The organism is Serratia sp. SCBI, from assembly GCF_000747565.1.
Taxonomy (GTDB): domain Bacteria; phylum Pseudomonadota; class Gammaproteobacteria; order Enterobacterales; family Enterobacteriaceae; genus Serratia; species Serratia ureilytica.
Genome location: NZ_CP003424.1, coordinates 1,867,878 through 1,923,249 on the forward strand (window position 1 = coordinate 1,867,878; position 55,372 = coordinate 1,923,249).

The window sequence follows — 55,372 nt, forward strand, 5'->3', positions numbered from 1 at the left end:
TTTATCCAACAGGCCCAGCTGTTCGGCATAGCCCAGCCCCCGTTCGCCATACACGCCGGCCGAATGAATTTCGTCGAGATAGGTCAGCGCCTGATACTGTTCCGCCAGCGCCACAATCTGCGCCAGGGGAGCAAAGTCACCGTCCATGGAATACAGCGACTCAAAGGCGATCAGCTTTGGCCGCGCCGGATCGGCGGCCTGCAGCAGCTCGGCGAGGTGCGCCACGTCGTTATGGCGGAAGATTTTTTTCTCCGCCTTGCTGTAGCGAATCCCGTAAATCATCGAGGCGTGATTCAGTTCGTCAGAGAACACGATCAGATCGGGAATGGCGTCGCACAGGGTGGACAAGGTGGCGTCGTTGGCGCCGAAGCCGGTGGTGAACAGCAGCGCCGACTCTTTGCCGTAGGCGCTGGCCAGCAGCGTTTCCAGTTCAGTGTGATAGACCGAGGTGCCGGAAATGCTGCGGGCGCCGCAGGTACCTAACCCGACTCGGTTAACCGCGTCGGTGGTGGCCAGCAGCACTTTGGGGTGGTGGCTCATGGCCAGATAGTCGTTTGAGCACCAGACGTTGAGACGGCGCTCGCCTTGCTGCCCGTGGCTGGTGGCCCAGGGTTTGTCCTGCACGCCGCGTTCAAGGTTGAGGAACTCGCGAAAACGCCCCTGTTTTTTGGTTTCCGCCAACTTTTCTTCAAGAATGTTCAGTACGCTCATAGCATGTTCCTTGTGTTAAACGGCTTTAAGGTTTAATGACAGGCCCTGACCGACGCCGACGCACATTGTGACCAATGCGTTGCCGGCCTGCCGATCGCGTAATTCCAGCGCCGCCGACAGCACCAGGCGCGCGCCGGACATTCCCAGCGGATGGCCGAGCGCGATGGCGCCGCCGTTTGGGTTGACGCGCGCGTCGCCGGCGTCGATGCGCCAGTGTTTCAGCGCCGCCAGAACCTGCGCGGCGAAGGCTTCGTTAATCTCGATGATGTCAAAATCATTCAGCGTGAAACCGCCGCGCTGCAGTAAGCGCTCGGTGGAGGCGATTGGCCCCAGCCCCATCAGCGCCGGCGCGACGCCGGCGGCCGCGCTGTCGCCGATCTCCGCCAGCGGTTGCCAGCCCTGGCGTTTCACGTAGCGCCCGGAGGCCAGCAGCAGCGCGGCGGCGCCGTCATTGATGCCGGAAGCATTGCCGGCGGTGACCGAACCACCGGCGGCGAAGGCCGGTTTCAGCGCCTGCAACTGCTGCAGCGTGCTGAGCCGGGGGAATTCGTCCTGTGCGAATATACGGGTGGTTTTACGATCCGCCGGCACATCCACGGGCGTGATTTCCCGCGCCAATCGACCACTGTCGATCGCCCGGCGGGCTTTTTGCTGCGAGCCCAACGCGAACAGATCCTGTTCCTCGCGTGAGATACCCTGCTGTTGGGCCATGTTTTCCGCCGTGATGCCCAGCGGATCGCTGCCGTAGCGTTCCGCCAGGCGCGGGTTGACAAAGCGCCATCCCAGCGTGGTGTCGTACAGCTTTACCCCCTTGTCGAACGGCGTTTCGCCCTTGCTCAGCACATAGGGCGCGCGGCTCATGCTTTCCACGCCGCCGGCCAGAATCAGTTCGCTGAGGCCGCTGCGGATTTTCGCCGCGGCGTAGATCACCGCATCCAACCCGGAGGCGCAAAGGCGGTTGAGGGTGATGGCCGGCACCGACTGATCCAATCCGGAAAGCAGCGTCGCCATGCGGGCGACGTTGCGGTTGTCTTCGCCGGACTGGTTGGCGCAGCCCAGCACTACTTCATCCAGATCCTGCTGCACCACCGGATGGCGCTGAAACAGGCTGCGAATAATCGTCGCCGCCATATCATCGGGGCGGGTATGCGCCAGGCTGCCGCCATAGGCGCCGATCGCCGTGCGCGTGCCGTCGATCAGATAAACACCGTCATCTTTAATGCTCATCATGGATCCTTAAGGCGTGGTGGTCAGCGCCGGTTGGGCGGCGTGCAGAAGGGTGTAATGCGGCGCATAGCGCGCCGCGTGCAGCAATTGCGCCAGGTTGCTCAGCGTCGTCCTGACATTTTCCTCCCCGAGGCGAGTGAGCCAGCCGAAAATGCCGTCGGCGTAGTTCACGCCGGCGACGGCGGCGACATCAATGTCTTCCCGGCTGCAGACGCCGCTTTCCACCATGATCACCGACTCGTTGATCAGGCTGCTGAGCACGCGGGCGACGATCAAGGCCGGGGAATCCTTGATAAATTCCACCTGCGGGATCGCGGTGTGCAGCAGGCGTAAAAACAGCGCCTTATTGGCCGCAGAGGCGTGGCGGCTATGCGCCGCCACCAGGTACGCCGTATCGCCGTAGTTCAGGGCGACATCGACGACAAAGGCGTCCGCCGCGGTCTGTTCGGCAAGCTGGTTTGCCGTGCGGCCATCGGTAACGCTGACGGTGAAAGCGTCATTGACCTGAATGGCGGCGCCCAGGCCCGGTAATGTCGGCCGTTGTTCCACGCGCAGCCGCGGCCATTGCAGGGCGGCCCGCTGCTGTAGCAGGGTAAAGAGAGGATGTTCACCGTAAATGCGTAGCGTCTCGACCTCCGCATCGACGGCGGCCGCAAGCGGCGGGGGAGATTCTTCGGTGGAAAAATAGGAGCGGCCGTTCTTTTTGCCCAACAGACCGGCATCGACCAGCGAGCGCTGCAGATGGCCCGGGGTATAGCGCGGATCGTACTGCATGTCCTGCCAAATTTGCCGGCTGACCTGATAGTTGATGTCCTGACCGATAAAATCGGTCAGCTCGAGCGGCCCCATGCGAAAGTGTCCGCCGGCTTTGAGGGCGCGGTCGATCTGCGGCGCACGCGCCACGTGTTCTTCCAACAGGCGGAACCCTTCCAGATAGTAGGGGCGGGCCATACGGTTGACGATAAATCCCGGCGTGGCCTGACAGACGACATCGCGTTTCCCCAACGCCGCCACCAGTTGACGGCAACGTTCGGTGGTAACCTGTGCGGTAAAATAGGCCGGAATGATTTCAATCAGCTTCATCAGCGGCGCGGGGTTGAAAAAGTGCAAACCGATAAAGCGTTCGCTGTGCGTCACCGCCGTCGCCAGCTTATTAAGCGACAGTGAGGAGGTATTGGTGGCGATCAGCGTGTCGGGCTTGACCGTCGCGGCGATGGCCGCCAGCACCTCGAGTTTGGCTTGCTCATGCTCTGCGATGGTTTCGATCACCAGATCGCTGTCGGCGATGGCCCCAAATTCCGCGGAGAACGTCAGATTAGCCAGCACCGCGTCTTTGTCCTGCAGCGCGAGCTTGCCCTGTTCCACCTTTTTGTTCAGGTCTTGCACGATAGCGTCGCGAGCTTGATTGAGGGTATTGCCGTTGCGATTATAAAGCACCGTACGAATGCTTTTTTGCGCCAAAAGATAAGCGATGCCTCTGCCCATCGTTCCCGCGCCGATAATCGCAGCCGATTGAATTGCCGCATTACTTTCTGCCATAGAAAATCCCCGTCACTGTATGCCATGCGAAATTCGCAAATGCTTATTATCTCTTTGGATTTACGGCGGCACCGGGTGCCTGTGAGGAAAGTAATTGGCGGTGTCTTGACTGTCTAACGGTAGAAATGACAGGTTTACCTGCAGACGGGGTTATGCTATTCGCGTAGTTTTGCGGCTCAGCCCAATAAAAAGGCTTATTCTGAGGGAAATAAACCGGGGAATAGCTTTTTTCGTTATAGCGTTCGTATTTTTTATTATATGAAACGGCTATTGGCGCCGGGCGGCGATATCCTATAGTGAGTCTGACCTATCGATAAATCGACATCGCTATTTGGAGAACCTGCGTTATGGATACCCGCACTCAACGGCTCATGGCGGAGGTGATTGGCAGTTTGACCGATCGCGAACGTTTTCTGACCCAACTGGGGCGCTGCGCCGAGGCGCTGGGTTTTGATTATTTCTCCTACATCGTTTTTTCCTGTTATCCGGCGAGCCGGCCAAAAATGCGGGTTGAAGGAACGTTTCCGGCGCGCTATCTCGAGGATTATCGGCGGCAGCGGGCGTATTTGCAGGATCCTGTCATCGAGCGAGCCCACCATTCCACGCTGCAATTCCAGTGGGACGAAAGTTTTTATCACGAGCGGCCGGCGCTTTGGCAGCGCATGTCGCAGTTTGGTCTGCACACCGGGTGGTCGCAATCGGTCAAGGATTGCTATGGCCGCCTGGGGATCCTGACTTTTGCCGGCAAGACGCTGCCGCAGCAAACGCCGCAGGCCGGCGCGGTGAATGAACTCTTTTTCCTTTGGCTGGCGCAAACCGCCCACAAAACGCTGCGTGAAGCGTTGATATCGGTGAACGACGAAGCGATAAAAGATGTGCTGACGCTGCGCGAGAAAGATATCTTGCGCTGGTGCAGCGAAGGCAAAACGGCGGAAGAGATCGCGCTGCTGATGGGGGTGAGTGAACGTACGATCAATTTCCATATCGGTAACTCGATTAAAAAACTTTCGGTCGCCAATAAGACCGCAGCCACCGCCAAAGCCGTTTATTTACAGCTGATTTAATTGCGAGAAATAAATAATTAATCGCCTATCAGTTAGCGGCGCGATGTTTATGTTTTGTTAAATTAAGCATTGTCCTTATCAGTATTTACCTCCGATCACAAAAGCGTGATAAAGCGGTTCACCGCGCCCGTGCGCGGCAGTACTCTGTAGGCACCCGGTTTACATAGAAAGGATGTGATATGTACAAGACTATTTTAGTGCCGATAGATATTGAAGAGGATCTGTTGACCGAGCATGCGCTGAAGCATGTGGAATATTTGGCGAAGATGTCCGGCGCTAAAGTGCATTTTTTCCATGCGCTGCCGGATGCCTCGGCTTTTGTTACTGCCTATTCGTTCGGTCTCAAGGAGTTTGAGAATCAGGCGGAAGTGAAGGCGGTGGAGAAGCTGAAGAAAATCATGTCGGAAATCGATCTGCCGTTAGATCGCCTCAATTACACCGTCAGCTTTGGCTCTGCGCGCGATCAGGCGCTGGAACTGGCGGAAGAGATCGACGCCGATCTGATCATCATCGGTTCGCGTCGCCCGAGCGTGAAAACTTATCTGTTGGGCTCCAACGCCGCCGCCATCGTTCGCCATGCCAATATATCGGTGATGGTGGTTCGATAATCCTCCTTTAAGCCCGCCGTTTTCATGCGCGTTCTGCGGTCGCCGGTCGGCCGCAGAACGCAGGCTGCTTTATTGCCATCTCAGCCTGAGCTGCTACGATTTTAGCTGACGTTTTTTATGCCGACCGGGCCAGCGGCCTTGCGCATATTCTTTATTTCAGCCAGAAGAGGGGCAGCCATGCCATTAGAAGTCGATGGGATCATCAGAGGCGATCGAGGCAGTGAACCGAGCCATTGGCAACATACGCCAACCAAACCGCTTATCACGCTGACCTGGCATCACACCATCCCCTGGAACTGTTTACGCAATGTCTGGAATGGTCTGGTGGCTGGCGAGCACTGGAACGCGCTCGACGAGTTTATGAATCTGATCGGTGTGCCTAACCGCGCCGAGGTGCTCAAACAGATCAAGAATGAAAATCTGCAGGATCGCGATGGGTTACATACCCTGGTGACCTGGCAAGGCTGGAATATCGTCGAGGGTCCGGGTAACGAATATCGCGCGCAGGGTGACGATCCCGGTGAAAATTTCGACGACTGGTCCGGCAAAGGCATGAGCACGAATCAGCAAGCGACGCTACAGCAGGTCAAAGTGTTGTATCAGGTGATGGCACCGCTGGGAAGCCGCGCGCTGGACGCCGCCAGACAGGCGCCGAACATTACTGCGGAAGAAGCGAGCGTCTTGCAACGAACGATTAAACAGACCCGCCCAACGTTGCGCGGAAAGGAACCGATCCGGTGGCAAGAGGGCATGTGGCACAAAGTGCAACCTGGTAAAGAGGCGAAACATTTCGCCCAATGGGACAGCAAACCCGTGTGGCGCAAGCGCCTGCACAGCGACTTGGCTCAGGCAGGCTAAACTTCGCCCCGCGCCGGATTGGCGGCGCGGGGGCATCAATTCGGCGCTAATCGCACAGCGCCGCTATCTCGTCGTACAGCGTCCTGGGGATTTCAACGCCGTATTGTTCGCTGTGGCGTCGTTGCCGATAGCGCCGCTCGCCGGGAATGCGTGCGCCTTGCGCTTGCATGTCGGCAAACATCGCCTCCGCGCTGGCGAAATACCGCTCCTTATCCGCGCCGAGAAAACGCTCGGGATCCAACGCGATGATCAGTTCACCGCCGTAGGGCGATGAACCCGTGCCGTCGTCATAGGCCAGCGATTCTTTGCTGGTCATGTCGCCGATCAGCGGCCCAGCCAACAATTCAACCATGGCCGCCAGCGCCGAGCCTTTATGGCCGCCGAAAGTCAGCATCGCGCCCTCCAACACGCTGGCGGCGTCGGTGGAGGGGTTGCCTGCCTTATCAATGCCCCAGCCTTCCGGCAGCGGGGTGCCGGCGCGGCGATGCAATTCGATTTCGCCGCGCGCCGCCGCGCTGGTGGCCATATCGAACAAAAACGGCGGCCGAGCCGGGCGCGGCCAGCCGAAGGCGATGGGGTTGGTGCCGAATAGCGGGCGTGAACCGCCGGCCGGCGTCACCCAGGCGTGGCTGGGCGTGCAGGCTAAGGCCACTAAACCCTGTTCGGTCAGCGGTTCGATGTCGGCCCACAGCGCGGAGAAATGCACGCAGCGGTTGATCGCCAGGGCGGCGATGCCGTTGGCGCGCACCTTATCGATAAAGGCCGGCAGAGCGGTGCGGTAGGCGAGCAGGGAAAAGGCGCCGCCGGCATCGGCGCGCAAGATGGCCGGCGCCTGGTCGAAGAGCCTGGGTTTCGCATCGGCAGAGACTTTGCCCGCCCGTAATGAGCGGACGCAGCCCAACAGCCGGTACAACCCGTGCGAAGCACAGCCGTCGCGCTCGCCCTGAATGACATTTTGCGCCACTGTCTCGGCATGCGCCTGATTGAAGCCGTTGCAGCGCAGTGCGCGTAGCGCCAGTTGATAAGCGTGTTCCAGCGACAAAACGTGCATGGTTGTCATTTCGATGTCCTCCCTGGGTCATTCTTCTTCATCGCCGATAAAATTGGCCTGGGGTAAACAGGTATAGGCGCCCCAGTAGTAAATCGCCAGCGCAATCACCGCCATGGTGAGGGTGTCCCACGGATGAGCAATAGCGCCGATGCCGCCGAAACTGCTGAGGTAGGAAAGCGCGATCGTCAGCGCATAGAAGACGATTAGCCACAGCGAGGACCAAATTTGCTGCCTGAGGCTAACGGCGTGGGTCGGCACCTGATTCTTGAACAGGATGTAGATGAAGAACATCAGTATCTGCAAGCCGAGCAGCCAGGAGACGGTGTCCCAGCCGGACCAGAAGACGATCAGCGCCGAAATGATAAATGACAGCGGGCCGAGCACGCAGAAACCGCGCACCCGGAACGGACGCGGCATATCGGGCGCATTGCGCCGCAGCCCGGCGGCGGTGACCGGGGCGATGGCGTAACTCAGCACCAGCGCGGCGGACACCACGCCGATCAGCTTTTCCCACGATGGGAACGGCAGCGTCCAGAAGACCGAGAGGGCGAAGGTGAGCCACAACGCCGGGCGCGGGATACCGGATTCACCATCCACCCGGGTGAACAGTTTGAAGAAGGTGCCGGCGCGCGCCCACCCGTAGATCACGCGAGGCGTAGCGTTCATGTAGATGTTGCCGGTGCCGCTGGGCGAAACGATCGCGTCGCTGACCACCAGAAACGCCAGCCATCCCATGCCGAGCGTGATGGCGATATCGCGGAACGGCAGGGAAAACTGTTGGCTGATGCCGGCCCAGCCGCCGCTCAGCATCTCGCTGGGGATACTGCCGAGAAACGCTATCTGCAGCAGCACATAGATGATGGTGGACAGCACTACCGACAGGATCAGCGCGATGGGAATGGTGCGCTGCGGTTTTTGCACCTCGCTGGCGACCGAAATGATCGGCGTCAGGCCGAGGTAGGCGAAGATGATGCCGCCGGCGGAAATGGCGGCTTCAACCCCGGCGGAACCGAAGGGGGCAAAGCCCTGGCTGTGCAGGTTTTCCGGTTTGAAAAAGCTGAACAGCACCACGATCACCAACAGCGGCACCAGAAACTTCAGCACGCTGATGAGATTATTGGATTTGGCGAAGGTTTTGACGCTGTAGTAGTTGAGCGCGAAGAAAAAGCACAGCAGCGCCAACTGCACCAGCCAGCCGAGCGCTGTCGGATCGCCGGAACCCGGCTGGCTGAGGAGCGGGAACCAGGCGGCGGCGTACTGACGGGCGGCGACGACCTCGATAGCGATCAGGCTGGAGAAGGCGATCAGCGTGATAAACCCCAGCAGATAGCCCATCAATTCGCCGTGCGAGAACACCGGATAGCGAATGATGCCGCCGGCGCGCGGCAGGGCGGCGCCCAGCTCGCAGTAGACGATGCCCAGCAGCAGCACCGCCAGGCCGCCGATCAGCCAGGAATAGATGCCGGCGGGGCCGGCGATGGAGGAGACATGGCTGGCGGCGAACAGCCAGCCTGAGCCGAATATGGCGCCCAGACCGATGAACGTCAGATCGGTGAGCGTAAGCTGCTTCTTGAATTTGCCTTGGGTTGTCATGGTATTACCCTTTTGTTATTGAGTGGCAGGCAGATGCGGCCGGGCTAATGTTGGGCAGGTGAAACTATGGGATCTCGGGTGTAAACGCCGTTCACCAGCCGCAGCAGGTTGAGCGGGTTGGCGTCCTGCAGCGGCGGCGGCAGCAGCGCCGCCGGGGTGTTTTGCAGGCAGACCGGCCGCAGGAAACGCTCGATGGCCAGCGTGCCTACCGAGGTGCCGCGTGCGTCGCTGGTCGCCGGATAAGGGCCCCCGTGCACCATGGCGTCGCACACCTCTACCCCGGTTGGATACCCGTTGAACAGCACCCGGCCGGCTTTGCGCGTCAGCAATGCCGTCAGCCCGGCGGCCATATCGAGATCGCCGTCTTCCGCCAGCAGCGTGACGGTCAGCTGGCCTTGCAACGCCGCCAGCGCCGCATGCAGCTGCGCTTCGTTATCTACCGCCACCAGCACGCTGGCCGGGCCGAAGACCTCTGTTTGCAGCAGCGGATCGGCCTGCAGCAGCAATGTTTCCTCCGCCTGATAAAGCTGCGCCGCTGCCCGGTGGGGCAGAATCTCGCGCCCCCCCGCCAGATGCCGTATGTGCGGATGGGCATCGAGCGCGGCCAGCCCGCGCCGGTAGTGCTCCAGCGTGCCGGCATTCAGCATCGGCTGTGGGGGGGCGGCGTCGACCAATGCGCTCATCTTCGCGGCCAACCGTTCGAAGGCGACGCCGCGCAGCGCGACGATCACGCCGGGCTTGGTGCAAAACTGGCCACAGCCGAGTGTGAAGGAGGAGACCAGTTCCTGCGCGATGTGCTGCCCGCGCCGAGCCAACGCCTGCGGCAGGATCACGACCGGGTTAATGCTCGACATCTCGGCGAAGACCGGGATCGGCTGGGGACGCTGCGCGGCCAGATCGAACAGTGCCCGGCCGCCTTGCAGTGAGCCGGTAAACCCCACGGCCTGAATCGCCGGGTGCTGCACCAGCTCGGCTCCCACACGGTTGCCGAAGATCATGTTGAAGACGCCGGCGGGCATGCCCATACGTTCCCTTGCGCGCTCGATCGCCTGAGCGGTCAGCTCGGCGGTGATCATATGGCCGCTGTGTGCCTTGAACACGACCGGGCAGCCGGCGGCGAGCGCGGCGGCGGTATCACCGCCCGCGGTGGAAAACGCCAGCGGAAAGTTGCTGGCGCCGAACACCGCCACCGGACCGAGCGCCGTGCGATATTGACGCAGATCGGGACGCGGCAGAGGAGAACGCAGCGGCAACGCGCAGTCGATGCGCACGCCCTCGACGTCGCCGCGTCGCAGCAGCGTGGCGAACAGCCGCATCTGGCCGCTGGTTCTGGCGCGTTCGCCGCTTAACCGCGCCGGCGGCAGGGCGGTTTCCTGCATGGCGAAGGCGAAGAAGGTCTCATCCAACGCGTCCAGCTCCTCGGCGATGGCGTCGAGAAAACTCGCGCGTTGTTCGGCGCTGCATTGCGAATAGGGATCAAAGGCCGCCGCGGCGGCTTCTGCCGCCGTAGCCTGGTGGAAGCGGTAGCCGGTCGGCTGACCGTCGTCGGCGCGCAGGCTGAGCAGCGCCGCTTCTCCCGTAGCACGGCGCTGGCCGCCGATAAATTGTTGGCCGCTGATGGCGGCATCGCGAGCGTTGGGCATGGGTCCCCCGGTACGAGAAAGTGCGACGCCCGGCGTGGCCGGGCGGTGAAGGCGTTACAGGCCGACGTTCGGCAGCGTGGGACGAGTGGCCAGCGCTTTATCGATCACGGCGTTGATTTCGGAGAGCGTTTCACCCTGCAGCGCCAGACGCGGCGGGCGAGTGATGGCGCTGCCGCGGCCGACCCGCTGTTCGCACAGCTTGATGCATTGCACCAGATCGGGGCGGGCATCGAGATGCAGCAGCGGCATGAACCAGCTGTACAGCGCCAGCGCTTCCTCATAGCGTTTTTCCTTCGCCAGACGGAACAGGGTTTCCCCTTCGCGCGGGAAAGCGTTGGACATGCCAGAGATCCAGCCTTGCGCGCCGACGGCGATGCTCTCCAGCACCACATCATCCAATCCGGCGAACAGTACGAAGCGATCGCCGACTTCGTTGCGCAGATCGATAAAGCGGCGGGTGTCGCCCGACGAGTCTTTGAAACACACGATGTTCTCGCAGTCGACCAGTGAGGTCAGGATGTCGGGCGTGACGTCATTTTTGTAAATGGGAGGGTTGTTGTAGACCATGATCGGCAGATCGGTAGCGCCGGCGACGCTGCGAAAGTGCGCGGCGGTTTCGTGCGGCTTGGCGGAGTAGACCAGCGCCGGCATCACCATAATGCCGTCGACGCCTGCCTTTTGCGCTTCACGCGCCATGTTTTGCGCGAAGGCGGTGGTGAATTCGGCGATGCCGGCGATCACCGGCACTTGGCCGTCGGCGGCGTCCTTTGCCACTTCGATCACCGCCAGCTTTTCCTGTACCGTCATCGAGGTGTTTTCACCGACGGTGCCGCAGACGACCAGGCCGGAGACGCCGTCGCGCACCAGGTTTTTGATCACCGTATGCGTGGCGTCGAGGTCCAGAGAAAAATCGTTGCGGAACTGGGTCGTCACCGCCGGGAATACGCCGCTCCAGCTTAGGGTTTTATGGCTCATCGTGTTTGTCCTGTCATTCGAAAGTGTTAATAAAAAGTGAATCTTTGGTGAGGCTCACCGACAGATTGACCGGTATTGCACAGGCAGGCTTGACGCTTTTCGCCGATTGCTGCGACGAAATTGGCACAATGGCGCCGGAAAGCGGGCATGCAGAAATCGGGCGCCGGTGCGCCATAAAGAATGATTTTAATTAGGTAAATCAGCGTATTAAGCGGAAAGTGTCAGGCGGAAATCGCGCGGCGTGGAACCGGTCATCGCTTTGAACTGACGGCTGAAGGCGCTGTGATCGGTATAGCCGCACTGCAGCGCGATGTCGGTGATCGGCAGCTCGCCCGCCAGCAGTTCCGTGGCCTTTTCCAGCCGCACTTTGTGGATCATCTGGCGCGGAGTGAGGTGGAAGATACGTTTGCAGTAGCGTTCTATCTGCGCCACCGATAACCCGGTCAACGCCGTCAGCTCCTCGAGCGCGATCGGCCGGGCGTAGTGGCGGCGGATGTATACGTCGATCGCGGCCAGCCGTTGGTAAGCCGGATGATTGGCTTTGGCCTCTTGCAGATCGTGTGAAATGCCCGCCATTCCGATGATTTTTCCCTGCGCGTCGTACAGCGCCAGCTTTTGCGTCAGGCACCAGCCGGTTTCACGGCCGTTGTACAGGTGCATTTCCAGCTGATCCTGGATCAGCACGCCGTGGCGCAATACCCGCAGATCTTGCTCGGTGTAGCCTGATCCGAGCTGCGCGGGGAAAACGTCGGCGGACGTCTTGCCCAGCAGCGGCGCGACGGTCTTGAAGCCGCAGCGCCTGGCCAGCGTCAGGTTGGCCAACAGGTAGCGCGCCTGGGCGTCTTTGATAAAGAACACCACATTGGGAATCGCGTTCAGCAACGGCGCGATCAGCGCCAGCGTATTGAGCAGATCGCGCAGGTTGTTCGGACGCTGCTGCGCCAGCCCGTCGCACAGGCGCGACAAATGTTCGACGGCGAAAACGTCCTCCTGATCCGGCAGCTCCACCAGGGCAGGCGGTGAGGGAGAAATCTGATGTTGATGGTCTGAAATGGATCGCATAGCAGTCCCTTTTCGGTCGTTAGCCGGAAAAACAGGCGGCCAGGTTGGCGCTTTCGCATCAATATTAACTTTTTTGTAACGAATCAAGCGCTATTTCCGGCTGGCTACCAAATATGCGGATCGCCGCATACTTTTGCCGGACGGCGCGCGCCGGTTGCTTGAAAACTGCGGTATTTCTCGCTACGCGGTGGTCTAGCATGAAAGTAACGTCATGATAAATAAGTTATTGTTATGGTTGCGTTAAACGTATGCCCGTGATGGGCCAGGCTAGCCTGGCCTCATTGTGCTGATTTCTTCATTCGCCACGCCGAAACGCATCAAGCCGTCATGCGCGCATTCGTTCAGGCTAACGCCATTGGTAACATCTCATTAACCCTGGAGACGCCGATGGCACTTTCTGCGCATATCACCGCTTTGCGGGCGATCGATTCTCATACCGGCGGGGAGCCGACCCGGCTGATCGTCGAAGGCTTCCCCGACCTTGGCGAAGGCAGCATGGCGGAACGGCGGGCGCATTTCGCGCAACATTATGACGATTGGCGCTGCGCGGTGATGCTCGAACCCCGCGGCAATGACGTGTTGGTGGGGGCGTTGCTGTGTCGGCCTTGTTCGCCGCAGGCTACCGCCGGGGTGATCTTTTTCAACAACACCGGCTATCTGGGCATGTGCGGCCACGGCACTATCGGGCTGATTGCTTCGTTGGCGCATCTCGGGCGCATCCGCGCCGGGCGTCATCTGATCGAGACCCCGGTCGGCCCGGTGAACGCCACGCTGCATGATGACGGCAGCGTTACCGTAGAGAACGTGGCGGCTTATCGTTATCGCCACCAGGTGCGAGTTGAGGTGGCCGGTTACGGCCCGGTGACGGGGGACATTGCCTGGGGCGGAAACTGGTTTTTTCTCATCGGCGAGTCGCCGTTGACCATCGATAAACACAATCTGGAGGCGCTGACCGCGTTCACCTGGGCGGTCCGGCAGGCGCTTGAACAGGCGGGCATTCGTGGCGAAGACGGCGGGGCGATCGACCATATCGAGCTGTTCGGTGACGATCCGCAGGCCGACAGCCGCAGCTTCGTGCTGTGCCCCGGCAAAGCCTACGATCGATCGCCGTGCGGCACCGGCACCAGCGCCAAGCTGGCGTGTCTGGCGGCGGACGGCAAACTGGCGCCCGATATGCACTGGCGCCAGGCCAGCGTCATCGGCAGCGAATTCCAGGCTTATTACCGCTGGAACGGCGAGCGCATCACCCCCTTTATTCGTGGGCAGGCTTATGTATGCGCCGATAGCCAACTGTTGCTCGACGAACGCGATCCTTTTGTCTGGGGCATACGCTGATGGGCGGCGGACGGGGAGTTGATGCCATCGTGGTGGGTGCCGGCATCATCGGCGCCGCCTGCGCCTGGCGGTTGGCGAGGGAGGGGTACCGCGTCTCGGTGGTGGACGACTGTCGCGCTGGCGCCACCGCCGCCGGCATGGGGCACCTGGTATGCATGGACGACAACCCGGCCGAGCTGGCGTTGAGCGCTTATTCGCTGCGGTTATGGCGTGAAGTGACGGGCCGGATGCCGCAAGCCTGCGCCTGGCGCGGCTGCGGAACGCTGTGGTTGGCGGAGCAAGCGAATGAAATGGCCATCGCCGAACAAAAGCGGGCGCGGCTGGCGGAGCAGGGCGTGGCGGCGGAACTGCTGACGGCGGAGCAGGTTGCCGCCATGGAGCCGATGCTGCGGCAGGGGCTTGCCGGTGGGCTGCGGGTGCCGGGCGACGGCATTTTGTATGCGCCGCACGCGGCGCGTTGGCTGTTGGCCGACGCTGGCGCGGCGATCGATGTGGTGCAGGGTGAAGCGATCGCGCTGGACGAGGCAGCGGTGCGGTTGGCGGACGGCAGAGAGCTGGCGGCGCCGGTGGTCGTTTTGGCCTGCGGCCTGTGGGCCAATGATTTGTTGTCGCAGCCGTTGCTGCGTGCCAAGAAGGGCCACCTGGCGATCACCGATCGTTATCCGCCGCGGGTGCGGCATCAGTTGGTGGAGCTGGGGTATGGCGCCAGCGCGCATGCCAGCGACGGCGCCTCCGTGGCGTTCAATGTGCAGGCGCGGCCCACCGGGCAATGGCTGATCGGTTCTTCCCGCCAGTTCGATTCCGTCGATTCGTCATTGGATATGCCGCTGCTGGCGGCGATGCTCATGCGCGCGCAGCATTTCTTGCCCGCACTGGCGCAGCTGAACATCATTCGCTGTTGGACCGGGCTGCGCGCCGCCTCTGCCGATGGATTGCCGCTGTTGGGCGCGCATCCGCAGCATACCTGGTTGTGGTTGGCGTTGGGGCACGAGGGGCTGGGCGTCACGACCGCCCTCGGCAGCGCCGCGCTGCTTGCTGCGCAGATCGGCCGGCAGGCGCCGGAGATTGATGATTCCCCGTATTTGGCGGCGCGGGCGTTTGCCGCCGAGGAGCTGCCCGTATGAAAGAGAGGCAAAACACGCTCGCGTTGAGCATCGACGGCAAACCCTACCGGGTGCCGGTTGGCATCAGCGTTGCCGCGGCGCTCAGTTTGTGCGGCGGGGATCATTGCCGGTTGTCGATTTTACGCCAGCCGCGCGCACCATTTTGCGGCATGGGCGTTTGTCAGGAATGCCGGGTAACCATTAACGGTCTGCGCCGCCTGGCGTGCCAGACGTTGTGCCAATCCGGCATGCGGATTGAGAGGAGCGATGATGAGTGACTTCGATTGCGAGGTGCTGATCGTCGGCGCCGGGCCGGCCGGCATGGCGGCAGCGCTGGCGGCGGCGGAAAACGGGGGGCAGATACGGGTGATCGATGATAATCCGCACCCCGGTGGGCAAATCTGGCGTGATGGGCCGCAGGTGGCTTTGCCTGAAGCGGCGAGACGATATCGGCAGGCGATGGCGGCGCGGGAAAATATTGTGCTGCACTCCGGCTGCAAGCTGGTGGCGCAGTGTGGCGCTAACCGATTGGCGTATGAAGACGCTGAAGGCTGCGGCGTGATTCGCTATCAAAAGCTGATTCTATGCAATGGCGCCCGTGAACTGCTGCTGCCGTTTCCTGGCTGGACGTTGCCGGGAGTGAGCGGCGCCGGTGGTCTACAGGCGCAAATCAAGCAGGGGCTGGCGATCCGCGGCGAGCGGGTGGTGATAGCCGGCAGCGGTCCGTTGCTGTTGGCGGTGGCGAAAAGTGTGAAACAGGCCGGTGGCGAGGTCGTGCTGGTCGCGGAACAGGCGGCGCTGCGGCGATTGGCGGCGTTCGCCGGCGGCCTGTGGCGTTGGCCGTCCAAGCTGCGTCAGTCGTTTTCTCTGATTCAGCCTCATTACCGTGCCGATAGCCGAGTATTGGCGGCATTGGGGCAAGAGCGTTTGACGTCAGTGCGCGTCGGCAACGGCGGGCGGGAAAGTACGGTGGCCTGTGACAGGCTGGCCTGCGGCTTCGGTTTGGTGGCGAATATTGAACTGGCGATGCTGCTGGGATGCCGGATCGCACACGACGCCGTCGCGGTGGATTATTGGCAGCAAACCAGCCAGGCGCAAATTTATGCCGCCGGGGAGTGTACCGGTATCGGCGGCAGTGAACTGGCGCTCACCACCGGCGCCATCGCCGGTTATGCCGCCACCGGGCAAAAGGCAAAAGCCGAATCCCTGACGGCGCAGCGGCGGCGATGGCGGCGTTTCGCCACGTCGACAGCGGCCGCTTTTGCGCTTGATGAACGCATGAGTTATCTGGCCAAACCGCAGACGCTGCTGTGCCGCTGCGAAGACGTCACGCTGGAACAGGTATGCCATCAACCTGACTGGAACACGGCCAAGCTGAGCAGCCGCTGTGGTATGGGAGCCTGTCAGGGCAAGGTTTGCGCGACGGCGGCGCGGCACCTGTTGGGGTGGCCTTTGCCGCCGCCACGCGCCCCTTTAACGCCGGTGCGGACGGAAACGCTGGTTGCTCTGGGAAGGCATTGCAGCGACGACGATAATTGATGGGGCATCGCGGCAGTGGCGTTTCAGTCCAAATCGATTTCGCTGCATCACCACTGCGGCCAATAGTAGGTTTTCTCTCGCCAGCCCTTGCCGTACATACAAGCCTCGATGGTGGCGTTTCGGGCTGACTGATTGCGATCGGTCTGTACCGTTTTGATCGACGGCTCTTTGTCATAGCGATATCCCGATGGACAATCTTTCTTATTCTTCTCGCAAGGGATGTATTTGTTTTCGTAGCTGAACTCTACGTCCCGCACGACGTCTGGCGGGAAGCGATCGTAGCCCCGACTGCGGCATTCGGCATATTCGGCATTTCGGGTGCTCTCAACTGCGCCGGGTCTTTCCCATTGGGTACAGGCAGTCATCATCAATAACGGCAAAACAATCAAACAACGGTAATTCTTCATGGTGTCCCTAACTCTTCCTCTATCCTGGTGATCACTGACTAGGAATCTTCCCAACCAGCGATGCGAAAAAGTGTAATCAACTGACGACACAATTGGAAATGATAATGGTTATTGTTTAGGTGTGATTGAGGCAACGGCACCCTGAAATGCGCCGTCGGCGATAGGGGAGAGGCTTACAAGGGGCAGATCTGACGATGAGAGTGTGTGGGCAGAGCGATTTTATATCTTTTCTCTTTTTGCTGCATGGCTTGGTCATTATCTCAGCGTTATGAGAGGGAAGAACAGTATGCAAGCTAAGTATTTTCTTATCCTGTTTAAATGGAATTTTGAATTAAGATATTTACCCATGGCCAAGTTTTAATGCACGGTATTAATGCTCTATTTTTTTATTTCTGTTTTTTTATTGTGCCTTTATTTTCGGAATTCTTCCATTAAATACTTTTTAGTTACAGGGAATTCATTTGCATTTTAAATTTGGATTTTTTAAATTCAGCTCAGATGAGGGATAACCGTTAGCGACAGGTTCAAAAAAGGAGTTTATTTTGTCTGGGATAAAGAAAACGCCTGAAAGCCATGGCGGTTTGCCTTCACCATCAGGGGATTATGATAATTTTAAGCACCTTTCCGATGTTGGCACCGTGTTGGGATATGGGCGAACTCGCTTTTATCAGTGGTGCCGCGGACGCGGATTTCTAACGCCGATGAATGTTCCTTCGCATGAAATGCTCAGTCTGGGATATATGGTGGCGGTGCTGTCAGAGACCGGTCATACCCGGGTTTACGTCACGCCGGATGGCTTCAGCTACGTCAGTGACGCGTTTGCGGCAGATATCCAACGCGGCATGGTAAAGTTTTAAATTTTTAAAAATCGCCTTTATTTCAAGGTCTTTAATACAGAATCTTCTTATCCGGAAAGACGCGCAGGGCGATGAGTAGGAAGTTATCCGATTTTTTCGTCTTTGCGACATGAAGGCTACTGACAGCAGCTATTCTCTTGTTACGATAAGCATTATTTTTTCAGGAGCCAAGGATGAAGCATTACGCCGCGTTGTTGTTCGCCTCTGCACTGTTGACGGGATGTGCGACCCAAGCCGTACCACCGCAACAGGCTGAATTACCGCCCCCAAGCCGTCTGATGCTTTATCAGAATATCCCGGATACGCCATACGCCACGGTGGTGGTGGTGCGCGACAGTGGAATGCTGGCGGGTAGCTGCCGCACCGGCGTTTATGTGAATGGGGAGTTCGCCGCTTCGCTGGGCGCGAAAGAAAAAGCGGAGTTTCGCGTGCCGCCGGGCAATACTTCGGTGAGCATCGGGCAAGATATGATAGAGAACTCTCTGTGTATTTGGCGTGATACCAGCGGCAGCGTGCCGATGACGCTGCGCGCCGGTGAAAGCCGCTATCTGCGTATCGCCGGCGATCGGCAGCGAGGCTTCGTTTTGCAGGCAGGGCGGCCGTAACCGCCCAGGCAAGGGCGTTAACGCCCTTGCCACCATCCCCACAGTGTAATTAATAGCCACGCCGCCGCAATCCAGCACAGTACCGCCGCACCCAACGCTAACGACAGCCGCAGACTGTTAATCAGGAAATACAGCGAAATCAAATACACCAGATAGGGCAACACCGCCCACATGCCGAAAATCAGCGTCGTTTTCAGCGCCGCTATTGAACGTTCGCTGCCGACAACATAATGCGCAATCAAAGCGAAAGTGGGGAAGAGCGGGACTAAACCGGCGATATAATAGTTGCGCGTTTTGGCCAGCAGGCCGATCAGAACCACGACCAGCGCGCCTATCAGCGCTTTGACAAAGATGCCCATAACGGTCTCGGGTGGCGGGGGAAAGCCAACACACTGCCCGAAAGCCTGAGCAGAATCAATGGCGTATTGCGTAGTGCGGGGAAAAACAGACCCGCATGAATCGCGGGTCTGAGCGGCAACGTTTACTGGCGGTAAGCGTGCTTGATTTGCTGAATGCTGTTCTTGAAGATTTCCGCCTGAGTCGGATCTTCAATCTGGGCGATGAAACGTTCCATGTTGATGATGACTTTCCCGGCATCGGCCTGGCCGATCGACTTCAGGATCAGCGTCAGCGTGGCTTTGAGGCAGGCAACCTCGGTCGCCAAGATCTCCGGGTTTGCAGACGTAGTGAAATCAACGTTGCTCATTTTCTCTCCTGATTTTTGAGGCCGTAGCCTGATACAAGCTGCTTTAGCGCACCGCGCGCGGACTATAGGCAAGTTGCCCACGCACGGCGGCGAATTTAACTGGGCGCGGAGTATAGCATAGCATGCGTCAGCCATCTGCACCGGGCTTGCTCTGGCGGCGCTGGTGGGTGAAGTTTGCTCATTGCACGCCCGGGTCATCCATTGTCGGCCAGTTATTTCGAGGTGGTTAACAAGTATTTGCCCGGCACGTTATTGTTGAACAATCGGGGTTATTATAATTATTGGGGGCGGGTGGCACTGATTTTGCCGGTGTTGGTCGGTAATAATAGTTTTGTACGCTGGCTGTCAGGCTCGCGTTGGCCGCAGCTTTAAATATCAAATGATTACAAACAGCCAACAGCCGTGTTAATATTATTCATGTCGTGATTGCTTACACAGATTTCTCCCTCGCGGCATGATTGTCGCGCTATCCTGTGTCTGACGCAGCGCGACGAAATTATTTTCGTCGCTCGATCTTTTCCGACGTGACGATTTATCGGCGGCATAGACGGCTAAAATTGAAAAATCAGCTATGCTCCGCAAAGTTATTCGGAAGTATGTATTAATCTGTGTTCATTCTTGTCTGAAAAACAAGTAATATCTCTGGCGAAAACAGAGGCTGATTGCGTTACTCCCTTTTTTTGGAGAATTTTCCTTGATTAGCGTTCTTCTTGTTGATGACCACGAACTGGTGCGCGCAGGGATACGACGCATTCTTGAAGATATCAAAGGTATAAAAGTTGTCGGTGAGGCCCAGTGCGGTGAAGACGCCGTAAAATGGTGCCGTGGCAACGCTGTCGATATCGTGCTGATGGACATGAATATGCCGGGCATTGGCGGGCTGGAAGCCACGCGCAAGATTGTGCGTTATGCACCCGACGTCAAAGTCATCATGCTGACTATCCATACCGAAAATCCCTTGCCCGCGAAGGTGATGCAGGCGGGGGCCGCCGGCTACCTGAGCAAGGGCGCCGCGCCGCAGGAAGTGATTAACGCCTTGCGTTCCGTGCATGCGGGGCAGCGATACATCGCGTCTGATATCGCCCAGCAAATGGCTCTGAGCCAGCTGGAGCCGCAGGCCGAAACGCCGTTCAGCTGCCTGTCTGAGCGCGAGCTGCAGATCATGTTGATGATCACCAAAGGCAAAAAAGTGAATGAGATCTCGGAGCAACTGAGTCTCAGCCCGAAAACGGTGAACAGTTACCGTTACCGTATGTTCAGCAAATTGAATATCAGCGGCGACGTCGAACTGACCCACTTGGCCATCCGACATGGATTGTTCAATGCGGAGACGTTGTTAAGCAGTGAATGACCGTTTTGATGCCAAAGCTTTCCTGAGTACCGTCACCAGCCAACCTGGCGTCTATCGTATGTATGACGCCACTGGCACGGTGATCTACGTCGGTAAAGCCAAAGACCTGAAAAAACGTCTCGCCAGCTATTTTCGGCAGCAGGTCAGCAGCCGTAAAACCGAAACGCTGGTTAAAAATATCGCGCAAATAGACGTAACGGTTACCCATACCGAAACAGAAGCGCTGTTGTTGGAACATAACTACATTAAATTGTACCAACCGCGATATAATGTTCTTTTGCGAGACGATAAATCTTATCCGCTGATTTTTCTCAGCGCCGATACCCATCCCCGTCTAGCGGTGCATCGCGGCGCCAAACACGCCAAGGGCGAATATTTCGGTCCTTTTCCCAACTCTTACGCCGTGCGCGAAACGCTGGCGCTGCTGCAGAAGCTGTTCCCGATCCGCCAGTGCGAAAACAGCGTGTACCGCAACCGCTCGCGCCCGTGTCTGCAGTATCAGATCGGCCGCTGCCTGGGCCCTTGCGTCGCCGGCCTGGTGAGTGAAGAAGAGTACCGGCAACAAGTGGACTATGTGCGGCTGTTTCTTTCGGGCAAAGATCAACAGGTGTTGCACCAGCTGATTGCCCGCATGGAAGAAGCCAGCAAGCTGCTCAATTTCGAAGAGGCGGCGCGCATACGCGATCAAATTCAGGCCGTGCGCCGCGTTACCGAGCGGCAGTTCGTGTCGGGCGACAGTGACGATCTGGATGTCATCGGCGTGGCGTTCGACGCCGGTATGGCATGCCTGCACGTGCTGTTCATCCGTCAGGGCAAGGTGTTGGGCAGCCGCAGCTATTTCCCTAAGGTGCCGGGCGGTACGGATATGAGCGAAGTGGTGCAGACTTTCGTCGGCCAGTTTTACCTGCAGGGCAGCCAGGCGCGCACGCTGCCCGGCGAGATCCTGTTGGATTTCAGCTTGCCGGAAAAGGACCTGCTCGCAGAATCGCTCTCCGAGTTGGCGGGGCGCAAGATCCAAATTCAAAGCAAGCCGCGCGGCGACCGCGCCCGTTATCTGAAGCTGGCCCGCACCAACGCGGCAACGGCGTTGACCACCAAGCTTTCGCAACAGTCGACGATCCATCAGCGGCTGGCGGAATTGGCCAAGGTGCTGAATCTGGCGGAAATCAACCGTATGGAATGCTTCGACATCAGCCATACCATGGGCGAACAGACCGTGGCTTCGTGCGTGGTGTTCGACGGAAACGGCCCGGTGCGTTCGGAGTATCGGCGCTACAATATTAGCGGTATCACCCCCGGCGATGACTACGCGGCGATGACGCAGGTGCTGAAACGCCGTTACGGCAAAGCGCTGGAAGAGAAAAAAATCCCGGATGTCATTTTCATCGACGGCGGCAAAGGGCAGCTCGGCATGGCGATCGACGTGTTCAACTCGCTGAACGTCACCTGGGACAAGAATAAACCGTTGTTGATCGGCATTGCCAAAGGCGCCGATCGCAAGGCCGGGTTAGAAACGTTGTTCTTCGTGCCGGAAGGCGAAGGGATTTCGTTGCCGCCGGATTCGCCGGCGCTGCATGTGATCCAACACATCCGCGATGATTCACATAATCATGCGATTACCGGTCACCGGCAGAGAAGGGCGAAAGTCAGAAATACCAGCGCACTGGAACTGATTGAGGGCGTAGGGCCGAAACGGCGCCAGATGCTGTTGAAGTATATGGGCGGACTGCAACCTTTGTTGAACGCCAGCGTGGAGGAAATTGCAAAAGTGCCGGGTATTTCACAAGCATTGGCAGAAAAGATCTACAATGCATTGAAACACTGAGGGCAATGTAGCAACATACTCTTAATTTCCACTTTAGCCAGATAGTTACCGTAGCATTATGCAATTGAATATACCGACTTGGCTTACCCTGTTTCGCGTAGTTCTGATCCCATTCTTTGTGCTGGCGTTTTACCTGCCGTTCAGCTGGGCTCCGATGGTTTGCGCCGTTATCTTTGTGTTTGCCGCTGTCACCGACTGGTTTGACGGTTTCCTGGCGCGCCGCTGGAAACAAACGACGCGCTTCGGGGCGTTCTTGGATCCGGTCGCGGACAAAGTGATGGTGGCGGTAGCGCTGGTGCTGGTGGCGGAGCACTACCACAGCTGGTGGATCACGCTGCCGGCGGCCACCATGATCGCCCGCGAAATCATCATTTCGTCGCTGCGCGAGTGGATGGCGGAAATTGGCAAACGCAGCAGCGTGGCGGTGTCCTGGATCGGCAAAGTGAAGACCATGGCGCAGATGATGTCGCTGGTGGGCTTGCTGTGGCGCCCGGATCGCTCTGTGGAATATGTGGCAATCGGCTTGCTGTATATTGCGGCGGTGCTGACTTTCTGGTCGATGTTCCAATATTTGAACGCGGCGCGTAACGATTTGCTGGAACCGTGATCGATACGCTGCAAAAAGCGGCAAACGATCGTGGTGGGCCAACAATTTTATTGACTCATCACGTCAGGTAAGTAGAATGCATCGCATCAGACGACAACGATGAATTGCCGAAAGATAGCAAAGAAATCAGTCGGTTCTGGTAATGCGGGAATAGCTCAGTTGGTAGAGCGCAACCTTGCCAAGGTTGAGGTCGCGAGTTCGAGCCTCGTTTCCCGCTCCAAATATTAGCCTGTTGAATCCCCCGTGATTCGGCAGGTAAGGAAAAGGGGCTTCGGCCCCTTTTTCGTTTTCTGCTTCTGCGCCATTCGGCGACACCTTTCTTCATCTTCCCATATCGATTATTGACCCTTCTCACGTATCTTTCCTGTCGTTGTCATACTGTTGGATGCAGCCGTTAAACGGTGAAACAATAATTTGATACGTCCGGCGGTTCGCCACGCAAGAAGAAAATAATGCGGCGTATGACGCCATCCGAGCACTCAGGCACAGCCATGCTGCGCTGTCGCCTCGTCAAATCGCTGGGTTATCGGCAAAGTGAAGCGGTAGGTCGGTCTTTTGAAACCGGGCATAGGAGGATGTATGGAATCTGGTGCTTTAAAGCATCTGATAAGAACGACGGCGGGATGTGCGCTGTTCTTCGGCCTGGTCGCCCCGCCGTTGGGGGGCGTGCTCATGTTTCTGCTGATGGCGTTCGGCAGCGGTGAGTGGGTGGGAATAAGTCTTCTCGATGCCGGCGACTTGCTGGGCATGGCGGGGTTTATCGGCATTTTTTCTTATGCGCTCGGTTTTTTGCCGGCATGTTTGGCGGGGGCTATTGCCGGTATCGCCCATTCAGGCATTCGCCAATTGCGGTGGTTTCTGCTGTTGTGTGCGGTGGTGTCCGCCATTGCCCCCGGTTTGCTGAATGCCGATCAGCGTATTTTTGGCGCGATCGCGGTTTTACCGGGAATGTTCGCCGGGTTTTTATGGTGGCGTCGAAGATTGCGTGATGCCCCGACTGATGAGGTTTTGCACGATAGCCCTTCGCCATAAGCAAGCGAAAAGCCGGGGTGGGCCATTCCTGTCGAGAAAAAGAACCGTTTTGCCCATGAATTTCTGAGCCGATGCATATAATATCAACATTGCGCTTGCCTTTTCGTTGGCATTGTGAACAGTGCGCCCACAAAATAAGCAGTTGAAAGCGTTAGAGAACTTTTTGCTATTTCGGGGGGTTGCCAAGGTGGGGGTTTAGTCCATAATGCAGTCCATCGATTCGGCAGTAACGAAATAAATTACTTAAGAATCAGATGATTAGGATAAGCGATTTTATCATCGCAATCCCGAAGAACAAAACGAAGTGGGTGATTCACCGGCTTTGGCCTGAAAAGGCAAAACAGAATAAAGGCGCGTTAACAAAGCGGTTATGTAGCGGATTGCAAATCCGTCCAGTCCGGTTCGACTCCGGAACGCGCCTCCAACTTTCCCGAGCCCGGGTGGTGAAATCGGTAGACACAAGGGATTTAAAATCCCTCGGCTTATGGCTGTGCGGGTTCAAGTCCCGCCCCGGGTACCAGGGAACGAAAATACCGAATAATCAAAGCAATAAGTAGTAATGTCGTAGACCGCCGAGAGGCGGTTTTTTTGTGCCTGAAATTCGCATTACGCCTGCATTTTTTTCCTTTCTTGTCATGCCGCCACCCTGCCTGCAGGGAGCCCCGCAGGGCTCCACAGTACAGATCATAAGAAACCGAACGCCGCGGCGAGGATCCAGCCGAAGACGCAGGAGACGCTGACGCCGATCAGGCCCGGTAGAATGAAGCTGTGATTGATCACGAAGCGGCCGATGCGGGTGGTGCCGGAGCGGTCGAACTGAATTGCCGCCAAATCGCTGGGGTAGGTCGGTAAAATATAATAACCGTAGCAGGCCGGCGCCGAAGCGACGATATAGGCCGGGTTGACGCCGATCGCCAGCGCCACCGGCACCAGCGCCGCCAGCGCAGCGGCCTGCGAATTGACGAATTTCGACACCAGCAGCAGGATCAGCGCATAGGCCCAGGGGTACTCTTTCACCAGCACGCCCAGCGTGGCTTCTATCTGCGTCAGGTGCGCGCCGAACATGGTTTCCGCCATCCAGGCGACGCCATACACCGCCACGATGGCAATCATGCCGGAACGGAACACCTCGTTTTTAGAGATAGACGCCGGGTTGGTGCGGGTAATGATGACGATCAGCGCCCCGGCCATCAGCATGCACATCTGGATCACCAGGACCATGGAAAGTGGCTTGCCACCGAAGCTGGGCCGCAGGTCGGAAAAGGCCCCCAGCACCGCCACCAGGGCGATAGTGGCGAGGAAAATCCACATGGCGATCCAGTTGCTGCGCGGCAATACCCGGTCCAGCAGGGTGGCGGCGTCGCCATAGACGTAGCGATGGTTCTCCGGCACCGAGATGAATTTCTGGAACTCGGGATCTTTGTCCAGGTCTTTGCCGCGGAACCAGCTGAAGATACCGATCGCCAGAATGCCGCACAGGGTGGAAGGAATGGTGATCGACAGCAGATCGAGGAATTCCAGATGGCGGCCATTGAAGGTGTAGCTGCTGAGCATCGCCACCAGTGAAACGACCGCCACCGAGACCGGGCTGGCGATAATGCCCATCTGCGCGCCGATCGAGCTGGCTGCCATTGGCCGTTCCGGGCGGATGTTATTTTTGATCGCCACGTCATAGATGATCGGCAAGATGGTGTACACCACATGGCCGGTGCCGCACAAGATAGTGAGAATGCAGGTGACGAACGGCGCGATGATTGAGACATATCGCGGGTTGCGCCGCAGCATCCGCTCGGCGATCTGGAGCATGACGTCCAACCCGCCTGAGGCCTGCAGAGTGGCGGAGGCCGCCACCACCGCGATGATCACCAGCATCACGTCTACCGGCGGTTTGCCGGGCTGCAGGTGAAAGCCGAACACCAGAATCATCAAACCGATACCGCCCAGCAACCCCAGCGCAATGCCGCCTTTACGCGCCCCATACAGCAGGCATGCCAATATAACCGCTAATTGCAGAAAGAAATCCATGATAGATACGCCTTAATAATGTTGAACTTAACTGCGTTCAGTTTCCGGCGGCGTTTACAGCAGAAAGTTGTTTTAAATCTAAAGGCATTAATAAATTGTGGTTATTAACCTTAAAGAGTGATGTCGGTCACATTCAAAGAACATAGAGAGCGGGCGGAAAGCGGCATCAGCACGAAAAAGCAAGCCAAGAGGTCAGACCTCTCCTATATGACGGATTTACCACCAGAGGAGAGAGTTATGGATCCGACAAAAATGACGGGGCTGGCGTTATTACAGGCAGCGATGGCCGGCAAAATTCCACCGGCTTCGATCGCTGAAACGGTGCCCATGAAACCGGCCGCGGTTGCAGAGGGATATATCCGCATCGTGGCGCGGGCCGACGAACGCCACCTTAACCCGCTGGGCGGCGTTCATGGCGGCTTCGCCGCCACGGTTTTGGACTCGGTGACCGGTTGCGCGGTGCACAGTACGCTGGGCGCAGGGACGGGTTATGGCACCGTCGATCTGCAGGTGAAAATGTTGCGCCCGGTGCCGAAGGCGATTGATCTGATCGCCGAGGGGCGTCTGGTCTATGCGTCGAAAAACGTCGCTTTCGCGGAAGGCACGCTCAAAACGGCGGAAGGGAAACTGCTGGCTTCGGCAACCGCCACTTGCTTCATCATTCGCCCTACCGAACAGCCGCCGCAATAACCTGCCATTTATCAGGCCCCGGTTCTTCCATCCGGGGCCTGATGCATTTCTCTGTCGGCTGCACCGATCGCAGCGATACGGCCGCAGGCGCGATGCGTCATTGTGGTCTAGTATTCTTGGGTAAAAATTTATCGGGGTGAGTATGCAGCCGTATAAAGAGGTTGAGTTTGATCATGAGCTTTGTCTGGCGATCGGCAGAGCCGTATTGGACGTGGTAGCGCAAGGGGAAGAAACCAGCGCGACGTCGGTGATGAGCGCCATTGAGCGGGCGGTGGAACAGGGGCTGAACGACGACGACACCGCCGTTGCCGACGACGCGCTGGATTTGATGGCTCGTCTTATTCACGGCTGCGGATTTATTAATCTATCGGGTGAAGAGGAGACTTCCCATGCATTGGTTGAATTTCAAGCGCTACAAGAGTGACGTCGCCAAACAGGCCGTGCCGCCGCATCTGAATGCCGCTGAATTTGCGCGGCATTATGCCGATAAGCCGCAGGAGAATACGGAAGAGTATCTTTCGCTCAGCGGGGAGATGTGTTGGGATGCGGTGGTGCTGTGCGCCCACCGTTCCGGCGCGCTCAGTAAGGCGAAATACAAGCAGCTGTGGCTGACGGTGTTCGATAAGCAGTACAAACATTTCGTCAGCCCCGACGATACCGAGATCCGCACCATGGCGGATATGCTGCGCGCCCCGCAGGGATGTTTTATCGGGATATTCTCCATGCGCGACGCGGCCTCGCCCCGATTGCTGCATGCCATGATCGGCACCGGCGCGGGATTTGCCGCAGGCAATAAAAAATCTTTGCATCGGCGTGGGAGGCGCGGTCGGCTGGGAAAATCTCAATCTGGCGCGCGATCTGCGCTGGCAGCCGGAAGGCGGTTTTCTACGCCAGGGCGACAGTGAAGTGCTGCGTATTTTTTATCGGCCTTTCCCCGCCTGAAAAGGTCCGGACGCTTTTTAGGGTAAAAAAAACCGCCGTTGGGCGGTTTTTTGCGTCTTATTTGAACCCGCCGCTGCGGATGAAGTCGAGACCGGCGGCGGTGATCCGTGTTTGGTGCGGATCGATATCATAGTTGTTCTCGTCGATGTCGCTCATCACGTAGGCCTGTATCAGCCCCTTGGTTTTGAGATAGGCGAAGGGATCCGCAAAGGCGTGCGGGCTGGTGGCGTCCTGCTTCCACAGTTCGTAAGTTTTCTCATCCAGCGTGCCGGGATGATTGGCGGCCAGTCGGGTCAGGATCTGATTGTAGAACACATAGTCGGTCATGATGCGGTCCTCTTTATCGCGAGCGACAGTCTCGGAAAATGACGTAACATCTATCAATCATAGCCGATGTTTGCTCGCCGCCTGCGTTATCGCGAATCCAGGTTATCCACGCTGGCTTTCGAACCAGTGAAACAGACGCGAAATGGTGAGGCTGAGATCGCCGATGTTGAAGAGCGCGCCGAGCCACAGGGTTAGCATAACCAGGATGCCGATGATGACGGGAAGATCCATTTTGCCCATGAGAATGTTTTGCAGAGGTGACGGTGCCACAAGGGTAACACCGTTTTCCGGCAGGATAAAATGTGCCGCCGTTATTTCGATTGTGCCGCTGCGGAATGGCGAAGGCCGGCCATCAGGATGACCGGCCGGGTTTCAACAGCCTATCTTGCCGCCAAACGGTCAGGCATAGTGGCGGGCGATATGCTCGGCGGTGGCGATCGTCGTCACATTAGTGGCGACGGAGGGCACGTCGGGGAAAATGGATGCGTCGACAACCCGAAGCCCGTGCACGCCGTGCACGCGGCCCTGAAGGTCAACGACCGCCTTCGGGTCGCCGGCATTCCCCATTGGCGCGGAGGAGGTCGGGTGATGATAGGTATCCAACGTCGCCGCCATCGAGGCCAGAATGGCCTCGTCGCTGTCTGCGGCGGGCGCAAGCTCGCTGTGGATAAGCGTAGACAGCGGAGCGGTTTGCCCTATTTTTCGCGCCAGTTTAACCCCCTCCAGCAAGCGAACACGGTCACTCTCTTGCGCCAGGAAGTTAAGGTCAATGTGAGGGGCTGCCATCGGATCGCGGCTTTCCAGCCAGATGCGTCCGGTGGATTGCGGCCGAGTCAGCGCCACCGCCAGGACAAAACCGACGCCGGTGGGGCTTTGGTCATGTGGGAACAGATGCGTCGCGGTAATGTGCAGATCGAGCTCCTCCGGTTCCGCCCGGCTGCTGCGGGTCCACAGCTTGGCGCCGATAACCGGCGATTGGCTGCCGATGACCTCGGGGCGGGCTGTGTAGGCATTGTAATAAAAGGGGTGATCGACCAGGTTTTCACCGACGGGCAAATCGGCGACGACGGGGATCCCCAGACGCTTCGACTGTTGTGCAGGCGCAATGCCGGATCGCATCAAAACGGCGGCGCTGCCGTAGGTTCCCGCGCTCAGGATCACTTCAGCGGCTTGGATTTCTTCGCCACTGGCCAGGCGAACGCCGATCGCGCGCTGCCCGTCAAATATCACGCGGTCGACCAGCGTATCGGCACGCAGGGTGAGATTGTCTCTGGCGCGCGTTTTCTCATCCAGATAGGCCATGCCGGTGTTAACGCGCACACCGTTGACGATATTCATCGGGTAGGGGCCGACGCCATTCGCTGAAGGGCCGTCAAAATCGTCGATGGCGTCATAGCCGTTGGCGCGCGTGGCGGCGACGAAAGCGCGTTGCATTGGCGTGATGTCATCCAATGTGAGTTGCACGACGGGGAAAGGACCGCTATCGCCATGGATTGCGCGGTCGTGCAGGCCATGACGAGTCTCCAGTTTTTTGAAGGAGGGCAGCAGATCCTGATAGCGCCATCCCGGCAGATCCCAGCGTTTGAAATCTTCCGGGCGGGCGCGGATCGCCACGGCGCCGTTGACGCCAGAACTGCCGCCCAGGACTTTACCGCGGATGGCGCCGATCGCGTGGCTGACATAGCCGGGTTCTGTCCGGTATCCCCATTCGAATTCCGGGTCGCCATTGGCGCCGAGCACGTCGCTGTTCGCGATGAGGCGCGGATAATCGTAGGGCGCGTAACTGTGTCCGGCCTCTATCAGCAGGACCCGGCGCGCCGGGTTTTCGCTGAGGCGAGCCGCCATCACCGCGCCGGCGGAACCGCCGCCGACGATGATCACGTCGAAGGTGGATGGCTCGCTGGCGCGTTGGGCCGGTTGTGTTTGCGCCGCCGACGCGGAACTCGATGCGCAAGCGCTGAGCGTGGCGGCGGCTGAAACGGCCAGCGTTTGGGATATCAGCTGACGGCGTGACAGGTCTTTCATGGCGTAGTCTCCAGAGCGGTCGGAAGGTGTGTTCTGCAGACTAAAACCCGGAGATAAAAGCGACAAGCGGGCGAAATTCGAACCTGCTGTTCGCGTTCTGCGAACCTTTCAGGTTGACGTCAGGAAAGGGGACAGCGCGGTTTCCCAACTGGGCGTATGGCCAATGTGCTCACTCAGAAAGTCCACCAGCGCCTTGATCTTGGGGGATGCGCGTTTTGAACGGCGATAGACGGCGGAAATGTCGCCGCCGTCGGGTGAATAGGCGGCCAGCACAATGCGCAGTTCCCCTGCGCGTATCGCATCGGCGGCGATAAATGCGGGCAGGATGGCGAGGCCCAAACCGGCTTTCGCCGCCGCCAGCAGGTGAAAAGCATTATCGGTGCGCAGGCGTTTGCCGATACGAAACGATCGGATCTCGCCTTCGATGGGGAGTTGCAGCATGCCGGTCGGCTCGCGGTGAATATACAGCAACCCCTGATGCTGTTGCAGGTGTTGCGGGTGCGTCGGCGTGCCTTGACGCGCAAGATAGGCTGGGCTGGCGCAAATCAAGTGACGGTTGACGCAGATGCGCTGCGCGATCAGGTCGGAATCCGCCAAGGCGCCGATACGGATGGCGACGTCGAAATTTTCCTGATTCAGATTGGCCAGGCGATCGCTGTACTCCACGTCCAGATTGAGGTTCGGGTATTGTTCCATAAAGGCGGATAACAGCGGCGCCAGATAGCGGATGCTGAACGCCATCGGCGCGGTTAACCGCAATGGGCCCTGCAGTTGGCCGTGCAGTGTTCGCACCGACTCTTCGGCATCGCTCACTTCGCTTAATATGAGAACGGCGCGCTGATAGAACAGATGGCCGGCGTCGGTCAACCCAAGCGTTTTCCCGCGTTCGAACAGCACAGTCCCAAGGCGCGTCTCCAACTGCTGGATGCGTTTGCTGACCACCGACTTGGTGGTGCCCAAGCGGCGGGCGGCGGCGCTGATGTTGGCGGCCTCGACCACGGCGATATAGGTCGCCATCTCCTGAAACTGATTCATTCATCTCTCCTTCGGTATCCGCCGGGTCAAGTTACCACTCTGTGCACGCCAGGCAAAAAAAACCACCCGGGCGGGTGGTTTTTGCTTGTCAGTGCGAATCAGTCCAGTTTGGGGTGCTGGTCGATCAGGATCTGTTTTTTCTTTTCCAGTTCGGCGATCTGCGCGTTGATGTCCTCGACTTTCTGTTCGATGTTGTCGTAGGTTTCCTGCAGCAGCTCTTTTGCCTCGGAGCGGTCAGAGGCGGCCGGCGTCGCGCCGCGTAGCGGCTTGTTGGCGGTTTCTTTCATGTACAGACCGGTGATAAGACCGATCACCGCAACAACCATCAGGTAGTAGGCCGGCATGTACAGGTTGCCGGTCGCTTCCACCAGCCAGGCGGCAACGGTCGGCGTCGCACCGGCGATCAGTACCGAAATGTTGAACGAAATCGCCAGCGCGCTGTAGCGGATGTGCGTCGGGAACATCGCCGGCAGGATGGAGGCCATCACCCCGGTGAAGGAGTTGAGCAGCACCGCCAGCACCAGCAGGCCGACGAAAATCAGGCCGATGACGTTGCTGTTGATCAGAATGAAGCACGGGATCGCCAACGCCAACAGGCCGATGCTGCCGCCGATGATAAACGGCTTACGGCCGATGCGGTCACTGGTCAGGCCGATCACCGGCTGCACGAACAGCATGCCGATCATGATGGCGATGATGATCAGAACGCCGTGATCTTCCGAGTAGTGCAGGTTATGCGACAGGTAGCTCGGCATGTAAGTCAGCAGCATGTAATAGGTCACGTTGGTGGAAATCACGATACCGACGCACACCAGCAAACTTTTCCAGTGTTTGGCCGCGATCTCTTTGAACGAGGTCTTTGGCGGATTCTCGATGGCGTTGCGATCCTCTTTCTCCATCTTGTCCACGTGCTGCTGGAACGCCGGGGTTTCTTCCAGCGCATGGCGCAGGTAGAGACCGATCAGGCCCAGCGGCGCAGCGATGAAGAACGGGATACGCCAGCCCCAGTCGAGGAAGTTGGCTTCGCCGACGATACTGGAGATCAGCACCACTACGCCTGCGCCCATCACAAAGCCGGCGATGGAGCCGAAGTCCAGCCAGCTGCCCATAAAGCCGCGTTTGCGGTCCGGTGAGTATTCGGCGACGAAGATCGCCGCACCGGAATATTCACCGCCGACGGAGAAGCCTTGCGCCAGTTTGGCCAGCAGCAGCAGGATCGGCGCCCAGATGCCGATCGACGCATAGGACGGGATCAGGCCGATACAGAAGGTGCTGACCGCCATGATGATAATGGTGACCGAGAGCACTTTTTGACGGCCGAACTTGTCGCCCATGGCGCCGAAGAACAGACCGCCGAGCGGACGCACCAGGAAGGGGACTGAGAAGGTCGCCAGCGCGGCGATCATTTGTACGCCGGGAGAGGCGCCGGGGAAGAAGACCTGGCCAAGCGCATAGGCGACAAAGCCGTATACGCCGAAGTCGAACCACTCCATTGCGTTGCCGAGGGCCGCGGCGGTAATGGCCTTCTTGAGTTTGCTGTCATCGATGATGGTGATGTCGTTAATGTGCATCGGTTTATGTCGTTTTTTTCTTAACTTCATATAATCATCCCTTAATGAATTATTCGTTGTTCGTGAAAGCGTAATCTCCGTTCACTGTTGTTTTCGAGTTATCAAATCGGCTAATCGAATCGCGGTTCAAGACGATTCATTATCCACATTTAAGTTGAGGTGTGGATCACAAAATAGCGTCGCTCATGCCGATGTTATGTCATTTAGGTGACTAATTATTTTGCATCTATAGCTTAACGTTATATCTTGCGGCGATCAAATCCAGCAGTTTAACTTAAGTGTTTGCACCGATTTGGTGCGAGAATGGTCTGATAATTGTGCGATCTGGCGATTTTTCGGCTGATTGATGGTGTTTCCAGTATAGAGAATACGGGAGATAACACAGGAAAAATTGATGTGTTCGCCGCTAAAAAACGCCTGGCCGGGTGGCCAGGCCGCTGAGATTACGGCGCCGATGAACCGCCGAATTCGAGATAGATTTTCGCCAGATTCTGGTACTGCGCGAAGCGGTTCTCATCCACCGCCAGTTCCGCCTGACGGCGTTGTTCCTGAGCGTTCAGCCAGTCGGTAATGGTGACGGCGCCCTGTCGGTAACGCACCTCGTTCAACCGCTCCGATTTACGCGCCAACGCCAGTGAGGCGCGCAACTGCGTCTCCTGCGCCAGCAGCTGCGTGCGCAGTGACAGCGCGTTGTTCACATCGCCCATCGCTTTGTACAGCGCCTGCTTGAAGGCCAGAACTTGCTGTTCATAGTCGTTGCGGGCGATCTTGATCTCCACGCCCATTTGCCGCCACTGCAGGAACGGCAGCGTCAGGCCGGCGCTGAGGCTGCCCGTCGGGTTGCGCAGGAATTCCAGCAGCGCGCTGCTGCTGGTGCCCAGTGAACCGGTCAGGCTGAACGCGGGATAGTATTGCAGACGTTTTTCATCGACGTTGGCCAGGGCGGCGCGCAACCGCAGCTCTTGAGCGCTGAGATCCGGGCGACGACTCAGGACGCTGGCGGGAATGCCGGTGTTGATCTGCGGCATCGCCGTCGTCGGCAGGCGCGCGGGCGCGATGGTGGCCTGGCCTGATGGCGCGCCCAGCAGCACCGCCTGTTCGTTCAGCGCCTGTTGACGATCGTGTTGTAACGCCACCAGGCTGCGTTCCTGCGTCAGCAAGTTTTGTTCCGCATTCACTACGTCCAGCGCCGAGATGCTGCCGGCCTGATAACGGGCGTTGGCCAGCCGCAGCGTCGTTTTGGCATAGGCGATGCTCGCCTGGCTGACGCTGATTTGTTGATTGAGAAAACCGATGCGCCAGTAGTTGGTGGCGGCGTCGGCCAACAGCTTCAGGCGCGCCGCCTGCAGATCCTGCACGGAAGCCTGGCTGCTCCACTCGGCCGCGTCGCGTTGGCGCGCCAGCTTGCCCCACAGATCGACCTCATAGCTGGTGGTGAGCGACGCGTTGCTGGTTTTATTCCACGCGGAGGACTCGGACAGCGGGCGATTAATGCTGCTGCCTAATGAGGCGCTGACGCCGGGCGCGGTGCTGATGCCGACGCGTTCCGCCTCGAGCCGTGCGCGGTAAACGCGCAGCACGGCGGCGGCCAGATCGTTATTGCTCGCCATCACCTGTTGCAGCCAACGGTCGAGCTCGGGATCGTGGAAATCGCGCCAGTCGAACGGCGTCGGCGCGGCGTTGTCGGCAGCGTATTGCCACCCCGCAGGATAGTTGACCTGCGGCGCCCGGTAGTCGCTTTTCAGGGCATTGCCGCAGCCGGCGGTGAGCAGGGCGGCGAGGCTTAACGCCAGGGGAGATAAAATTTTCATGGGTTACTCGCTGGCCAATGAAACGACCGGATCCATCCTTGCCGCTTTGCGGGCGGGGAGATAACCGAAGATCATGCCGATTAAGGTTGAACAGAAAAATGCCGTGGCGGCGGCTTGCCAGGAATAGATGGCGGTGAACATGCCGCCCGCCAGCGAGGTGAACAGCGACCCGGCGGCGAACGACAGCGCGATGCCCAAAGCGCCGCCGATCAGACAGACCAGCACCGCCTCTATCATGAACTGTTGCATGATGTCGCTGCGCCGCGCGCCGACCGCCATGCGCACGCCGATTTCGTGGGTGCGTTCGGTCACCGAGACCAGCATGATGTTCATCACGCCCAGGCTGCCGATCACCAGCGCGATGGACGCCACCATCAGGATCAGCAGGCTGAAAGTCATTGACGTGCGTTCGATGGACTTTCGGATTTTATCGAAGTTGTACAAACGGAAATCTTTTACGCCATGGCGTTGGGTCAACAGCTGTGTGATAGCGGTGACCGCCGATTCGCTGGCGACATTGTCCTTTAGCCGAACGGTGATGCCGCTGAGCGTCGGTTTGCCTACCATGCGATACATCACCGTGCTGTAGGGCATCCAAACAGTAATGCGATTGGGCGCGTAGTTGCGATTGCTTTTCGCCACACCGATCACTCGGGCCGGCACCGAGCCGAGAAACACGATCTGGCCGAGCGGCTCGACGCCGAAATCGCCGAACAGCGCCTGGCGCGCATTGTCGTCGATGATCACTTCCTGCAGCGCATTACGATCGTCGCGGAAAGTCACGCCTTGTAACAGCTCGACGCCGTTAACGCGGAAATAGTCGCGCCCGACGCCGGTGATCGAGGCGGTGGCGGATTTGCTGCGAAAACGGATGCTGTCGGAAGCGTCTACTTCCGGGCTGACGCTGTCGACGAAGCTTTGCTGCGCCAGCGCGTCGGCATCGGCCGGCACCAGGGTGCGGATGCTGTCGATGGCGTCGTCGAAGAAATCGCGGCCCGGATAGATGCTTACCACGTTAGTGCCGAGATCTTTGAGGTTTTCCAGCGTGCGCTGTTTGGCGCCTTCGCCCAGCGCCACTACCGTGACCACGGCGGCGATGCCGAAGATGATGCCGGTCATGGTCAGCGCGGTGCGCAGACGATGAGCGTTCATCGCTTTCAGCGCCATGTGCAGCGATTCGCGGGTGCGGTCAATCAGGCGTTGCCAGCCGCTTTGCCGGCTGCGGTGCGGCGGCGGCAACGATGAGCCGGACGCCGACTTGCGGCCGCTGTCAGCGATGATCTTGCCGTCTTGCAGTTCGATGACGCGCTGCGCATGTTGCGCCACTTTCATATCGTGGGTGACGATCACCACGGTGTGGCCGCGCTGATTCAGTTCGCTCAGGATCGCCAGCACTTCCTGGCCGGATTGGGTGTCCAGCGCGCCGGTCGGTTCGTCCGCCAGGATGATCTCACCGCCGTTGATCAGGGAGCGGGCAATGCTGACGCGCTGTTGTTGGCCGCCGGAAAGCTGGCCGGGCTTGTGGTCTTCGCGTCCCTCAAGCCCCAACCGCGCCAGCAATTGCGCCGCCCGCTGCCGACGCTGATCGCGCCGGGCGTTGGCGTAGATGGCCGGGATTTCGACGTTGCCCAGCGCGCTGAGATCGGGCATCAGGTGATAGCGCTGGAAGATAAAACCGATATGTTCGCGGCGCAGGCGGGCCAATTCGTCCGGCGACAGGTGGGCGGCGTTCTGGCCGCTGATGTAGTAATCGCCGCGATCCGGCACGTCGAGGCAGCCCATGATGTTCATCAGCGTCGATTTGCCGGAGCCGGAGGCGCCGATGATCGCCACCAGCTCGCCGGCGGCGATGGTCAGATCGATGTCTTTCAACACCGTTAACGCTTGACCGCCGTTGGTGTACGTTCGGCTGATGCCTTTTAGTTCGATGATCGCGTTCACAGGAAGATGCCATCCTCAGCCGATTTGGCGGCAGGCTGCGACAGCACCACGGTTTCACCGGCTTTCAGGCCGCTGAGGATCTGAATGTCGACATTGTTGGTGATGCCGGTGGTCACTTTGCGCGTTTCCAACCGCTGGTCCTGGGTCAGCACCTGCACCTGCTGCTCTTTGCCATCGATTTTATGCACCGCCTGGATCGGCACCAGCAGGGTGTTCTTCGCGTCGCCGAGCAGCAAGGACACCTGCGCGGTCATGGCGATACGCAGGCGGTTTTCCGGGTTTGGCACGTCCAGCAGCGCGTTGTAATAGACCGAGGCGTTCGAGGTGCCGGAGCCGGAAGCGGAGCTGGTGCCGGCGAGCGAGTCGTCTTTCATCACCGATTCCGGTGCCAGCTCGATGGTGCGCAGCGTGGCGTCGTAGCGCTTATCCGGATCGGAAAAAATAGTGAAGTAAGCCTTTTGTCCCGGCGAAATGCGGGTGATGTCGGCTTCGGAGATCTGCGCCTTAATGGTCATCATATCCAGCCGCGCCAGCTTGACGATGGTCGGCGCACTTTGGCTGGAGTTGACCGTTTGTCCCTGCTGCGTGACCACGGCGATAACAATGCCGTCCATTGGCGCAACCACGCGGGTATAGCCCAGATCGATTTTTTTCTTCTCGACTTCGATCTGCGATTGCACCAACTGCGCATTGAGCGCCTGCAGATCGGCGCGAGTGGTGGCGAGCGAGGCTTCGGCGGTCTCGAAGTCTTCCCGGGAACTGGCTTCGTCGTTCAGCATGCGGCGCTGACGTTTGAAACGCGACTCCGCCTGTTTCAGCAAGGCCTGTTTGGCTAACATATTGGCTTTGACTACGTTCAGCGCCGCTTCGGCGTTGCGCAGATCGTTGCGCTGTTGCAGATCGTCGATGTCGGCGATCGGTTGCCCTTTGGTGACGCGATCGCCCAGCTTGACCTTCAGCGATTTGACTTCGCCGGAGACGCGGGCGCCGACGTTGACGCGTTCGATGGCATCCAGCCGCCCGGTGGCCAGCACGGCGTTTTCGATATCGCCCAGACGGGCCGGCGCGGTAACGTAATCCTGCTGCGGCGGACGTTGCCAAAAGATGGCCAGCGCGACAGCGACGGCGATGAAAACGATGGCGGCGATCAACGCCAGACGGCGGGAGGGGAGTTTCAGTGATGACATACCCAGGTTTTCCATAACGATAAAAGCGGCGGTTCCAGTCTGCCATCATGGCAGCGCCAGCTTGAACTGGCGCTAAACGTGAGGCGCTTTCCCGCTGGAAAGGGGATAGTAAAGGCTTTCCCGTTAAAGATCACGGTGAGTTATTATCCGCTGGGTGTGCAACCGGCTGCGTTGGGCGTTATACTGGGTAAAAAACCAGTATTCATTCATCAGCAGGATAATGCCACCGCCATGATGCCAAACCGCCTCGAGCCAGAACTCGACATTTATCAATACCCGGAGCACCTGCGCGCCTGCCTGACGCCGTTGCCTAAAGGGCCGGGCGTGTATGTGTTTCACGGTCAAAGCGAGAGCCTGCCGCTTTACATCGGTAAAAGCGTCAATATACGCAGCCGGGTGATGGCGCACTTCCGCGCGCAGGACGAGGCTAAAATGCTGCGCCAAACCCGACGCATCAGCTTTATCGAGACCGCCGGTGAGTTGGGCGCATTGCTGCTGGAGGCGCAGTTGATCAAACAACAACAGCCGCTGTTCAACAAACGTCTGCGGCGCTCGAAACAGCTGTGTGCGCTGCGCTTGCAGGCAGATGCGGTGACGATTGCTCACGCCAAAGAGATCGACTTCGCCGTCACGCCCCATCTCTACGGGCTGTTTGCCAATCGCCACGCCGCGCTGGAAAAGCTGCGCGCCATCGCCGACGAGCATCGTTTATGTTACGGCAAGCTGGGGATCGACAAGCTGCCGGCGGGGCGAGCCTGTTTCCGCTACAGCCTGCGCAAGTGCGCGGGCGCATGCTGTGGCGTGGAGTCGGCGCAGGAGCATGCGCTGCGGCTCAGCGCGGCGCTTGAGCAGCTGCGCATCGCCTGTTGGCCGTTCGCCGGGCGCGTGGCGCTGGAGGAGCAGGGCGAGACGCTGCGTCAGTACCATGTGATCCACAATTTGGTTTTTATCTGGGCTCGGTCGGCAATCTGGCGCAGGCGGAGCGGCTACAGAGCGCGGCTAGCCATTTCGACAGCGATGGCTACAAGATTTTGTGCAAGCCGCTTATCGCCGGCGATTACCCGATTATTGAGCTGCCGTAAGGCCATAACGCTGGCGATAACCTAAGACTTATCCGTAAAATCAGGGCATTATGCTAAAAAAGCTTGAGTCCATAATGTTGTTATGGATAATAACGCCCCGAAGCGAAGGAACGCGCTATTAACTCAGTTGGCAGAGTGATTGGTTTTATAATGGCTTGTTTTGGCTTGAAAATTGATAGACGCGGGTTCGAGTCCTGCATAGCGCGCCAGCTTTCTTTCACTTCATCTCATCGCGCTTACCGTAAAGCGCACCCGGGTTGATTTGCACTATCGGCTCCTCGTTGGGATTTTCGGGTGTGCTTTACCGTAACCGCTGGCTTTCCTTCCTCTTTCTCTCTCGATCCTTTGCTAAACTGTAATCAGGCAGGTTTGCTGCCCGGAAACAGGAGGTCGATATGTCCCACTCCGAGCAACTGCAGGAACTCTTGCAACGCGTCGCCGCCCTCGAGGCGAGAGAGAAGGCGCTGACCGCCGCGTCCAACGCTTACCAGGCGATTATCACCACCATGTTGGGCAATATGGAGAAGACTGAACGGGATCGCATCATCGCGATGATCGATCAGGCCCATGAAATCGCCTACGCCCGCGCCATTCAACGCAGCAACGAACCGCAAAAGCAGAAAATCAAACAGGCCGACGACGTAGCCCAGCGCATGTTCATGTTTGCGCAAGGCAAAGCCGCTCAACCGCGCTGAATCCGAACTATAACAGTTGCCGCCATTAAGTTGGTTAACTGATCTACCCGGCAAAACTGTACTTGTGTTACTTTTAGCGGTGAGATTTGATGGCAATGCTGTTTCCAGCATAAGGTTGTAACGATGGACGCGATTAAAAGCATCTTGGTTAAAGAGATTGAACAGATCAATCGGCGCGAAGGGCGCGACGGCAAGCCGCGCTTCAACAGCGAATTCGCCCGCACTCACCGCTATTTGTGCCTTGCCATGTTCGCCGGTTACTTCGCGGTGATCGCCGTGATGTATCAGGTGCCGTACATGGGGATGTATGCCTTCCTCGGCTTCACCGCCTTTGTGCTGTTCATGTTCGCCATGCTGCTGATAGAGATCCGGCCGGTCTACCGCTTTGAAGACATCGGGGTGCTGGATCTGCGGGTGTGCTATAACGGCGAGTGGTACTTCACCCGCGCGCTGTCGCCTTATGCGGTGCAGCAGCTGCTGGATGAGCCGTCCATCGGCGCCGCGCTGAAACAGAAGATGCGGGTGATCATCGGCAACAAGGGCGAAATCGACTTCTACGACGTGTACGACATGGCCTACGGAAAAAAGCCTCAGGATGAGCCACCGCAGCTGGCGGCGGCAAACTGAAAGGTTTCCGGCCGGCGGCTTGTCGATTATACTCAGCGTTTGAACGCGAAGCAGAATGAGGACCAAGCGATGAGTGATGATATTTTCGATTTTGATATCGATGCCGAACTGGCGAAAGCCGAAGAAAAAGCGGCGCAGAAGGTAAAAGAGGTCCCTGAATTCCTCGAAGACGAAGCGGACTGCGAAGGTTGCAAGATCTGATCGCCTGACCCATAAAAAAACCGCCGCGGCGGTTTTTTTTATCTCTGAGCGTCCTCGGTATCAGTCCAGCATGAATCCCCAGATGAGGAACGCCGCCACCAGAATCAGGCAAAGCGCGGACACCGTCACCAGTATTTTCCCCAGAATGTCTTTTTCTTGTTCCCGCTGCGTCACGTTGAAATTATCCAATTAAAAGTCTATGGACCAAACCGGCGATGCTGAGATCGAGCGCCGCTACGCCCAGCGCCATAATCATCATCACCGAAAGAAATCGAGTCTTGCCGTTCACATCCCTAATCCCCGTTGGCGCCGCTGTTAAATTGTTTTTATATCAAACGGATATAATTCAGCGACGCCGTACTTCATACATCATGATAGTGATTAAGAACGTTCTTAAGGCCAGAAGTTCCCTCATCTGATAACGCGGCCGCGTTAGTCGGTCACGATCCTGACGCCTATCTTGCTGACCTGATTGCCCTCCATTTCGGCAATGGTCCAGGTCAGGCCGTCCCATTCCACCTGGTCGCCGATCACCGGTTCACCGCCGATCAGCTGAATGACGAACTGCCCCAGCGTCTGTTGCTCGTCGACATCGTCTTGCAGATTGAGGCCATAAACCTGCGAGATGTCGCTTAAACGGGCGTCGGATTGCAGGATAAAGTCGCCGAAGAAGCGTTCGTCGAGCGTCACGGCCGGCGCTTGGCTAAACAGTTTTCCGAGGATCGGCAGATCGTGCTCATGGCCGATAACGCACAGGATATCGTTCTCGCGCAGCCGGGTACTGCCGCTAGGGTGCAGCAGCTCTTTGCCGCGGAACAGGGCGGCGATGCGGGTATTGGGCGGCATTTTCAGCTCGCGCAGCGCGGCACCGACGCACCAGTTTTCCGCCGAAAGCTGATACACAAACTGTTCCCACTGGTTTTCCGGGTGCACGTCCAGCCCAACGCGGGAGATCGGCGTCAGCGCCGGCGGCACGATCACCTTGGCCTTTTTGGCGGCGAACGACAGCGTGGTGCCTTGCAGCAGCAGGGAGACCAGCACCACGAAGAACGCCACGTTAAAGAACAGCTGGGCGTTGGGCAGCCCGGCCATCATCGGGAACACCGCCAGGATCACCGGTACCGCGCCGCGCAGGCCAACCCAGGAAATAAAGCCGCGTTCGCGCAGGGTAAAGCTGCGGAACGGCAGCAGGCCGATAAACACCGACAGCGGGCGTGCGAACAGGATCATCCACAGCGACAGCAGTAGGGCAGGGATGGCGATCGGCAACAGCTCATGCGGATTGAGCAGCAGGCCGAGCACCAGGAACATGCCGATCTGGCTGAGCCATGCCAGGCCATCGAAGGTTTGCACGATGCCGTGACGGTTGCGAATTGGACGGTTGCCCAGCAGCAGGCCGCACAGGTACACCGCCAGAATGCCGCTGCCGTCCAGCGCGGTGGTCAGCGCGAAAATAAGAATGCCGCCGCTTACCGCCAGCAGCGGGTAAAGGCCGTCCGCCAGCTTGATGTGGTTAATCAGCGTCAGCAGCAGCCAGCCGCCGCCGAGACCGAAGACGATGCCCATGCCGAACTGCTGCATCAGATGCAGCGGGAAGGTCCAGCTCAGCGCGGTTTCCCCGGCGGCGATCATCGCAATCAGCGTGATGGTGAGAAATACCGCCATAGGATCGTTGCTGCCGGACTCGATCTCCAGCGTGGCGCTGACGCGTTCGTTCAGCCCTTTGCCGCCCAGCAGCGAGAATACCGCGGCGGCGTCGGTAGAACCGATGATGGCGCCGATCAGCAACCCCTGCAGCAGATCGAGATTGAACAGCCAGGCGGCGGCCATGCCGGTCAGGCCGGCGGTGATCACCACGCCGACGGTGGCGAGAGACAGCGCGCCACAGCGCCACGCGGAACGAGCTGACCCGGGTGCGCATGCCGCCGTCGAGCAGGATCACCGCCAACGCGAGGTTGCTGACCAGATAAGCGACCGGATAATTGCTGAAGACGATGCCACCGGGGCCGTCAACGCCGGCCAGCATGCCGATCGCGAGGAAGATCACCAGGATCGGAATGCCGAGCCGGGAAGAAAATGAGCTGAGCAGAATGCTTGCCCCCACCAGCACGGCACCGATGACGAACAAGCTGTTAATGGTGCTGGCATCCAAAATATCGTTCTCCTGAGGCTGGGGGATAGGGGGCACTGCGCGTATTTCGATGATAACGTGTTTAGTGGGTAAAACGCCAAGGCTGATTGCGAAAACAATCGATCAATTATTACCCTTTGGTGCGATTAAACTAAGAAAGTGAGGGGAAGGGGTGAAGTTCTGCCTTTTATCCAACATTATCAGGCTGCTGTATTTTGGTTTTGGCAACAATGTCGGGTTTGCACGGCGGGAAAAACCATTAAACCCGCGCAGGCAGGCTTAATGGTTTGCAGGCGCGGTAGGGTTAATGGTCGAGCGATTCCAGCGACCGTTTGATCAGCTCGGTGGCCAGTTTGCGTTCCGCTTCGGAAATGCCGTCGAGATTGAAGTTGGAGAGCTCAGCGACCAAAACGCTGCGTTCTTTACCGCTGATCGAAGCATCCAGCGCGGACAGCAACCTGCTGAGGATCTTCAGCAGGGTGGCGTTTTCCGCTACGGCTTCCTGAGCCTGGGTGTTTTTATCGGTCATTCAAAATCCTCTCTGTCGTGACGGAAGGGAGAGACAGGTAACGCCATCGAATCAATCAAGCGATCGCGCAGCCCTTCGGGGGTTGAGCCCAATCACTACCGTAAGGCAGGGATCCGGATTTCTACTTATGCATTGCAGTTATAACGGCCAGGTTATCTATGCCGCCGTATCACTTTGCCTTAACGGACGACGTCAAGCTGAACAATGTGTGCTCTGTGTGACATGGGGAAGAAGACGCAACCGGCAGGTTGCGCCATCAAGTATAGTGTCAGGAACAGCGGGCAGGGGCGGCGGAACCGCCCTCAGGAGATTTTTTCTTTTTTGCAGACGGCTATTGAAGCGAGGACGCTCCAACAGAAAATTGAGATGCAGGCGCTGTATCAGCAGATAAGCGATAATGGGCGCGATCAAGCCAACCAGAGTGCCGAGGATCGCATGCGCCGGCCAATTGCTGACGTGCAGAAACTTGGTCAGTATGATGCGTAAACCGCTGGTGGCGAGGATATGCATCAGATAGATCACCATGCTCAATTCACCGAGTCGGCGCAGCCAGGAAAGCTTCGTTTTAGCCAACATAACCGATAGGGTGACGATGAAGAAGATGGCTTCAACCGCCAGTATCAGGGAGAAACTTCCTGCATCGGTATACAGCAAGCCGGAATAGCCGTGGAATCCCCATTGCAGCGAGATAAACGCGAACAGGGAAGCCAACAGCGAACCAAAGCCCAGATTGGCGATGTGAGAAGCGTAACGAACGGCCAAAGCGCCAAGCAGGAAGAAGATCAAGAACCGGGTGATGTAATCGAAATGGAAGGCTTTGGTGAGGTTATCTTGGTAGAGATACAGCCCCATGCTGATGACGATCAACACCGGCAGAAGATAACGGTATGCATCTTTGCTATACAGTAAAGTTGCCAACACAAAGACCATAAACAAGGCATACAAGAACCAAAACTGCGCGCGAGGATGCGTAAACAGCGCCAGGACATCGCCGAGGCTCGAAGGATTATTGGTGTAACGTGACAATAAGACCTCCACCAAGCCTTGCAGCAGCGACCAGATCACGTAGGGGTAGACGATGGTATCGATCTTGCTGATGACGAAGCGAGTTTTGCCCTTTCTCTCCAGCGACTGCGTAAAAAACAAACCTGAAAGGAAGAAAAACAGCGGCATATGGAAGCTGTAGATAACGCTGTCTGTCAGTTGATAGAACGAGCCGGGAAGTTGAATGCCTGCGCTGTATAGACCGCGGTTGACGTGGCCGAAAACCACGAGAATGATGCCGATCCCTTTTGCATAATCGACCCATGCTTCTCTCATATGTGTACCTTGCCCAGAAAGTAACGCAACTAATTTATAAGTATCAATAGTGAGCGTAACAGGCAGTTGCCGTTTTGCAATGCGTCCCAGGGATTAGGATTAATATTAGGAAAATGCTCAGGGTGCTGCCGATGCCGCAGCGGTAATGGAAGGGATCATAACATTGATGCGGTTAATTTCTGGGCGATAATTCATCACCCAGAAATGGCGTAAGGCCTTATTGCGGCTTGCCGGAGAACAGGAAGCGCAGCACCGGGATGCGTTTGTGCAGCTCATATAAAGCGAAGGCCAGCGAGAACACAAACAGCAGGCCCAGCAAGAACCCCAACAGGTTGTTGCCGATATAAGGCGTCACGAAAGCGCCATATATCAGGGTCAACGGATGGTGCACCAGATATATAAACAGCGAGGCGTTGACCAGATAGGTGATGCGCGGCGAGTGATAATTCAGCAGGTTATGCCCGAAAGAGAACACCACATTGGTCATCAGGATCCCCATTAGGGTTTTGATCACCACTTCCAGCTCGAACATATAGCTGCTGTGCGCCAACAGTTTCTGGTTCAGCATATATGCGATAAACAGCAGCAGCGAGCCGAGCAGCGCCAGCGGCGAACGGCGCAGAAAAATCTCTTTAAGCCACACATACTTAAACGCATAGGCGCCGAGGATGAAGAACGGCAGGTAGAACATCGTCTCCATCACCACGAAATTGAACAGGCCATTGGATAATAGCTGCGGCGCGAAAATTAAAATAATACGGTGCGCGGCCGAATAGCATACCGCATAAATAAAGAAACACAGTGAGATGTTTCCTAATCCACGCATTCTGTTTATTAACGCTGGAATAGGCTCGCGGGTTTGACGCTTGATTTTGCGGAACAGATAAAAGCAGGCGAAGGTTAACAATGACAGGGTCAATAAGAACCACAGATGAGACACCAATTCCCAAACTGTTACATTTATTTTCTGATAGAGAGAAAACTCGTCCCAGCCGTTTAATTTATCGGTGAAATATTTCAGCATGAAAAATTGCGGCACCGTAATTAGCGGGATGGAGCTCAACAGCGGGATCGCCACCCGCTCCAGCCTGACCTTCAGCCACTGATGGCGCTCGTAACGCTCGTAGAGCATGTAGGAGAAGTAGCCGGAAATCACGAAGAACACCTGCATGCGGAAGGCGTGGATGAAGTCGTTCAGCACCGTGAGCGAGAAGGAGGGCGACGCGCTGTTCACCGCCCAGGCGTGGCTGGAATAAATCAGGGAAAGGTGAAACGGAATGCCGAGCAGCATCAAATAGGCTCGGATCGAATCGAGGAAAAACTCGCGCTGTTTGCTGCCTTTAGTCATAGATTACCGCTGGTGATTTAATCGGGTGCTCATTAACACGCTTAATAAGTCGTCAAACGTTAAATTGTTATCCGGAACCCTACTATAGCCCCTCGCATTTTTCCATAGCGTCTTGTTGCGCGGCTTGCTACGCTGGTGCTCCATCAGCTGCTTAAACAATGAGCCGTAAACATGAACCATCCATTTATCATGTTGTCGGAAAGCTGAGTAATCCATTAATATGGATTTAAATGATTTGAGCACACGAATAGGGGGGGATGTGCTAGTTAATATATTATCCGGACAACCACGCGCCGCGAGCGTTCGTTGGTTAGGTGCTACCGTATTGTTCACGCTGTTCAGTTCGCCGGCATGGGCCTTTTCTATTGATGATGTGGCCAAGCAGGCGCAGGATCTGGCTGCGAAAGGTTTCGAAGCCCCGAAGAGCAACCTTCCTTCTCAGTTCCGCGAGATGAAGTTCGCAGACTATCAGCAGATTCAGTTCAATCACGATAAAGCCTATTGGAGCAAGCTGAAAACCCCTTTCAAGCTTGAGTTTTATCATCAGGGGATGTATTTCGATACGCCGGTGAAAATCAACGAAGTCACCTCTACCAGCGTAAAACAGATCAAGTACAGCCCGGATTACTTCAACTTCGGCTCGGTCAAACACGATCCTGAATCAGTGAAGAACCTCGGCTTTGCCGGCTTCAAGGTGCTCTACCCGATCAACAGCGCCGACAAAAACGATGAGATTATGAGCCTGCTGGGCGCGAGCTATTTCCGCGTGGTGGGTAAAGGGCAGGTTTACGGGCTTTCCGCTCGCGGCCTGGCTATCGATACCGCTTTGCCTTCCGGCGAAGAGTTCCCGCGTTTCCGCGAATTCTGGGTTGAGCGTCCGAAGCAGGGCGACAAACACCTGGTGATCTACGCGCTGCTGGATTCCCCGCGCGCCACCGGCGCTTACCGTTTCACGGTGATCCCGGGCCGTGACACCACCGTGGACGTCGAGTCCAAAGTGTTCCTGCGCGATAAGGTGGGCAAATTGGGCCTGGCGCCGCTGACCAGCATGTTCCTGTTCGGGCCGAACCAGCCGTCGCCGACGCTGAACTACCGCCCGGCGCTGCACGATTCCAACGGTCTGTCTATCCATGCCGGCAACGGCGAGTGGATCTGGCGTCCGCTGAACAATCCTAAACACCTGTCCGTCAGCACCTATACCGTTGAGAATCCGAAAGGCTTCGGTCTGCTGCAGCGCGGTCGCAACTTCAAAGAGTACGAAGATCTGGACGATCGTTACGATCTGCGCCCGAGCGCCTGGATCGAACCGAAAGGCGACTGGGGCAAAGGCAAGGTCGAGCTGGTGGAGATCCCAACGGCGGATGAAACCAACGACAACATCGTCGCGTTCTGGACGCCGGATACCTTGCCGGAGGCTAAAAAACCGCTGACGCTGAGCTACCGTCTGAACTTCACCCGCGATGAAGACAAACTGCATTCGCAAGACATCGCCTATGTGGCGCGGACCATGCGTTCGACCGGTGACGTGAAGCAGTCCAACCTAATCCGCGAGCCTGACGGCAGCGTCGCCTTCCTGGTCGATTTCGTCGGCCCGGTGCTGAAAGCGCTGGACGCCAATACGCCGGTCGCTTCTCAGATCAGCATCGGCGACAACGGTGAAATGGTAGAAAACAACGTCCGCTATAACCCAGTGACCAAAGGCTGGCGCCTGACGGTGCGTCTGAAAGTGAAAGACGACAAGAAGCCGGTAGAAATGCGCGCGGCGCTGGTCAATGGCGATAAGACACTGTCGGAAACCTGGAGCTATCAGCTACCTGCCAATGAATAAGCCTACTCAACCCGCCCAGGATTATCTTGCGGCGCTGCCTCTGACCGCCGAGCGGTCGGAGGCGCTTACCCCTAAAACGGCGGATGACGCTCAGGCTCTGGAGGCGCTCCATCGGCAGATGGGCGCCGCCGACGCCAACGTCAATAGCCTGTCGGCGGATGACGTTGCGCTGGCCTCGGTCAAACCGCGCATCGAAAGCGCCTGGCCGGATGCGGTCAGCGATGACGACTTCGATACCGACGCCGAAGGGCGCGCCATTCTGAAGGCGACGCCGCCGATCAAACGCACCACCATGTTCCCGGAAGCCTGGCGCACCAACCCGGTGGCGCGCTTCTGGGATTCTCTGCTGGGGCGGTCGCCGCACAATCGGCACGCCACCAAAGAGGAGGCCGAGGCCGAGAACCGCTGGCGTACCGTCGGCTCCATGCGCCGCTATGTGCTGCTGGTGCTGATGCTGGTGCAAACCGGCATCGCCACCTGGTACATGAAAACCATCTTGCCTTACCAGGGCTGGGCGCTGATCGATCCTATCGCCATGCTGGACCAGGATCTGATGCAGTCGGTGCTGCAGCTGCTGCCATATGTGCTGCAAACCGGCATTCTGATCCTGTTCGCCGTGCTGTTCTGCTGGGTCTCGGCCGGTTTCTGGACCGCGCTGATGGGCTTCCTGCAGCTGCTGATCGGCAAGGACAAATACAGCATTTCCTCCACCATCAAGGGCGATGAGCCGATCAACCCGGCGCACCGCACCGCGCTGATCATGCCGATCTGCAACGAAGACGTCGAACGCGTGTTCGCCGGCCTGCGCGCGACCTATGAGTCCGTCGCCGCGACCGGTCAGCTTGAACACTTCGATATCTACGTGCTGAGCGACAGCTACGATCCGGACATCTGCGTGGCGGAGCAAAAGGCGTGGATGGAGCTGTGCCGCGATGTCGACGGCCACGGCCGCATCTTCTATCGCCGCCGCCGCCGCCGCGTCAAACGCAAGAGCGGCAACATCGACGACTTCTGCCGTCGCTGGGGCGGTGAGTACAGCTACATGGTGATCCTGGATGCTGACAGCGTGATGAGCGGCGAATGCCTCACCGGGCTGGTTCGCCTGATGGAAGCCAACCCGAACGCCGGCATCATCCAGTCCGCGCCGAAGGCGTCCGGCATGGATACCCTGTACGCGCGCGTGCAGCAGTTCGCTACTCGCGTTTACGGGCCACTGTTTACCGCCGGTCTGCATTTCTGGCAGCTGGGCGAGTCGCACTACTGGGGCCATAACGCCATCATCCGCGTGAAGCCGTTTATCGAGCACTGTGCGCTGGCGCCGCTGCCGGGCGAGGGCTCCTTCGCCGGTTCTATCTTGTCGCACGACTTCGTTGAAGCGGCGCTGATGCGCCGCGCCGGCTGGGGTGTGTGGATCGCTTACGATCTGCCGGGCAGTTACGAAGAGCTGCCGCCGAACCTGCTGGACGAGCTGAAACGCGACCGTCGCTGGTGCCACGGCAACCTGATGAACTTCCGCCTGTTCCTGGTGAAGGGCATGCACCCGGTGCACCGCGCGGTGTTCCTCACCGGCGTGATGTCCTACCTGTCGGCGCCGCTGTGGTTCATGTTCCTGGCGCTCTCCACCGCATTGCAGGTGGTGCATACCCTGATGGAGCCGCAATACTTCCTGCAGCCGCGGCAGCTGTTCCCGGTCTGGCCGCAGTGGCGGCCCGAGCTGGCGATAGCGCTGTTCTCCACCACGCTGGTGCTGCTGTTCCTGCCGAAGCTGCTCAGCATCGTGCTGATCTGGGCCAAGGGCGCGAAAGAGTACGGCGGCGCGTTCCGTTTGTTCATTTCGATGCTGATGGAAATGCTGTTCTCGGTGCTGTTGGCGCCGGTGCGCATGCTGTTCCATACCGTGTTCGTGGTGAGTGCCTTCCTCGGTTGGGAAGTGGTGTGGAATTCGCCACAGCGTGACGACGACGACACGCCGTGGGGCGAAGCGTTCCGCCGCCATGGCTCGCAGATGTTGCTGGGCCTGGTGTGGGCCGGCGGCATGGCGTGGCTGGATCTGCGTTTCCTGTGGTGGCTGTCGCCAATCGTGTTCTCGCTGATCCTGTCGCCGTTCGTGTCGGTGCTGTCGAGCCGCGCGACGCTGGGCATGAAAAGCAAACGCGCCAAGCTGTTCCTGATCCCGGAAGAGTACAATCCGCCGCGTGAGCTGCTGGCGACGGAAGAGTACCTGCATCTCAACCGCAACCGCGCGTTGACCAACGGCTTTATGCACGCGGTGGTCAACCCGTCCTTCAACGCGTTGGCGACGGCGCTGGCGACGGCGCGTCACCACCTGCGCGCGACGCTCGATCACAATCGCGAGGAGCGGGTGAACGAAGCGCTGCAGCTGGGGCCGGAGAAGCTGGTGAAGGGCAAGCGTCTGGAACTGCTGAGCGATCCGGTCACGCTGGCTCGTCTGCACCAGCGCGTCTGGCTGCTGCCGGAAGGCGCCGCCTGGCGTGAACACTACCAGCAGTTGCCGCACAACCCGCTGGCGCACCCAACGGGCCGGCGTTAATCGCTTAGCGGCAACGCTTAGACGGGGAATGCGCACGGCGCGTTCCCCGTTTTTTTTACCTTTTGCCTGAGCGCGCCGGTGCCGGTGAAAAAAGGGAACTGTGATAGACTGCGGCCGATGCGTTGTTCACTCGCGAAACAACCCCTTTCTCAGAGTCAATGTCGTGAAGCTCTCTTCCTACTTTCGCCTGGCCTGCGTGACGGCCGGCGTGATGGCCCTAACCGGCTGCGGCAGTATCATCAGCCGCACCGTGCCCGGCGCCGGGCACGGTCATCAGTATTATCCCGGCGTGCAGTGGGATCTGCGCGATACGCCCTGGCGCTACGTCACGGTGATAGACGTGCCGCTGTCGATGGTGGTGGACACCTTTATGCTGCCGTTCGATGCGCAGCATGGCCCCTACGAGTAACTTCGTTCAGCGGGTGGCGAACACCACCAGCTGATAGCCTTTCTGCCCGCAATGGAAAGGCGCCAGCGCCGTCATCCCCAGCCCTTGCACGTGAGCGGCCAACGAATGCGGATTGTCGTCGTCGATAAACAGTGCGCCCACGTCGTAATCATGGCGGGTGTGCGCTTTGACTGCGGCGTAGAGGCGCTTTAATACGCCTTTGCCGCGCCAGGCCATGCTGAGGCAGACCGGGCCGTAGAGAAATACCCGCTGCTCACGCAGCGGCCGTCCGGCGAATGAGTGCGTGGCGAGCGTCGCCAGCATCGCATCCACCACCGGCGGCCGCGGCTGCGCGTCGGCGGGCATCAGGCAAACGAACCCCGCCAGTTGGCCTTCCTGTTCCGCCACCCATATGCCGATGCCGCGGTTGATCGCCGTCAGCTGCGCCTCATTCATGCGCGATACGATAAATCCCTGCCGTTTTTGGCGCTCATCGAGCGCTTCCGGCACGTTTTCCGCCTGCAGTTGCAAAATGGCGGGGTAGTCGGTGGGGCGGGCCTGGCGAATGTTCATGCTGCCTCCTTGGCGTTCAAAGCGTCGTGCGGGTTAACGTTCATCCCACTCATCGGCGGCGGCCTGGCCTTCTTCGGTATCCAACGGCGGCTCGAGCTGGAAGTCGCCTTCCTCCCATTCGTACAGGGTGTTTTCGTCTATCCACTCGGCGGTGATTTCCACCTCGTCGTAGTCACCGTCGAAGATCGCCTGCGCCGCCGCACCGCTGCGCAGCGTCAGGCATTCCACCGCCTCGCCTTCTTCTTCGAAGAACTCCGCCTGCCACATCGTGTCGCCATCCTGCATCACGTACTTTTGCAGATTGAACTGCTGCGGCACCGGCGGTTCGTCACCGCCGCCGCCTTCGGCGGTGTCGAGAAACTCTTCGCGTGCGGCCTCGATGGCTTCTTCCAGGGTTGCATACAGGCTCATGTTCGCCTCCGTTGACAATGAGAGTAAAGCGTCCGGCGCACTGCCGGTGCGGTGGGGGAAACGTCAAAACTAATTGTTGTCTCACTGGCGCAGGATGCAAATTTTTTTGTTGTCCGCTTTGCGACGATGGTTGTCCGCAAAGCGGGAGAAGAGGAGGCGATGGCGGGAAATAATGACGCATCGTTCACTCTGGCGTCAGGAGAAGCCCATGTTAATCGACCCTTCAAGCAAATACCGACCGTTCCCGCCGGTGGCGTTGCCGGACCGCCAATGGCCTGCGCGTACGCTGCGGCAGGCGCCGCGCTGGTGCTCCAGCGATCTGCGCGACGGCAACCAGGCGCTGGCGGAGCCGATGGATAACGCGCGCAAGCGCGAATTCTATCAATTGTTGTTGCAGTGCGGTTTCAAGGAGATCGAGGTGGCTTTCCCTTCGGCGTCGCAAACGGATTTCGACTTTGTACGCGCGCTGATCGACGAGCGGCTGATCCCGGACGACGTCACGATCCAGGTGCTGACGCAGTCGCGCGACGATCTGATCGATCGCACCTTCGAGGCGCTGCAGGGGGCGCCGCGGGCTATCGTGCATCTGTATAACGCCACGGCGCCGATGTTTCGCGATATCGTGTTCCGCCAGGATAAGGCGGCTACCGTGGCGCTGGCGGTGAACGGCGCGCGGCGCATCCGCCGGCAGTGCGAGGCACAGCCCGATACCGCCTGGTGCTTCGAGTATTCGCCAGAAACCTTCTGTTTTACTGAGTTAGAGTTCGCGCTGGAGATCTGCGAAGCGGTGGCGGAGGTTTGGCAGCCGGGGCCGCAGCGGCCGATGATCATCAACCTGCCGGCGACGGTGGAAGTGAGCACGCCCAACGTGTATGCCGATCAGATCGAATGGTTTTGCCGGCACTTCAGCCGTCGCGCCGATGTGGCGATCAGCGTGCATCCGCATAACGATCGCGGCACCGGCGTGGCCTGTGCGGAGCTGGCCTTGCTGGCCGGCGCCGATCGGGTCGAAGGCTGCCTGTTCGGCAACGGAGAGCGCACCGGCAACGTCGATCTGGTCACGCTGGCGTTGAATCTCTATACCCAGGGCGTGGCGCCGGGTCTGGACTTCAGCCGCCTGAAGCAGGTGGTGGAGGTGGTGGAGCAGTGCAATCAGCTGCCGGTGCATCCTCGCCATCCTTATGCCGGCGAGTTGGTGTTTACCGCCTTCTCCGGATCGCATCAGGATGCGATCAAGAAAGGCTTCGCCGCGCAACGGCAGCGGCAAGATGGCTGGTGGCAGGTGCCTTACCTGCCGCTCGATCCCGCCGATGTCGGCTGCAGTTATGAGGCGGTGATCCGGGTCAACAGCCAGTCCGGCAAAAGCGGCGCCGCCTGGCTGTTGGAGCAGAACCATGGGCTGGCGTTGCCGCGCGGTTTGCAGATTGATTTCAGCCAGGTGGTCCAGCGGGCGACCGACGGCAGCGGTAAGGAAATGAGCGTCGCACAGCTGTGGCGCTTATTCCGCGACACTTACGGGCTGGTGGAGCAGCCGCGTTTGCAGCTGTTGAGCTATCAAACGGAAAGTCACGGCGTGGAAGCGTACAGTTTCAACGCGCGAGTCGCCTGGCAGGGGGAGCCCCTGCAGCTGCAGGGGGCCGGCAACGGCCTGCTTTCCAGCGCGGTGGATGCGCTGCGCCAACGTTTCGGTTTGCCGTTGGCTATCGAAGATTACCACGAGCATACGCTGGGGCATCAGAGCGACAGTCGAGCGGTGGCTTACATTCGCTGCGTTTTGCCGCACGGCGAGGCGAGCTACGGCGTTGGCATCGACGTCGACTCCGCCAGCGCTTCGCTGCAGGCGTTGTTCAACGTCGCCGGGCGCTATCTGGCGTCAACGTCGGCGCGGCCCGGCTGAAATAGTCGCTGGGCGCTACCCCCAGCACCCGGCGAAACATGGCGCTGAACGCGCTGGGGCTGTCATAGCCGAGATCCAGCGCCACTTCCAACACCGAACGTCCGATCGCCAGCGCGTTCAGCGCCGCCAGCAAACGGGCGCGTCGCACCCAATCGCCAAAACGCAGCCCGGTTTCTCGCTGGAAGCGCCGCGACAGGGTGCGTCCGCTGACATTGAGGCGTTCGGCCGCCTGTTCCAGCGTCCAGGGCTGCGCCAGCGTGGCCTGAATATGGCGGCACAGGGCGAGCAGCGAGGCCTCGCGCGGCTCGGGCAGGTGCAGCGGCAAGCTCGGCAGCACCCGTAATTCATCCAGAATCAACTCCATGATGCGCTCGTCGCGCCCGCCGCTGGGGTAGCCGGGCGCAATCTCCATCGCGCTGATAATCAGCTCGCGCAGCAGCGGCGACACCTGCACCACCTGGCACTGAGCCGGCAGATCGGCGCGCGCCAGCGGATCGATGAATAACGTCCTGGCCGCTACCTGGCCGGTGATGCGTAGACTGTGCACCACTTTCGCCGGTACCCAGACGCCGCGGCCGGGCGGCACCACCCAACTGCCGAGCCGGGTAGTGACCTGCACCACGCCGCTCAGGGTGTGGATCAGCTGCGCGCAGTTATGGTAGTGCTCCGGCTCGCTGTCACCATGATGATAATCCCTGGCTAACGGCCGGACAGGCTGATCGGGCGGCAGAACGTCGTGAAAAAACAGCATCGCTGGCGCCCTCCGCGCGGCAAAAGGATAAGACCAAACAGCATGCCATGCGGCGTTATTTCACGCCAGCCTGTGGCTTTGCGTGTCAATACTTTATAAAATAATATTATATAATTTTGTATATTGATGGAGGGGCAATGGATATTGACGCGATGCGTAAGGCGGCGGCGCAGGCCGGCGCGATGCTGCGCACCCTGGGTAACGAAGATCGGCTGCTGCTGCTGTGCCGGCTCAGTCAGGGCGAGATGGCGGTGAGCGAACTGGCGCAGGCGCTGGATATCCGCCAGCCGACGCTGTCCCAGCAGCTTGGCGTGCTGCGGGAGGAAGGGTTGGTGTCCACCCGGCGCGCCGGCAAGCAGATTTACTATGCGGTGGCCGATGCCAAAGCGCTGGCGCTGCTCCATACCCTGTATCAGCTTTATTGCCCACAACCGGAGAACCGCGATGACCATTGACTGGCAACACTTCACGCCTTATTCCGCGCTGGCGGGCGGGGCCATTATCGGCGGCGCGGTGGCGCTGCTGCTGCTGTTCAACGGCCGGATTGCCGGCATCAGCGGCATTACCGGCGGTGTATTGAGTGCCGGTGGCCAGGAGCGGGGCTGGCGCGCCGCATTTATTGGCGGGTTGCTGCTCTCTCCCTGGCTGTATGCTGCCGCTGCGGCTTTGCCGTCCGGTGAGATCGCGGTCGGCAACGGTGGGCTGGCGGCCGCAGGGCTGTTGGTGGGATTGGGCACTCGATTGGGCAGCGGTTGCACCAGCGGGCACGGCGTGTGCGGCGTCGCACGGTTGGCGCCGCGTTCGCTGGCCGCCACGGCGGTGTTTATGCTGCTGGGCTTTATGACCGTGTGGTTGATGCGCCACCTGGCGGGAGGTTGAGAATGCTTAAAACGCTGTTGGCGCTGCTGAGCGGCGTCATTTTCGGTCTGGGGCTGATCGTCGCCGGCATGGCCAATCCAGCCAAAGTGTTGGCGTTTCTCGACGTTACCGGCGCGTGGGATCCCTCGCTGGCGTTGGTGATGGCTGGTGCGATCGCGGTGGCGGCGCCGGCCTTCCTGTGGGTGAGGCGACGAGAGCGTAGCCTGTTGGGGGAAACGCTGCAGATCCCGGCCGCCGGGCGTCTGGATCGTCGTTTGCTGGCGGGCAGCGCGCTGTTCGGCATCGGCTGGGGCATCGCGGGTATTTGCCCCGGCCCAGCCTGGGTGTTGGCCGGGGCGGAGATAAGCCGGGTATGGCCGTTCCTGCTGGCGATGCTGGCGGGCATGGCGCTGTATGACGTTATCATGAGGAGGAGGAGGACATGTCGATAGCCAAAGCGGTGTTGCGCATCGCGCGCCCGACCGACCGGTTGCAAGAGATTGCTACGCTGTATTGCCGCGGGCTGGGGTTCGAAAAGCTGGGCGAGTTTGTCGATCATCAGGGGTTCGACGGCATGATGATCGGGCATCCGCAGCATGCCTACCATCTGGAGTTCACGCAGCATCGTGGGGTGCGGGTCGGGCAGGCGCCGACGCAGGATCATCTACTGGTATTTTATCTGCCGGATGAGAACGAATGGCGGGCCGCGTGTGAGCGGATGCGGGCGGCGGGATTCTTATCGGTCGCCGCCTATAATCCCTATTGGGATCGGGCGGGGCAAACCTTTGAAGATCCTGATGGCTACCGGGTGGTATTGCAGCATCAGGCCTGGCAGGCATAAAAAAACCGGCGCATCGAGCGCCGGTTTGCGAGATAAAACGGGCTATCCGTCAGGCGTTGGTCGCCGGTTTTTGCGCGCTCTTGGACTGG

55 protein-coding genes, 4 tRNA genes and 2 pseudogenes (2 of these 61 only partly in view) are annotated in these 55,372 nt (G+C 58.7%); 32 read left to right on the forward strand and 29 right to left on the reverse strand.

Annotation, left to right across the window (positions count from 1 at the left end):
* The 3 genes in view from hemA to SERRSCBI_RS08645 are tightly spaced (at most 15 nt apart) and all read right to left on the reverse strand, a layout consistent with a single transcriptional unit that may run on beyond the window.
* Positions 1-711 carry the 5' portion of a 5-aminolevulinate synthase gene (hemA, locus tag SERRSCBI_RS08635; protein WP_042784152.1) on the reverse strand. Its footprint begins 501 nt before the window's first position, so the window shows 711 of its 1,212 coding nt (coding positions 1-711); the start codon lies at positions 709-711; its stop codon lies off the left edge, out of view.
* Between the two features lie 15 nt (positions 712-726).
* Positions 727-1,938, reverse strand: coding sequence for an acetyl-CoA C-acyltransferase (locus SERRSCBI_RS08640; protein WP_042784154.1), 1,212 nt, complete (start codon positions 1,936-1,938; stop codon positions 727-729).
* 9 nt (positions 1,939-1,947) lie between these two features.
* Positions 1,948-3,477 (reverse strand): 3-hydroxyacyl-CoA dehydrogenase NAD-binding domain-containing protein, encoded by a 1,530-nt coding sequence (locus SERRSCBI_RS08645; RefSeq protein ID WP_042784155.1) that lies wholly within the window; start codon positions 3,475-3,477, stop codon positions 1,948-1,950.
* A 347-nt stretch (positions 3,478-3,824) separates the two neighbouring features.
* Here SERRSCBI_RS08645 and SERRSCBI_RS08650 point away from each other — a divergent pair, with 347 nt between their 5' ends.
* The 3 genes from SERRSCBI_RS08650 to SERRSCBI_RS08660 all read left to right on the forward strand — a co-directional run bounded on the left by SERRSCBI_RS08650 (position 3,825) and on the right by SERRSCBI_RS08660 (position 6,007).
* Complete coding sequence (locus SERRSCBI_RS08650; RefSeq protein ID WP_042784158.1) at positions 3,825-4,541, forward strand: autoinducer binding domain-containing protein; 717 nt, start codon at positions 3,825-3,827, stop codon at positions 4,539-4,541.
* Positions 4,542-4,720: 179 nt separating this feature from the next.
* Positions 4,721-5,149 carry a universal stress protein gene (locus tag SERRSCBI_RS08655; RefSeq protein ID WP_033642623.1) on the forward strand — a complete coding sequence of 143 codons (429 nt, stop codon included), beginning with the start codon at positions 4,721-4,723 and terminating at the stop codon, positions 5,147-5,149.
* 177 nt (positions 5,150-5,326) lie between these two features.
* Positions 5,327-6,007, forward strand: a complete 681-nt coding sequence (locus tag SERRSCBI_RS08660; RefSeq protein WP_033642624.1) for a hypothetical protein — start codon at positions 5,327-5,329, stop codon at positions 6,005-6,007.
* 46 nt (positions 6,008-6,053) lie between these two features.
* Here the strand turns inward: SERRSCBI_RS08660 and SERRSCBI_RS08665 are convergent, their stop codons facing one another.
* The 5 genes from SERRSCBI_RS08665 to SERRSCBI_RS08685 all read right to left on the reverse strand — a co-directional run bounded on the left by SERRSCBI_RS08665 (position 6,054) and on the right by SERRSCBI_RS08685 (position 12,331).
* Positions 6,054-7,067: an Ldh family oxidoreductase gene (locus tag SERRSCBI_RS08665; protein WP_033642625.1), complete on the reverse strand. Its 1,014-nt coding sequence runs from the start codon at positions 7,065-7,067 to the stop codon at positions 6,054-6,056.
* An 18-nt stretch (positions 7,068-7,085) separates the two neighbouring features.
* Entirely contained in the window at positions 7,086-8,651 is a 1,566-nt protein-coding gene (locus SERRSCBI_RS08670; protein ID WP_033642626.1) for an APC family permease, read from the reverse strand.
* A gap of 44 nt (positions 8,652-8,695) precedes the next feature.
* On the reverse strand, positions 8,696-10,294 hold the full coding sequence (locus SERRSCBI_RS08675) for an aldehyde dehydrogenase (NADP(+)) (protein ID WP_042784160.1): 1,599 nt from the start codon (positions 10,292-10,294) through the stop codon (positions 8,696-8,698).
* 54 nt (positions 10,295-10,348) lie between these two features.
* Positions 10,349-11,269 (reverse strand): dihydrodipicolinate synthase family protein, encoded by a 921-nt coding sequence (locus SERRSCBI_RS08680; RefSeq protein WP_042784161.1) that lies wholly within the window; start codon positions 11,267-11,269, stop codon positions 10,349-10,351.
* 207 nt (positions 11,270-11,476) lie between these two features.
* Entirely contained in the window at positions 11,477-12,331 is an 855-nt protein-coding gene (locus SERRSCBI_RS08685) for an AraC family transcriptional regulator (RefSeq protein ID WP_033642629.1), read from the reverse strand.
* A 387-nt stretch (positions 12,332-12,718) separates the two neighbouring features.
* Here SERRSCBI_RS08685 and SERRSCBI_RS08690 point away from each other — a divergent pair, with 387 nt between their 5' ends.
* From SERRSCBI_RS08690 to SERRSCBI_RS08705, 4 genes are read left to right on the forward strand one after another with little or no spacing between them, the layout of a single operon-like run.
* Complete coding sequence (locus SERRSCBI_RS08690; RefSeq protein WP_033642630.1) at positions 12,719-13,666, forward strand: 4-hydroxyproline epimerase; 948 nt, start codon at positions 12,719-12,721, stop codon at positions 13,664-13,666.
* Complete coding sequence (locus tag SERRSCBI_RS08695; RefSeq protein WP_042784162.1) at positions 13,666-14,790, forward strand: FAD-binding oxidoreductase; 1,125 nt, start codon at positions 13,666-13,668, stop codon at positions 14,788-14,790. The genes SERRSCBI_RS08690 and SERRSCBI_RS08695 overlap by 1 nt, the downstream gene beginning before the upstream one ends.
* Positions 14,787-15,047: a (2Fe-2S)-binding protein gene (locus SERRSCBI_RS08700; RefSeq protein ID WP_042784163.1), complete on the forward strand. Its 261-nt coding sequence runs from the start codon at positions 14,787-14,789 to the stop codon at positions 15,045-15,047. The genes SERRSCBI_RS08695 and SERRSCBI_RS08700 overlap by 4 nt, the downstream gene beginning before the upstream one ends.
* A complete protein-coding gene (locus SERRSCBI_RS08705; RefSeq protein ID WP_042784164.1) occupies positions 15,040-16,308 on the forward strand; it encodes an FAD/NAD(P)-binding oxidoreductase in 1,269 nt (422 codons plus the stop codon). The genes SERRSCBI_RS08700 and SERRSCBI_RS08705 overlap by 8 nt, the downstream gene beginning before the upstream one ends.
* 47 nt (positions 16,309-16,355) lie before the next feature.
* Here SERRSCBI_RS08705 and SERRSCBI_RS08710 read toward each other — a convergent pair whose 3' ends face one another.
* Complete coding sequence (locus SERRSCBI_RS08710) at positions 16,356-16,715, reverse strand: hypothetical protein (RefSeq protein ID WP_033642634.1); 360 nt, start codon at positions 16,713-16,715, stop codon at positions 16,356-16,358.
* 542 nt (positions 16,716-17,257) lie between these two features.
* Here SERRSCBI_RS08710 and SERRSCBI_RS24690 point away from each other — a divergent pair.
* The gene (locus SERRSCBI_RS24690) at positions 17,258-17,572 is read left to right on the forward strand and encodes a hypothetical protein (protein WP_033642635.1); all 315 of its coding nucleotides are present in this window, start codon (positions 17,258-17,260) and stop codon (positions 17,570-17,572) included.
* Positions 17,573-17,745: 173 nt separating this feature from the next.
* On the forward strand, positions 17,746-18,177 hold the full coding sequence (locus tag SERRSCBI_RS08720) for a hypothetical protein (protein WP_033642636.1): 432 nt from the start codon (positions 17,746-17,748) through the stop codon (positions 18,175-18,177).
* A 17-nt stretch (positions 18,178-18,194) separates the two neighbouring features.
* Here SERRSCBI_RS08720 and SERRSCBI_RS08725 read toward each other — a convergent pair whose 3' ends face one another.
* Both SERRSCBI_RS08725 and SERRSCBI_RS08730 read right to left on the reverse strand, forming a co-directional pair.
* Positions 18,195-18,536, reverse strand: a complete 342-nt coding sequence (locus SERRSCBI_RS08725; protein ID WP_033642637.1) for a GlpM family protein — start codon at positions 18,534-18,536, stop codon at positions 18,195-18,197.
* Positions 18,537-18,658: 122 nt separating this feature from the next.
* Positions 18,659-18,883, reverse strand: a complete 225-nt coding sequence (locus SERRSCBI_RS08730) for a DUF2594 family protein (RefSeq protein WP_004927950.1) — start codon at positions 18,881-18,883, stop codon at positions 18,659-18,661.
* A gap of 694 nt (positions 18,884-19,577) precedes the next feature.
* Here SERRSCBI_RS08730 and uvrY point away from each other — a divergent pair.
* The 7 genes from uvrY (at position 19,578) to SERRSCBI_RS08765 (ending at position 24,218) form a co-directional block, all read left to right on the forward strand.
* Positions 19,578-20,234: a UvrY/SirA/GacA family response regulator transcription factor gene (gene uvrY, locus SERRSCBI_RS08735; protein ID WP_004927947.1), complete on the forward strand. Its 657-nt coding sequence runs from the start codon at positions 19,578-19,580 to the stop codon at positions 20,232-20,234.
* Positions 20,227-22,059 carry an excinuclease ABC subunit UvrC gene (gene uvrC / locus SERRSCBI_RS08740; protein ID WP_071883544.1) on the forward strand — a complete coding sequence of 611 codons (1,833 nt, stop codon included), beginning with the start codon at positions 20,227-20,229 and terminating at the stop codon, positions 22,057-22,059. Before uvrY ends, uvrC begins: the two co-directional genes overlap by 8 nt.
* A gap of 58 nt (positions 22,060-22,117) precedes the next feature.
* On the forward strand, positions 22,118-22,666 hold the full coding sequence (gene pgsA / locus SERRSCBI_RS08745; protein WP_033642639.1) for a CDP-diacylglycerol--glycerol-3-phosphate 3-phosphatidyltransferase: 549 nt from the start codon (positions 22,118-22,120) through the stop codon (positions 22,664-22,666).
* 144 nt (positions 22,667-22,810) lie between these two features.
* Positions 22,811-22,886 (forward strand) — tRNA-Gly (locus SERRSCBI_RS08750).
* A 359-nt stretch (positions 22,887-23,245) separates the two neighbouring features.
* A complete protein-coding gene (locus tag SERRSCBI_RS08755; protein ID WP_042784167.1) occupies positions 23,246-23,698 on the forward strand; it encodes a hypothetical protein in 453 nt (150 codons plus the stop codon).
* Positions 23,699-24,048: 350 nt separating this feature from the next.
* A tRNA-Cys gene (locus tag SERRSCBI_RS08760) sits at positions 24,049-24,122 on the forward strand.
* A 10-nt stretch (positions 24,123-24,132) separates the two neighbouring features.
* Positions 24,133-24,218, forward strand: a tRNA-Leu gene (locus tag SERRSCBI_RS08765).
* Between the two features lie 164 nt (positions 24,219-24,382).
* Here the strand turns inward: SERRSCBI_RS08765 and SERRSCBI_RS08770 are convergent.
* On the reverse strand, positions 24,383-25,723 hold the full coding sequence (locus tag SERRSCBI_RS08770) for an anaerobic C4-dicarboxylate transporter (RefSeq protein WP_033642641.1): 1,341 nt from the start codon (positions 25,721-25,723) through the stop codon (positions 24,383-24,385).
* A gap of 237 nt (positions 25,724-25,960) precedes the next feature.
* Between SERRSCBI_RS08770 and SERRSCBI_RS08775 the strand changes: the two genes are divergently transcribed.
* The 3 genes from SERRSCBI_RS08775 (at position 25,961) to SERRSCBI_RS08785 (ending at position 27,318) form a co-directional block, all read left to right on the forward strand.
* Positions 25,961-26,413 carry a PaaI family thioesterase gene (locus SERRSCBI_RS08775; RefSeq protein WP_042784168.1) on the forward strand — a complete coding sequence of 151 codons (453 nt, stop codon included), beginning with the start codon at positions 25,961-25,963 and terminating at the stop codon, positions 26,411-26,413.
* A gap of 142 nt (positions 26,414-26,555) precedes the next feature.
* Entirely contained in the window at positions 26,556-26,837 is a 282-nt protein-coding gene (locus tag SERRSCBI_RS08780) for a hypothetical protein (protein WP_033642643.1), read from the forward strand.
* Positions 26,812-27,318: a hypothetical protein gene (locus SERRSCBI_RS08785; RefSeq protein ID WP_232230756.1), complete on the forward strand. Its 507-nt coding sequence runs from the start codon at positions 26,812-26,814 to the stop codon at positions 27,316-27,318. The genes SERRSCBI_RS08780 and SERRSCBI_RS08785 overlap by 26 nt, the downstream gene beginning before the upstream one ends.
* A 94-nt stretch (positions 27,319-27,412) precedes the next feature.
* Here the strand turns inward: SERRSCBI_RS08785 and SERRSCBI_RS08790 are convergent, their stop codons facing one another.
* The 8 genes from SERRSCBI_RS08790 to SERRSCBI_RS08825 all read right to left on the reverse strand — a co-directional run bounded on the left by SERRSCBI_RS08790 (position 27,413) and on the right by SERRSCBI_RS08825 (position 37,267).
* Positions 27,413-27,682: a hypothetical protein gene (locus SERRSCBI_RS08790; protein WP_033642645.1), complete on the reverse strand. Its 270-nt coding sequence runs from the start codon at positions 27,680-27,682 to the stop codon at positions 27,413-27,415.
* A gap of 102 nt (positions 27,683-27,784) precedes the next feature.
* Positions 27,785-27,952, reverse strand: coding sequence for a hypothetical protein (locus tag SERRSCBI_RS24695; RefSeq protein ID WP_154219868.1), 168 nt, complete (start codon positions 27,950-27,952; stop codon positions 27,785-27,787).
* 129 nt (positions 27,953-28,081) lie between these two features.
* Complete coding sequence (locus tag SERRSCBI_RS08800; RefSeq protein ID WP_042784170.1) at positions 28,082-29,707, reverse strand: GMC family oxidoreductase; 1,626 nt, start codon at positions 29,705-29,707, stop codon at positions 28,082-28,084.
* 108 nt (positions 29,708-29,815) lie between these two features.
* Positions 29,816-30,742: a LysR family transcriptional regulator gene (locus SERRSCBI_RS08805; protein ID WP_042784171.1), complete on the reverse strand. Its 927-nt coding sequence runs from the start codon at positions 30,740-30,742 to the stop codon at positions 29,816-29,818.
* A 98-nt stretch (positions 30,743-30,840) separates the two neighbouring features.
* On the reverse strand, positions 30,841-32,343 hold the full coding sequence (gene proP, locus SERRSCBI_RS08810) for a glycine betaine/L-proline transporter ProP (RefSeq protein WP_025302375.1): 1,503 nt from the start codon (positions 32,341-32,343) through the stop codon (positions 30,841-30,843).
* 413 nt (positions 32,344-32,756) lie between these two features.
* Positions 32,757-34,124, reverse strand: coding sequence for a TolC family protein (locus tag SERRSCBI_RS08815; RefSeq protein ID WP_042784173.1), 1,368 nt, complete (start codon positions 34,122-34,124; stop codon positions 32,757-32,759).
* 3 nt (positions 34,125-34,127) lie between these two features.
* Positions 34,128-36,065, reverse strand: a complete 1,938-nt coding sequence (locus SERRSCBI_RS08820; protein WP_042784175.1) for a MacB family efflux pump subunit — start codon at positions 36,063-36,065, stop codon at positions 34,128-34,130.
* A complete protein-coding gene (locus tag SERRSCBI_RS08825) occupies positions 36,062-37,267 on the reverse strand; it encodes an efflux RND transporter periplasmic adaptor subunit (RefSeq protein ID WP_080280844.1) in 1,206 nt (401 codons plus the stop codon). Before SERRSCBI_RS08825 ends, SERRSCBI_RS08820 begins: the two co-directional genes overlap by 4 nt.
* 216 nt (positions 37,268-37,483) lie before the next feature.
* Here SERRSCBI_RS08825 and cho point away from each other — a divergent pair.
* The 5 genes and pseudogenes from cho to SERRSCBI_RS25250 all read left to right on the forward strand — a co-directional run bounded on the left by cho (position 37,484) and on the right by SERRSCBI_RS25250 (position 39,857).
* Positions 37,484-38,334 (forward strand): annotated as a pseudogene (gene cho, locus SERRSCBI_RS08830) (excinuclease Cho).
* 112 nt (positions 38,335-38,446) lie between these two features.
* Positions 38,447-38,543 (forward strand) — tRNA-OTHER (locus SERRSCBI_RS08835).
* A gap of 186 nt (positions 38,544-38,729) precedes the next feature.
* The gene (locus SERRSCBI_RS08840) at positions 38,730-39,029 is read left to right on the forward strand and encodes a sigma-S stabilization anti-adapter protein IraP (protein WP_033642650.1); all 300 of its coding nucleotides are present in this window, start codon (positions 38,730-38,732) and stop codon (positions 39,027-39,029) included.
* A gap of 123 nt (positions 39,030-39,152) precedes the next feature.
* Positions 39,153-39,656, forward strand: coding sequence for a YlaC family protein (locus SERRSCBI_RS08845; protein WP_033642651.1), 504 nt, complete (start codon positions 39,153-39,155; stop codon positions 39,654-39,656).
* A 69-nt stretch (positions 39,657-39,725) separates the two neighbouring features.
* Positions 39,726-39,857: a hypothetical protein gene (locus SERRSCBI_RS25250; protein WP_015377413.1), complete on the forward strand. Its 132-nt coding sequence runs from the start codon at positions 39,726-39,728 to the stop codon at positions 39,855-39,857.
* A 60-nt stretch (positions 39,858-39,917) separates the two neighbouring features.
* Here the strand turns inward: SERRSCBI_RS25250 and SERRSCBI_RS25255 are convergent, their stop codons facing one another.
* From SERRSCBI_RS25255 to mdoC, 5 genes and pseudogenes are all read right to left on the reverse strand, one after another.
* A complete protein-coding gene (locus tag SERRSCBI_RS25255) occupies positions 39,918-40,046 on the reverse strand; it encodes a hypothetical protein (protein WP_033642652.1) in 129 nt (42 codons plus the stop codon).
* Between the two features lie 243 nt (positions 40,047-40,289).
* A pseudogene (locus SERRSCBI_RS08855) lies at positions 40,290-42,009 on the reverse strand (potassium/proton antiporter).
* A gap of 283 nt (positions 42,010-42,292) precedes the next feature.
* Complete coding sequence (locus SERRSCBI_RS08860) at positions 42,293-42,517, reverse strand: hypothetical protein (RefSeq protein WP_033642653.1); 225 nt, start codon at positions 42,515-42,517, stop codon at positions 42,293-42,295.
* Positions 42,518-42,709: 192 nt separating this feature from the next.
* Positions 42,710-43,837 carry an acyltransferase gene (locus SERRSCBI_RS08865; protein ID WP_084587956.1) on the reverse strand — a complete coding sequence of 376 codons (1,128 nt, stop codon included), beginning with the start codon at positions 43,835-43,837 and terminating at the stop codon, positions 42,710-42,712.
* A gap of 217 nt (positions 43,838-44,054) precedes the next feature.
* Positions 44,055-45,185: a glucans biosynthesis protein MdoC gene (gene mdoC, locus SERRSCBI_RS08870; RefSeq protein WP_042784177.1), complete on the reverse strand. Its 1,131-nt coding sequence runs from the start codon at positions 45,183-45,185 to the stop codon at positions 44,055-44,057.
* A gap of 259 nt (positions 45,186-45,444) precedes the next feature.
* Here mdoC and mdoG point away from each other — a divergent pair, with 259 nt between their 5' ends.
* The 3 genes from mdoG to SERRSCBI_RS08885 all read left to right on the forward strand — a co-directional run bounded on the left by mdoG (position 45,445) and on the right by SERRSCBI_RS08885 (position 49,973).
* Entirely contained in the window at positions 45,445-47,013 is a 1,569-nt protein-coding gene (gene mdoG, locus SERRSCBI_RS08875) for a glucans biosynthesis protein MdoG (protein WP_169539530.1), read from the forward strand.
* Positions 47,006-49,564, forward strand: coding sequence for a glucans biosynthesis glucosyltransferase MdoH (gene mdoH, locus SERRSCBI_RS08880; RefSeq protein ID WP_042784178.1), 2,559 nt, complete (start codon positions 47,006-47,008; stop codon positions 49,562-49,564). Before mdoG ends, mdoH begins: the two co-directional genes overlap by 8 nt.
* A gap of 163 nt (positions 49,565-49,727) precedes the next feature.
* Positions 49,728-49,973, forward strand: coding sequence for a YceK/YidQ family lipoprotein (locus SERRSCBI_RS08885; RefSeq protein ID WP_033642658.1), 246 nt, complete (start codon positions 49,728-49,730; stop codon positions 49,971-49,973).
* A gap of 6 nt (positions 49,974-49,979) precedes the next feature.
* Here the strand turns inward: SERRSCBI_RS08885 and SERRSCBI_RS08890 are convergent, their stop codons facing one another.
* Complete coding sequence (locus tag SERRSCBI_RS08890) at positions 49,980-50,525, reverse strand: GNAT family N-acetyltransferase (RefSeq protein WP_033650724.1); 546 nt, start codon at positions 50,523-50,525, stop codon at positions 49,980-49,982.
* Between the two features lie 33 nt (positions 50,526-50,558).
* Positions 50,559-50,936: a MysB family protein gene (locus SERRSCBI_RS08895; protein WP_015377419.1), complete on the reverse strand. Its 378-nt coding sequence runs from the start codon at positions 50,934-50,936 to the stop codon at positions 50,559-50,561.
* A gap of 208 nt (positions 50,937-51,144) precedes the next feature.
* On the opposite strand from SERRSCBI_RS08895, the gene leuA reads away from it, so the two are divergent.
* Positions 51,145-52,833: a 2-isopropylmalate synthase gene (gene leuA, locus SERRSCBI_RS08900; protein WP_042784179.1), complete on the forward strand. Its 1,689-nt coding sequence runs from the start codon at positions 51,145-51,147 to the stop codon at positions 52,831-52,833.
* Here leuA and SERRSCBI_RS08905 read toward each other — a convergent pair.
* Positions 52,784-53,584 (reverse strand): helix-turn-helix transcriptional regulator, encoded by an 801-nt coding sequence (locus tag SERRSCBI_RS08905; protein ID WP_042784181.1) that lies wholly within the window; start codon positions 53,582-53,584, stop codon positions 52,784-52,786. The genes leuA and SERRSCBI_RS08905 overlap by 50 nt on opposite strands.
* Before the next feature lie 137 nt (positions 53,585-53,721).
* Between SERRSCBI_RS08905 and SERRSCBI_RS08910 the strand changes: the two genes are divergently transcribed.
* Genes SERRSCBI_RS08910 through SERRSCBI_RS08925 form a run of 4 tightly spaced genes read left to right on the forward strand, consistent with a single transcriptional unit; the run spans position 53,722 to position 55,283 of the window.
* Positions 53,722-54,039, forward strand: a complete 318-nt coding sequence (locus tag SERRSCBI_RS08910; protein WP_033638023.1) for a helix-turn-helix transcriptional regulator — start codon at positions 53,722-53,724, stop codon at positions 54,037-54,039.
* Positions 54,029-54,463 carry a YeeE/YedE family protein gene (locus tag SERRSCBI_RS08915; RefSeq protein ID WP_033642664.1) on the forward strand — a complete coding sequence of 145 codons (435 nt, stop codon included), beginning with the start codon at positions 54,029-54,031 and terminating at the stop codon, positions 54,461-54,463. Before SERRSCBI_RS08910 ends, SERRSCBI_RS08915 begins: the two co-directional genes overlap by 11 nt.
* A gap of 2 nt (positions 54,464-54,465) precedes the next feature.
* Complete coding sequence (locus SERRSCBI_RS08920) at positions 54,466-54,894, forward strand: YeeE/YedE family protein (RefSeq protein WP_042784182.1); 429 nt, start codon at positions 54,466-54,468, stop codon at positions 54,892-54,894.
* Positions 54,885-55,283: a VOC family protein gene (locus tag SERRSCBI_RS08925; RefSeq protein WP_033642666.1), complete on the forward strand. Its 399-nt coding sequence runs from the start codon at positions 54,885-54,887 to the stop codon at positions 55,281-55,283. Before SERRSCBI_RS08920 ends, SERRSCBI_RS08925 begins: the two co-directional genes overlap by 10 nt.
* Before the next feature lie 49 nt (positions 55,284-55,332).
* On the opposite strand, the gene SERRSCBI_RS08930 is transcribed toward SERRSCBI_RS08925, so the two are convergent.
* A protein-coding gene (locus SERRSCBI_RS08930) for a peptide MFS transporter (RefSeq protein WP_042784184.1) crosses the window boundary here: on the reverse strand, positions 55,333-55,372 show its 3' end. The gene runs 1,514 nt beyond the window's last position; the window shows 40 of its 1,554 coding nt (coding positions 1,515-1,554); its start codon lies off the right edge, out of view; its stop codon occupies positions 55,333-55,335.

Excerpts from the sequence above, each read along its gene's own strand:
- SERRSCBI_RS08640 (WP_042784154.1), bottom strand. The coding sequence starts at position 1,938 with ATGAGCATTAAAGATGACGGTGTTTATCTGATCGACGGCACGCGCACG.
- SERRSCBI_RS08645 (WP_042784155.1), bottom strand. The coding sequence starts at position 3,477 with ATGGCAGAAAGTAATGCGGCAATTCAATCGGCTGCGATTATCGGCGCG.
- SERRSCBI_RS08650 (WP_042784158.1), top strand. The coding sequence starts at position 3,825 with ATGGATACCCGCACTCAACGGCTCATGGCGGAGGTGATTGGCAGTTTG.
- SERRSCBI_RS08655 (WP_033642623.1), top strand. The coding sequence starts at position 4,721 with ATGTACAAGACTATTTTAGTGCCGATAGATATTGAAGAGGATCTGTTG.
- SERRSCBI_RS08660 (WP_033642624.1), top strand. The coding sequence starts at position 5,327 with ATGCCATTAGAAGTCGATGGGATCATCAGAGGCGATCGAGGCAGTGAA.
- SERRSCBI_RS08665 (WP_033642625.1), bottom strand. The coding sequence starts at position 7,067 with ATGACAACCATGCACGTTTTGTCGCTGGAACACGCTTATCAACTGGCG.
- SERRSCBI_RS08670 (WP_033642626.1), bottom strand. The coding sequence starts at position 8,651 with ATGACAACCCAAGGCAAATTCAAGAAGCAGCTTACGCTCACCGATCTG.
- SERRSCBI_RS08675 (WP_042784160.1), bottom strand. The coding sequence starts at position 10,294 with ATGCCCAACGCTCGCGATGCCGCCATCAGCGGCCAACAATTTATCGGC.
- SERRSCBI_RS08680 (WP_042784161.1), bottom strand. The coding sequence starts at position 11,269 with ATGAGCCATAAAACCCTAAGCTGGAGCGGCGTATTCCCGGCGGTGACG.
- SERRSCBI_RS08685 (WP_033642629.1), bottom strand. The coding sequence starts at position 12,331 with ATGCGATCCATTTCAGACCATCAACATCAGATTTCTCCCTCACCGCCT.
- SERRSCBI_RS08690 (WP_033642630.1), top strand. The coding sequence starts at position 12,719 with ATGGCACTTTCTGCGCATATCACCGCTTTGCGGGCGATCGATTCTCAT.
- SERRSCBI_RS08695 (WP_042784162.1), top strand. The coding sequence starts at position 13,666 with ATGGGCGGCGGACGGGGAGTTGATGCCATCGTGGTGGGTGCCGGCATC.
- SERRSCBI_RS08700 (WP_042784163.1), top strand. The coding sequence starts at position 14,787 with ATGAAAGAGAGGCAAAACACGCTCGCGTTGAGCATCGACGGCAAACCC.
- SERRSCBI_RS08705 (WP_042784164.1), top strand. The coding sequence starts at position 15,040 with ATGAGTGACTTCGATTGCGAGGTGCTGATCGTCGGCGCCGGGCCGGCC.
- SERRSCBI_RS08710 (WP_033642634.1), bottom strand. The coding sequence starts at position 16,715 with ATGAAGAATTACCGTTGTTTGATTGTTTTGCCGTTATTGATGATGACT.
- SERRSCBI_RS08720 (WP_033642636.1), top strand. The coding sequence starts at position 17,746 with ATGAAGCATTACGCCGCGTTGTTGTTCGCCTCTGCACTGTTGACGGGA.
- SERRSCBI_RS08725 (WP_033642637.1), bottom strand. The coding sequence starts at position 18,536 with ATGGGCATCTTTGTCAAAGCGCTGATAGGCGCGCTGGTCGTGGTTCTG.
- SERRSCBI_RS08730 (WP_004927950.1), bottom strand. The coding sequence starts at position 18,883 with ATGAGCAACGTTGATTTCACTACGTCTGCAAACCCGGAGATCTTGGCG.
- pgsA (WP_033642639.1), top strand. The coding sequence starts at position 22,118 with ATGCAATTGAATATACCGACTTGGCTTACCCTGTTTCGCGTAGTTCTG.
- SERRSCBI_RS08755 (WP_042784167.1), top strand. The coding sequence starts at position 23,246 with ATGGAATCTGGTGCTTTAAAGCATCTGATAAGAACGACGGCGGGATGT.
- SERRSCBI_RS08770 (WP_033642641.1), bottom strand. The coding sequence starts at position 25,723 with ATGGATTTCTTTCTGCAATTAGCGGTTATATTGGCATGCCTGCTGTAT.
- SERRSCBI_RS08775 (WP_042784168.1), top strand. The coding sequence starts at position 25,961 with ATGGATCCGACAAAAATGACGGGGCTGGCGTTATTACAGGCAGCGATG.
- SERRSCBI_RS08780 (WP_033642643.1), top strand. The coding sequence starts at position 26,556 with ATGCAGCCGTATAAAGAGGTTGAGTTTGATCATGAGCTTTGTCTGGCG.
- SERRSCBI_RS08790 (WP_033642645.1), bottom strand. The coding sequence starts at position 27,682 with ATGACCGACTATGTGTTCTACAATCAGATCCTGACCCGACTGGCCGCC.
- SERRSCBI_RS08800 (WP_042784170.1), bottom strand. The coding sequence starts at position 29,707 with ATGAAAGACCTGTCACGCCGTCAGCTGATATCCCAAACGCTGGCCGTT.
- SERRSCBI_RS08805 (WP_042784171.1), bottom strand. The coding sequence starts at position 30,742 with ATGAATCAGTTTCAGGAGATGGCGACCTATATCGCCGTGGTCGAGGCC.
- proP (WP_025302375.1), bottom strand. The coding sequence starts at position 32,343 with ATGAAGTTAAGAAAAAAACGACATAAACCGATGCACATTAACGACATC.
- SERRSCBI_RS08815 (WP_042784173.1), bottom strand. The coding sequence starts at position 34,124 with ATGAAAATTTTATCTCCCCTGGCGTTAAGCCTCGCCGCCCTGCTCACC.
- SERRSCBI_RS08825 (WP_080280844.1), bottom strand. The coding sequence starts at position 37,267 with ATGGAAAACCTGGGTATGTCATCACTGAAACTCCCCTCCCGCCGTCTG.
- SERRSCBI_RS08840 (WP_033642650.1), top strand. The coding sequence starts at position 38,730 with ATGTCCCACTCCGAGCAACTGCAGGAACTCTTGCAACGCGTCGCCGCC.
- SERRSCBI_RS08845 (WP_033642651.1), top strand. The coding sequence starts at position 39,153 with ATGGACGCGATTAAAAGCATCTTGGTTAAAGAGATTGAACAGATCAAT.
- SERRSCBI_RS25250 (WP_015377413.1), top strand. The coding sequence starts at position 39,726 with ATGAGTGATGATATTTTCGATTTTGATATCGATGCCGAACTGGCGAAA.
- SERRSCBI_RS08860 (WP_033642653.1), bottom strand. The coding sequence starts at position 42,517 with ATGACCGATAAAAACACCCAGGCTCAGGAAGCCGTAGCGGAAAACGCC.
- SERRSCBI_RS08865 (WP_084587956.1), bottom strand. The coding sequence starts at position 43,837 with ATGAGAGAAGCATGGGTCGATTATGCAAAAGGGATCGGCATCATTCTC.
- mdoC (WP_042784177.1), bottom strand. The coding sequence starts at position 45,185 with ATGACTAAAGGCAGCAAACAGCGCGAGTTTTTCCTCGATTCGATCCGA.
- mdoH (WP_042784178.1), top strand. The coding sequence starts at position 47,006 with ATGAATAAGCCTACTCAACCCGCCCAGGATTATCTTGCGGCGCTGCCT.
- SERRSCBI_RS08890 (WP_033650724.1), bottom strand. The coding sequence starts at position 50,525 with ATGAACATTCGCCAGGCCCGCCCCACCGACTACCCCGCCATTTTGCAA.
- SERRSCBI_RS08895 (WP_015377419.1), bottom strand. The coding sequence starts at position 50,936 with ATGAGCCTGTATGCAACCCTGGAAGAAGCCATCGAGGCCGCACGCGAA.
- leuA (WP_042784179.1), top strand. The coding sequence starts at position 51,145 with ATGTTAATCGACCCTTCAAGCAAATACCGACCGTTCCCGCCGGTGGCG.
- SERRSCBI_RS08905 (WP_042784181.1), bottom strand. The coding sequence starts at position 53,584 with ATGCTGTTTTTTCACGACGTTCTGCCGCCCGATCAGCCTGTCCGGCCG.
- SERRSCBI_RS08910 (WP_033638023.1), top strand. The coding sequence starts at position 53,722 with ATGGATATTGACGCGATGCGTAAGGCGGCGGCGCAGGCCGGCGCGATG.
- SERRSCBI_RS08915 (WP_033642664.1), top strand. The coding sequence starts at position 54,029 with ATGACCATTGACTGGCAACACTTCACGCCTTATTCCGCGCTGGCGGGC.
- SERRSCBI_RS08920 (WP_042784182.1), top strand. The coding sequence starts at position 54,466 with ATGCTTAAAACGCTGTTGGCGCTGCTGAGCGGCGTCATTTTCGGTCTG.
- SERRSCBI_RS08925 (WP_033642666.1), top strand. The coding sequence starts at position 54,885 with ATGTCGATAGCCAAAGCGGTGTTGCGCATCGCGCGCCCGACCGACCGG.